Source organism: Sphingomonas sp. BK481 (genome assembly GCF_014194875.1).
Lineage (GTDB): Bacteria > Pseudomonadota > Alphaproteobacteria > Sphingomonadales > Sphingomonadaceae > Sphingomonas > Sphingomonas aerolata.
Genome location: NZ_JACIAP010000010.1, coordinates 1 through 54,839, shown reverse-complemented (window position 1 = coordinate 54,839; position 54,839 = coordinate 1). Strand labels below are relative to the sequence as shown.

At 64.4% G+C, this 54,839-nt stretch carries 60 protein-coding genes and 4 pseudogenes (1 of these 64 running past the window's edge); 26 read left to right on the top strand and 38 right to left on the bottom strand.

All coding sequences use genetic code 11. The features are described from left to right. A protein-coding gene (locus tag FHY04_RS17190; protein WP_116463005.1) for a metal-sensing transcriptional repressor crosses the window boundary here: on the bottom strand, positions 1-113 show its beginning. Its footprint begins 157 nt before the window's first position; the window shows 113 of its 270 coding nt (coding positions 1-113); its start codon is at positions 111-113; the stop codon falls past the left edge of the window. 88 nt (positions 114-201) lie between these two features. On the opposite strand from FHY04_RS17190, the gene FHY04_RS17185 reads away from it, so the two are divergent. From FHY04_RS17185 to FHY04_RS17165, 5 genes are read left to right on the top strand one after another with little or no spacing between them, the layout of a single operon-like run. After that, entirely contained in the window at positions 202-1,527 is a 1,326-nt protein-coding gene (locus tag FHY04_RS17185; RefSeq protein WP_116463006.1) for an MFS transporter, read from the top strand. Positions 1,528-1,568: 41 nt separating this feature from the next. Then, complete coding sequence (locus FHY04_RS17180; RefSeq protein ID WP_221211856.1) at positions 1,569-1,910, top strand: hypothetical protein; 342 nt, start codon at positions 1,569-1,571, stop codon at positions 1,908-1,910. 53 nt (positions 1,911-1,963) lie between these two features. Continuing rightward, positions 1,964-3,223: a TolC family protein gene (locus tag FHY04_RS17175; RefSeq protein ID WP_116463008.1), complete on the top strand. Its 1,260-nt coding sequence runs from the start codon at positions 1,964-1,966 to the stop codon at positions 3,221-3,223. Next, on the top strand, positions 3,220-4,380 hold the full coding sequence (locus tag FHY04_RS17170) for an efflux RND transporter periplasmic adaptor subunit (RefSeq protein ID WP_116463009.1): 1,161 nt from the start codon (positions 3,220-3,222) through the stop codon (positions 4,378-4,380). Before FHY04_RS17175 ends, FHY04_RS17170 begins: the two co-directional genes overlap by 4 nt. Further along, positions 4,377-7,598: an efflux RND transporter permease subunit gene (locus tag FHY04_RS17165; protein ID WP_116463010.1), complete on the top strand. Its 3,222-nt coding sequence runs from the start codon at positions 4,377-4,379 to the stop codon at positions 7,596-7,598. Before FHY04_RS17170 ends, FHY04_RS17165 begins: the two co-directional genes overlap by 4 nt. Here the strand turns inward: FHY04_RS17165 and FHY04_RS17160 are convergent. The 4 genes and pseudogenes from FHY04_RS17160 to FHY04_RS17145 form a co-directional block, all read right to left on the bottom strand. After that, positions 7,595-8,293 (bottom strand): superoxide dismutase, encoded by a 699-nt coding sequence (locus FHY04_RS17160; RefSeq protein WP_116463011.1) that lies wholly within the window; start codon positions 8,291-8,293, stop codon positions 7,595-7,597. The genes FHY04_RS17165 and FHY04_RS17160 overlap by 4 nt on opposite strands. A gap of 17 nt (positions 8,294-8,310) precedes the next feature. Beyond that, a complete protein-coding gene (gene chrA, locus FHY04_RS17155) occupies positions 8,311-9,708 on the bottom strand; it encodes a chromate efflux transporter (protein WP_126013730.1) in 1,398 nt (465 codons plus the stop codon). Further along, the gene (locus tag FHY04_RS17150; protein WP_126013732.1) at positions 9,705-10,529 is read right to left on the bottom strand and encodes a sulfurtransferase/chromate resistance protein; all 825 of its coding nucleotides are present in this window, start codon (positions 10,527-10,529) and stop codon (positions 9,705-9,707) included. Before FHY04_RS17150 ends, chrA begins: the two co-directional genes overlap by 4 nt. Positions 10,530-10,784: 255 nt before the next feature. Then, positions 10,785-11,123: pseudogene (locus tag FHY04_RS17145) on the bottom strand (integrase core domain-containing protein); the annotation flags it as partial. Positions 11,124-11,277: 154 nt separating this feature from the next. Between FHY04_RS17145 and FHY04_RS17140 the strand changes: the two are divergent. Next, positions 11,278-12,574, top strand: a pseudogene (locus FHY04_RS17140) (IS110 family transposase). Between the two features lie 214 nt (positions 12,575-12,788). Here the strand turns inward: FHY04_RS17140 and FHY04_RS17135 are convergent. After that, a pseudogene (locus tag FHY04_RS17135) lies at positions 12,789-13,621 on the bottom strand (IS3 family transposase); the annotation flags it as partial. Between the two features lie 244 nt (positions 13,622-13,865). On the opposite strand from FHY04_RS17135, the gene FHY04_RS17130 reads away from it, so the two are divergent. Continuing rightward, on the top strand, positions 13,866-14,162 hold the full coding sequence (locus tag FHY04_RS17130; RefSeq protein ID WP_082442131.1) for a hypothetical protein: 297 nt from the start codon (positions 13,866-13,868) through the stop codon (positions 14,160-14,162). Positions 14,163-14,169: 7 nt separating this feature from the next. On the opposite strand, the pseudogene FHY04_RS17125 reads toward FHY04_RS17130, so the two are convergent. Further along, positions 14,170-14,334: pseudogene (locus tag FHY04_RS17125) on the bottom strand (hydroxyisourate hydrolase); the annotation flags it as partial. A 248-nt stretch (positions 14,335-14,582) separates the two neighbouring features. Here FHY04_RS17125 and FHY04_RS17120 point away from each other — a divergent pair. The 4 genes from FHY04_RS17120 to FHY04_RS17105 are packed head-to-tail and all read left to right on the top strand — an operon-like array spanning position 14,583 to position 17,768. Then, positions 14,583-15,545, top strand: coding sequence for a glycosyltransferase family 2 protein (locus tag FHY04_RS17120; RefSeq protein WP_206378455.1), 963 nt, complete (start codon positions 14,583-14,585; stop codon positions 15,543-15,545). A 44-nt stretch (positions 15,546-15,589) separates the two neighbouring features. Then, positions 15,590-16,528 carry an acyl-CoA dehydrogenase gene (locus FHY04_RS17115; RefSeq protein WP_231729960.1) on the top strand — a complete coding sequence of 313 codons (939 nt, stop codon included), beginning with the start codon at positions 15,590-15,592 and terminating at the stop codon, positions 16,526-16,528. After that, on the top strand, positions 16,525-17,178 hold the full coding sequence (locus FHY04_RS17110) for a PIG-L deacetylase family protein (protein ID WP_010408764.1): 654 nt from the start codon (positions 16,525-16,527) through the stop codon (positions 17,176-17,178). The genes FHY04_RS17115 and FHY04_RS17110 overlap by 4 nt, the downstream gene beginning before the upstream one ends. Further along, a complete protein-coding gene (locus tag FHY04_RS17105; protein WP_132884333.1) occupies positions 17,175-17,768 on the top strand; it encodes a class I SAM-dependent methyltransferase in 594 nt (197 codons plus the stop codon). The genes FHY04_RS17110 and FHY04_RS17105 overlap by 4 nt, the downstream gene beginning before the upstream one ends. Before the next feature lie 95 nt (positions 17,769-17,863). Here the strand turns inward: FHY04_RS17105 and FHY04_RS17100 are convergent, their stop codons facing one another. After that, positions 17,864-20,032 (bottom strand): catalase, encoded by a 2,169-nt coding sequence (locus FHY04_RS17100; protein ID WP_018250473.1) that lies wholly within the window; start codon positions 20,030-20,032, stop codon positions 17,864-17,866. Positions 20,033-20,705: 673 nt separating this feature from the next. On the opposite strand from FHY04_RS17100, the gene FHY04_RS17095 reads away from it, so the two are divergent. The 4 genes from FHY04_RS17095 (at position 20,706) to FHY04_RS17080 (ending at position 24,465) form a co-directional block, all read left to right on the top strand. Next, positions 20,706-21,881: a zinc-dependent alcohol dehydrogenase gene (locus FHY04_RS17095; protein ID WP_035366856.1), complete on the top strand. Its 1,176-nt coding sequence runs from the start codon at positions 20,706-20,708 to the stop codon at positions 21,879-21,881. Positions 21,882-22,246: 365 nt separating this feature from the next. Next, positions 22,247-22,921 (top strand): putative quinol monooxygenase, encoded by a 675-nt coding sequence (locus FHY04_RS17090; protein WP_010408781.1) that lies wholly within the window; start codon positions 22,247-22,249, stop codon positions 22,919-22,921. Next, on the top strand, positions 22,921-23,067 hold the full coding sequence (locus FHY04_RS17085; RefSeq protein WP_018250478.1) for a hypothetical protein: 147 nt from the start codon (positions 22,921-22,923) through the stop codon (positions 23,065-23,067). The genes FHY04_RS17090 and FHY04_RS17085 overlap by 1 nt, the downstream gene beginning before the upstream one ends. Positions 23,068-23,634: 567 nt before the next feature. Then, positions 23,635-24,465 carry a BglII/BstYI family type II restriction endonuclease gene (locus tag FHY04_RS17080; RefSeq protein ID WP_010408784.1) on the top strand — a complete coding sequence of 277 codons (831 nt, stop codon included), beginning with the start codon at positions 23,635-23,637 and terminating at the stop codon, positions 24,463-24,465. Here FHY04_RS17080 and FHY04_RS17075 read toward each other — a convergent pair. The 4 genes from FHY04_RS17075 to FHY04_RS17060 all read right to left on the bottom strand — a co-directional run bounded on the left by FHY04_RS17075 (position 24,431) and on the right by FHY04_RS17060 (position 26,688). Then, positions 24,431-25,117: an MT-A70 family methyltransferase gene (locus tag FHY04_RS17075; protein WP_029623207.1), complete on the bottom strand. Its 687-nt coding sequence runs from the start codon at positions 25,115-25,117 to the stop codon at positions 24,431-24,433. The two genes, FHY04_RS17080 and FHY04_RS17075, sit on opposite strands and share 35 nt — an antisense overlap. Continuing rightward, a complete protein-coding gene (locus tag FHY04_RS17070) occupies positions 25,117-25,284 on the bottom strand; it encodes a hypothetical protein (RefSeq protein ID WP_154651464.1) in 168 nt (55 codons plus the stop codon). The genes FHY04_RS17075 and FHY04_RS17070 overlap by 1 nt, the downstream gene beginning before the upstream one ends. Positions 25,285-25,351: 67 nt before the next feature. Further along, the gene (locus tag FHY04_RS17065) at positions 25,352-26,059 is read right to left on the bottom strand and encodes a DUF6118 family protein (protein WP_183937292.1); all 708 of its coding nucleotides are present in this window, start codon (positions 26,057-26,059) and stop codon (positions 25,352-25,354) included. An 11-nt stretch (positions 26,060-26,070) separates the two neighbouring features. Next, positions 26,071-26,688, bottom strand: a complete 618-nt coding sequence (locus FHY04_RS17060) for a hypothetical protein (RefSeq protein ID WP_066282979.1) — start codon at positions 26,686-26,688, stop codon at positions 26,071-26,073. 15 nt (positions 26,689-26,703) lie between these two features. Between FHY04_RS17060 and FHY04_RS17055 the strand changes: the two genes are divergently transcribed. Next, a complete protein-coding gene (locus FHY04_RS17055; protein ID WP_066282988.1) occupies positions 26,704-27,210 on the top strand; it encodes a hypothetical protein in 507 nt (168 codons plus the stop codon). A gap of 175 nt (positions 27,211-27,385) precedes the next feature. Next, positions 27,386-27,691, top strand: a complete 306-nt coding sequence (locus FHY04_RS17050) for a hypothetical protein (RefSeq protein ID WP_010408789.1) — start codon at positions 27,386-27,388, stop codon at positions 27,689-27,691. A gap of 736 nt (positions 27,692-28,427) precedes the next feature. Here FHY04_RS17050 and FHY04_RS17045 read toward each other — a convergent pair. From FHY04_RS17045 to FHY04_RS17025, 5 genes are read right to left on the bottom strand one after another with little or no spacing between them, the layout of a single operon-like run. Then, complete coding sequence (locus FHY04_RS17045; RefSeq protein ID WP_022675746.1) at positions 28,428-28,937, bottom strand: DUF2726 domain-containing protein; 510 nt, start codon at positions 28,935-28,937, stop codon at positions 28,428-28,430. Continuing rightward, a complete protein-coding gene (locus FHY04_RS17040) occupies positions 28,934-29,338 on the bottom strand; it encodes a hypothetical protein (RefSeq protein ID WP_022675745.1) in 405 nt (134 codons plus the stop codon). Before FHY04_RS17040 ends, FHY04_RS17045 begins: the two co-directional genes overlap by 4 nt. A gap of 8 nt (positions 29,339-29,346) precedes the next feature. Further along, positions 29,347-32,607: a MobF family relaxase gene (gene mobF / locus FHY04_RS17035; protein WP_066667194.1), complete on the bottom strand. Its 3,261-nt coding sequence runs from the start codon at positions 32,605-32,607 to the stop codon at positions 29,347-29,349. A 2-nt stretch (positions 32,608-32,609) separates the two neighbouring features. Beyond that, positions 32,610-34,940: a type IV secretion system DNA-binding domain-containing protein gene (locus FHY04_RS17030; protein ID WP_066667199.1), complete on the bottom strand. Its 2,331-nt coding sequence runs from the start codon at positions 34,938-34,940 to the stop codon at positions 32,610-32,612. Beyond that, positions 34,927-35,217 carry a ribbon-helix-helix protein, CopG family gene (locus FHY04_RS17025; protein WP_066667201.1) on the bottom strand — a complete coding sequence of 97 codons (291 nt, stop codon included), beginning with the start codon at positions 35,215-35,217 and terminating at the stop codon, positions 34,927-34,929. The genes FHY04_RS17030 and FHY04_RS17025 overlap by 14 nt, the downstream gene beginning before the upstream one ends. Before the next feature lie 530 nt (positions 35,218-35,747). Between FHY04_RS17025 and FHY04_RS17020 the strand changes: the two genes are divergently transcribed. After that, on the top strand, positions 35,748-35,972 hold the full coding sequence (locus tag FHY04_RS17020) for a hypothetical protein (protein ID WP_066667202.1): 225 nt from the start codon (positions 35,748-35,750) through the stop codon (positions 35,970-35,972). Positions 35,973-36,150: 178 nt separating this feature from the next. On the opposite strand, the gene FHY04_RS17015 is transcribed toward FHY04_RS17020, so the two are convergent. The 5 genes from FHY04_RS17015 to FHY04_RS16995 all read right to left on the bottom strand — a co-directional run bounded on the left by FHY04_RS17015 (position 36,151) and on the right by FHY04_RS16995 (position 40,398). After that, positions 36,151-36,732: a hypothetical protein gene (locus FHY04_RS17015; protein WP_066667203.1), complete on the bottom strand. Its 582-nt coding sequence runs from the start codon at positions 36,730-36,732 to the stop codon at positions 36,151-36,153. 318 nt (positions 36,733-37,050) lie between these two features. Further along, positions 37,051-37,305, bottom strand: coding sequence for a hypothetical protein (locus FHY04_RS17010; RefSeq protein WP_066667205.1), 255 nt, complete (start codon positions 37,303-37,305; stop codon positions 37,051-37,053). A gap of 317 nt (positions 37,306-37,622) precedes the next feature. After that, the gene (locus FHY04_RS17005; RefSeq protein WP_066760017.1) at positions 37,623-37,955 is read right to left on the bottom strand and encodes a hypothetical protein; all 333 of its coding nucleotides are present in this window, start codon (positions 37,953-37,955) and stop codon (positions 37,623-37,625) included. A gap of 744 nt (positions 37,956-38,699) precedes the next feature. Continuing rightward, positions 38,700-39,866, bottom strand: a complete 1,167-nt coding sequence (locus FHY04_RS17000) for a DUF2493 domain-containing protein (protein WP_082730931.1) — start codon at positions 39,864-39,866, stop codon at positions 38,700-38,702. 76 nt (positions 39,867-39,942) lie between these two features. After that, complete coding sequence (locus FHY04_RS16995; protein ID WP_066667206.1) at positions 39,943-40,398, bottom strand: DUF736 domain-containing protein; 456 nt, start codon at positions 40,396-40,398, stop codon at positions 39,943-39,945. Positions 40,399-41,255: 857 nt separating this feature from the next. Between FHY04_RS16995 and FHY04_RS16990 the strand changes: the two genes are divergently transcribed. The 3 genes from FHY04_RS16990 to FHY04_RS16980 all read left to right on the top strand — a co-directional run bounded on the left by FHY04_RS16990 (position 41,256) and on the right by FHY04_RS16980 (position 42,578). Next, positions 41,256-41,546 (top strand): hypothetical protein, encoded by a 291-nt coding sequence (locus FHY04_RS16990; protein WP_183937291.1) that lies wholly within the window; start codon positions 41,256-41,258, stop codon positions 41,544-41,546. 162 nt (positions 41,547-41,708) lie between these two features. After that, on the top strand, positions 41,709-42,044 hold the full coding sequence (locus FHY04_RS16985) for a hypothetical protein (protein WP_183937290.1): 336 nt from the start codon (positions 41,709-41,711) through the stop codon (positions 42,042-42,044). A gap of 24 nt (positions 42,045-42,068) precedes the next feature. Continuing rightward, positions 42,069-42,578, top strand: a complete 510-nt coding sequence (locus FHY04_RS16980; RefSeq protein WP_156442234.1) for a hypothetical protein — start codon at positions 42,069-42,071, stop codon at positions 42,576-42,578. A 26-nt stretch (positions 42,579-42,604) separates the two neighbouring features. On the opposite strand, the gene FHY04_RS16975 is transcribed toward FHY04_RS16980, so the two are convergent. After that, positions 42,605-42,919 (bottom strand): hypothetical protein, encoded by a 315-nt coding sequence (locus FHY04_RS16975; RefSeq protein ID WP_156442233.1) that lies wholly within the window; start codon positions 42,917-42,919, stop codon positions 42,605-42,607. 153 nt (positions 42,920-43,072) lie between these two features. On the opposite strand from FHY04_RS16975, the gene FHY04_RS16970 reads away from it, so the two are divergent. After that, complete coding sequence (locus FHY04_RS16970) at positions 43,073-43,276, top strand: hypothetical protein (RefSeq protein WP_066667130.1); 204 nt, start codon at positions 43,073-43,075, stop codon at positions 43,274-43,276. Positions 43,277-43,439: 163 nt separating this feature from the next. Further along, positions 43,440-43,682, top strand: a complete 243-nt coding sequence (locus tag FHY04_RS16965) for a hypothetical protein (protein WP_156442232.1) — start codon at positions 43,440-43,442, stop codon at positions 43,680-43,682. A 30-nt stretch (positions 43,683-43,712) separates the two neighbouring features. On the opposite strand, the gene FHY04_RS16960 is transcribed toward FHY04_RS16965, so the two are convergent. Then, positions 43,713-44,405, bottom strand: coding sequence for a hypothetical protein (locus tag FHY04_RS16960; protein ID WP_066667134.1), 693 nt, complete (start codon positions 44,403-44,405; stop codon positions 43,713-43,715). 160 nt (positions 44,406-44,565) lie between these two features. Here FHY04_RS16960 and FHY04_RS16955 point away from each other — a divergent pair, with 160 nt between their 5' ends. Further along, positions 44,566-44,973 (top strand): hypothetical protein, encoded by a 408-nt coding sequence (locus FHY04_RS16955; protein ID WP_066667137.1) that lies wholly within the window; start codon positions 44,566-44,568, stop codon positions 44,971-44,973. 15 nt (positions 44,974-44,988) lie between these two features. Here the strand turns inward: FHY04_RS16955 and FHY04_RS16950 are convergent, their stop codons facing one another. From FHY04_RS16950 to FHY04_RS16935, 4 genes are all read right to left on the bottom strand, one after another. Continuing rightward, on the bottom strand, positions 44,989-45,261 hold the full coding sequence (locus FHY04_RS16950) for a hypothetical protein (protein WP_183937289.1): 273 nt from the start codon (positions 45,259-45,261) through the stop codon (positions 44,989-44,991). 4 nt (positions 45,262-45,265) lie between these two features. Continuing rightward, positions 45,266-45,499, bottom strand: coding sequence for a hypothetical protein (locus tag FHY04_RS16945; protein WP_156442288.1), 234 nt, complete (start codon positions 45,497-45,499; stop codon positions 45,266-45,268). Between the two features lie 72 nt (positions 45,500-45,571). After that, complete coding sequence (locus tag FHY04_RS16940) at positions 45,572-46,006, bottom strand: response regulator (RefSeq protein WP_260171597.1); 435 nt, start codon at positions 46,004-46,006, stop codon at positions 45,572-45,574. Positions 46,007-46,086: 80 nt separating this feature from the next. Further along, positions 46,087-46,461: a hypothetical protein gene (locus FHY04_RS16935; RefSeq protein ID WP_183937288.1), complete on the bottom strand. Its 375-nt coding sequence runs from the start codon at positions 46,459-46,461 to the stop codon at positions 46,087-46,089. 131 nt (positions 46,462-46,592) lie between these two features. Between FHY04_RS16935 and FHY04_RS16930 the strand changes: the two genes are divergently transcribed. Further along, positions 46,593-47,057 (top strand): hypothetical protein, encoded by a 465-nt coding sequence (locus FHY04_RS16930; protein WP_183937287.1) that lies wholly within the window; start codon positions 46,593-46,595, stop codon positions 47,055-47,057. 7 nt (positions 47,058-47,064) lie between these two features. On the opposite strand, the gene FHY04_RS16925 is transcribed toward FHY04_RS16930, so the two are convergent. From FHY04_RS16925 to FHY04_RS16895, 7 genes are all read right to left on the bottom strand, one after another. After that, complete coding sequence (locus tag FHY04_RS16925; protein WP_066773433.1) at positions 47,065-47,253, bottom strand: hypothetical protein; 189 nt, start codon at positions 47,251-47,253, stop codon at positions 47,065-47,067. 238 nt (positions 47,254-47,491) lie between these two features. Further along, a complete protein-coding gene (locus tag FHY04_RS16920) occupies positions 47,492-47,743 on the bottom strand; it encodes a hypothetical protein (RefSeq protein ID WP_066773408.1) in 252 nt (83 codons plus the stop codon). A 207-nt stretch (positions 47,744-47,950) separates the two neighbouring features. Continuing rightward, on the bottom strand, positions 47,951-48,301 hold the full coding sequence (locus FHY04_RS16915; RefSeq protein ID WP_156442287.1) for a hypothetical protein: 351 nt from the start codon (positions 48,299-48,301) through the stop codon (positions 47,951-47,953). Positions 48,302-48,360: 59 nt separating this feature from the next. Next, the gene (locus FHY04_RS16910) at positions 48,361-48,903 is read right to left on the bottom strand and encodes a hypothetical protein (protein ID WP_066773402.1); all 543 of its coding nucleotides are present in this window, start codon (positions 48,901-48,903) and stop codon (positions 48,361-48,363) included. Beyond that, positions 48,900-49,490, bottom strand: a complete 591-nt coding sequence (locus FHY04_RS16905) for a hypothetical protein (protein WP_066773399.1) — start codon at positions 49,488-49,490, stop codon at positions 48,900-48,902. The genes FHY04_RS16910 and FHY04_RS16905 overlap by 4 nt, the downstream gene beginning before the upstream one ends. A 256-nt stretch (positions 49,491-49,746) precedes the next feature. Further along, the gene (locus FHY04_RS16900) at positions 49,747-52,023 is read right to left on the bottom strand and encodes a DNA cytosine methyltransferase (RefSeq protein WP_066773395.1); all 2,277 of its coding nucleotides are present in this window, start codon (positions 52,021-52,023) and stop codon (positions 49,747-49,749) included. A gap of 82 nt (positions 52,024-52,105) precedes the next feature. Continuing rightward, on the bottom strand, positions 52,106-52,357 hold the full coding sequence (locus FHY04_RS16895) for a hypothetical protein (RefSeq protein WP_221211855.1): 252 nt from the start codon (positions 52,355-52,357) through the stop codon (positions 52,106-52,108). 29 nt (positions 52,358-52,386) lie between these two features. On the opposite strand from FHY04_RS16895, the gene FHY04_RS16890 reads away from it, so the two are divergent. After that, a complete protein-coding gene (locus FHY04_RS16890) occupies positions 52,387-53,115 on the top strand; it encodes a CPBP family intramembrane glutamic endopeptidase (RefSeq protein ID WP_066773393.1) in 729 nt (242 codons plus the stop codon). Between the two features lie 40 nt (positions 53,116-53,155). Here the strand turns inward: FHY04_RS16890 and FHY04_RS16885 are convergent, their stop codons facing one another. The 3 genes from FHY04_RS16885 to FHY04_RS16875 form a co-directional block, all read right to left on the bottom strand. After that, complete coding sequence (locus tag FHY04_RS16885) at positions 53,156-53,509, bottom strand: DUF3768 domain-containing protein (RefSeq protein WP_066773391.1); 354 nt, start codon at positions 53,507-53,509, stop codon at positions 53,156-53,158. Positions 53,510-53,570: 61 nt separating this feature from the next. Beyond that, entirely contained in the window at positions 53,571-53,864 is a 294-nt protein-coding gene (locus FHY04_RS16880) for a hypothetical protein (protein WP_066773389.1), read from the bottom strand. 18 nt (positions 53,865-53,882) lie between these two features. Continuing rightward, positions 53,883-54,809, bottom strand: coding sequence for a hypothetical protein (locus FHY04_RS16875; RefSeq protein ID WP_066773387.1), 927 nt, complete (start codon positions 54,807-54,809; stop codon positions 53,883-53,885). Between the last annotated feature and the right edge of the window lie 30 nt (positions 54,810-54,839).

Below are 54,839 nucleotides of genomic sequence, written 5' to 3'. Positions count from 1 at the left end.
TCGACGCATGGCCGCTCTTCCTCGATCATCCCGACGATGCTGCGCAGATGACCCGCTGCGCGGTTCAGGCGCTTGATGATCGCCGGGTGGCTGGAGTGCGCGTTATGAGACATGCCCTCAATGTAGGATGCCGGCACCGATGTTGTCGAGTATCCCCCCAGGGGGATAGACGGCATCCCCCTAGGGGGATATGAGGCGTCCATGCTCAGCGTCCTGGCAAACCGGACTTACCGTCATCTGTTTCTCGCCCAGATCATCGCATTGATCGGGACGGGACTTGCGACCGTTGCGCTGGGACTGCTGGCTTATGACATCGCTGGTGGCAGCGCCGGGGCCGTGCTGGGCACGGCGCTCGCGATCAAGATGGTCGCCTATATCGGCGTCGCCCCGATCGCCGGAGCGTTCGCCAACCGCGTACCCCGGCGGGCGTTGCTTGTCAGCATGGATGCGATCCGCGCGGCCGTGGCGATCTGCCTGCCGTTCGTGAACCAGGTCTGGCAGGTCTATGTCCTGATCTTCGTCCTGCAATCGGCGTCGGCCGCGTTCACGCCGACGTTTCAGGCGACCATCGCGGACGTTTTGCCGGATGAGCGTGACTATACCCGCGCCCTGTCGCTGTCGCGTCTCGCCTATGACATGGAGAGCCTGACCAGCCCCATCCTTGCGGCCGGCCTGCTGACGGTGATGAGCTATCACTGGTTGTTCTCGGGCACGGCGATCGGCTTCATCGCTTCGGCGCTGCTCGTCGTCTCGACGGTCCTGCCCCGGCCCGCACCAGTCGAGGATCAGGGCGGCATTTACGACAAAACGACGCGGGGAACGCGCATCTACCTCAGGACGCCGCGCCTGCGCGGACTGCTGGCCCTGACGCTCAGCGCCGCTGCCGCGAGCGCGATGGTCATCGTCAACACCGTCGTCATCGTGAAGGGCCTGGGCCTGAGCCAGCGCGATGTCGCACTGACGCTCGCCGCCTTCGGAGGCGGCTCGATCACCGCGGCGCTGACCCTGCCGCGGGTATTGGACAGGATCGCCGATCGCACGGTGATGATCGTCGCCGCTGCCGTGCTGACGATCACGCTCGCGGCGCTCGCCGCGATCAGCGCGACGATGACGCCGGGCGCTGCCTATTGGCACGTCCTGCTGGCGGGCTGGCTGGTCATGGGCGTCGCCTACTCCGCAAGCCTCACGCCGTCCGGACGACTTCTTCGCCGATCGGCCAATGCCGAGGACCGGCCCGCCCTGTTCGCGGCGCAGTTCGCACTCAGCCATGTGTGCTGGCTGATCTGCTATCCGCTCGTCGGACAGTTGGGCGCTCGCGTCAGCATGAGCGCGGCCTTCGTCGGCATGGCGGCGCTGTCCGCGATCGGCGTCGTCGCGGCGCTTCGCCTATGGCCGGCGCATGATCCGGACGTCATTCCGCATGACCATGCCGATCTACCCGCCGACGATCCCCACCACGCAGAGCACGCCAAGGGCGATCATGCTTTCGTGATCGATCGCCGTCATCCGAAGTGGCCGAACCGGTGATGCGCTTGTCCGTTACAGGCGGTCAGCGTAGTTTCGGCAGAATGCCTATGCGTCATCCTCGATCCGCGCTGCTGGGCGCCGTGCTGGCGCTCGTCGCCATGCTCGGCCTGATCGGCCTGTCGGGGTGGCACAATGCGATCGTCCATGACGACGATGCGATCCATGCGTCAGTGATCGAGCATAGCCACGATACGCCCGAGAAATCCGATCCCGATGCACCGATCCATGTGTTGGCGCACGCGACAGGGCATTGGGTAGCGTTTGACGGGGCGCTCCCGTCCGAGCGGATGATCCTCGTTGCCGACCGGCAATGGATGATCGGCACCGCTCGTCTGCCCGGAGGGATCGACCCCGCAGAGTTTCTTCGACCTCCACGAGCCTGAGCCGGCACCGGCGCCAACCGCGCCACCAAGCTCACCTTTGCAGGAAGAAGATCATGAACGGCCCCAGTCGCCGGCAGCGCAGGCTTGCGCTGGCCGGTATGCTCGTAATGCTGTGCCCCATCGGCACGGCCGGTGCGCAGACGGCACCACCCTTCGCCCAGCTCCTGCGTCAGGCGCAGACGGCTCCGCGCGTGACCGCCCTCGATGCGGACGTGGCCCGCGCGCAAGGCCTTGCCGAACAGGCGCGCGCGCGGCCCAATCCCTTCATCAACGTCTACGCCGAGAACTTCGCCGGCGACTTGCAGAACAACGCGCGCAATCAGCAGCAGACCACCTTCCAGATCGATCAGCCGATTGAGCTGGGGGGCAAGCGTTCCGCCCGGATCGCGGCCGGGGAGGCGGGCATCGCCGCGGCGCAAGCACGGAACCGCGATGGCCGTCTGCTCTTCGCCACTGAACTGGCGCGCGCCTATGCGAGTGCCGAGGTAGCGGAACGCCGGATCGCGCTCGCCGAGGACGAGGTGGAGGAGGCGACCGCCGACCTGAAGGTCGCTCGCGCCCTTGTCGGTGCCGGCAAGGAAGCACGGTTGCGCCAGCTTCAGGCGGAAACCGAACTCGCGACCCTCGAAGCCGATCTTGAAGTCGCGCGTGCCCAGAAGACAGCGGCGCTCGCGCGGCTTTCAGGCTTGGCAGGTTCCCCGACGACGTTCACCGGGGTTGGGGAATCCCTGCTCGATCGGATGAACGCGCGACCGTCGAGCGGACCGGTCGATCCGATGCAGGCAACGACGGTCAAGGTCGCGGAAGCGGAACGGGAGGCAGCTGCAAGAGCCGTTACGGTACAGCAACGGCTTGCTGTTCCCAACATCACGGCGCAGCTTGGCGTTCGCCAGCTTCGCGTCGCCAGCGGCCCCGCCGTCGTCGCCGGGGTATCGGTGCCGCTGCCGTTCTTCGATCGCAACCGGGGCAATATCGATGCAGCCCGTGCCGATCTTCAGGGAGCCGAAGCCCGCGCCGCAGCGGCGCGGCTCGAAGCGGAGACCGGCGCGCGGGCCGCTTTCGTCCTCGTGCAGGCCGCCGATACGCGCGCGGTAGCCGCACAGCGAACGATGCGGACCGCCGAGGAGGCGTATCGCCTTGCACGTATCGCCTATGAGGCGGGCAAGGCACCGCTGATCGAACTGCTTGCCGCCCGTCACAATCTCGGCGCCGCCCGAGGCGTCATCCTCGACGCCGACATCGCGCGTCTCGACGCCCGCGCCAACCTTGCCCGCCTGTCGGGCCTCAGCATCACCGGAGAAGCGGTCCAATGACCGGAAAACATCGTCTCTATGCCGGGGCCGCCATCGGGCTGGTCGCGGCTGCCGCGCTCGGTTTCGGCGTCGCACGCCTCACCCAGGCACCTGTTCCGACACCGGCCCCGACAGAAGCCGCCACACCGGCAGCGTCGAACGACAGGCTGGTCATCACGCCGCAAGCTATTGCGACGTCGCAGATCACCGTCGCCCCTGCCGCTTCAGGCGAGCTGGATGCTGCTGTCATCGCCTCCGCGACGGTTGAGGCCACACCGGACGCGGAAGCGTTGCTGACGGCCCGCGCACCGGGGACGATCACGCGCATCTTCTCGCGGATCGGCGATCCTGTCCGGGCAGGCCAGACACTCGCCCTGGTCGAAAGCCGGGACGCCTCGCAGATCGCGGCCGACCGTTCATCGGCATCGGCGCGCGTGACGCTCGCCCAGCGCCAGCTCGCGCGCGAACGGACCTTGCTCGCACAGGGCGTCAGTCCCCGTGCCGACTACGAGGCCGCACAGGCCAACCTCGCGGTGGCTCAGGCCGACGCGCGCCGTGCCAGCGCCGCGGCAGGCGCCGCGCGTGTTACCGGCGACGGACGCTCCGTGGCGATCATCAGCCCGATCGCCGGCCGTGTGACTGCTGCTGCTGCCAATCTCGGCCAGTATGTCGCGGCGGAAACCGAGCTGTTCCGGGTCGCCGATCCGCGTCGATTCCAGATCACCGCCAACGTGCCCCCGGCCGATGCCATGCGGGTCCGCACCGGCGATCGGGTCGAGCTGAGCACCAGTGATGGCCGCACCATTGAAGGCCGGGTCCGTGCCGCAACAGGCGTCGTTGATCCGCAGTCGCGCACCGCGACGATCGTGGTGACGCCGACCGCCGGCACCAGCACGCTCGCACCCGGACAGCTCGTCCAGGCGCGCATCCTGGCCAGCGGCGGTGCGACCAAGGGCGGCGTCATGGTCCCACAGGATGCCGTGCAGACGCTGGGCGATAGGACGGTGGTGTTTGTCCGGACGCCGCAGGGGTTCAAGGCGCAGCCTATCCGCATTGCCAACCGCTCTGGCGGCATGGTCGCCGTTGCCGAAGGTATTAGCGCGGGCACGCAGATCGCCACGACCAACGCCTTCCTCATCAAGGCCGAACTCGAAAAGAACGTGGGAGGCGAGGAATGATCGAGCGCATCCTTTCGACATCGGTTCGCCTCCGATGGCTGGTCGCGTTCCTGACCCTCGTCGTCGTCGCGTTCGGGGCATGGCAGATCACCAAGCTGCCGATCGACGCGGTGCCAGACGTCACCAACCGTCAGGTGCAGATCAGCACCTTCGTCCCCTCGCTCGGCCCGGTCGATGTCGAAAAGCAGGTGACGTTCCCCGTCGAGACGGCATTGGCGGGCATCCCCGGGCTGGAGATGACGCGCTCCTTCTCGCGCAACGGCTTCAGCCAGGTGACGGCGGTCTTCACCGACGCGACCAGCATCTACTTCGCGAGGGCGCAGGTCACGGAACGGCTCGCCCAGGCGAAGGACAGCCTGCCGGCAGGCGTGCAACCCAACCTCGCGCCGCTCAGCACCGGCCTCGGCGAGATCTTCTTCTACTCGATCGCCTTCCGTCACCCGGACGGCAAGGGCGTGAAGACGGTCGATGGTCAGCCGGGCTGGCAGTCGGACGGCAGCTATCTGACGCCGGAGGGCGAGCGGCTGACCACCGAACTCGCCAAGGCTGCCTATCTGCGCACGGTGCAGGACTGGATCATCCGGCCGCAGATGCGCAACGTGAAGGGCGTTGCCGGGGTCGATTCCAATGGCGGTTATGTCAAACAGTATCTGATCGAACCCAACCTCAATGCGCTCGCCTCCTACGGCATCTCGATCACCGAGCTGGCCGATGCGATGGAGCGGGCGAACGTCTCGGCAGGCTCGAACTATGTGCGCCGCGCCGGCGAGAGCTTTCTGGTTCGCGCCGATGCCCGCCTGAAGTCGATCGAGGACATCCAGGAGGCGGTCGTCGCCACCCGCAACGGCGTGCCCGTGCGGGTCAAGGACGTCGGGCAAGTGATGATCGGTGGTGCGGTCCGCACCGGGTCGGGCAGCCGCATGGGATCGGAGGCGGTCATCTCGACCGTGCTGATGCTGGTAGGCGAGAACAGCCGCATCGTCGCGACCGCGGTCGGAGAGAAGCTGGAACAGGTCAACCGGACGCTGCCGCCCGATGTATTCGCCGAACCCGTCTATAACCGCTCGAAGCTGGTCAACGCGACGATCGCGACGGTCGAGAAAAACCTGATCGAGGGCGCGTTGCTCGTCATCGTCGTCCTGTTCCTGTTGCTCGGCAACGTCCGCGCCGCGCTCATCACCGCCGCGGTCATTCCGATCACGATGCTGATGACGGCATCGGGCATGAATGCGCTGGGCGTATCCGGCAATCTGATGAGCCTGGGCGCGCTCGACTTCGGCCTGATCGTCGACGGGGCGGTCATCATCGTCGAGAATGCGCTGCGCCACCTCGCCGAGCGCCAGCACGCCGAGAACCGCCTGCTGACGCTGGACGAGCGCCTTGAGACGACCGCCGCATCGGCGAAGGAGATGATCCGGCCGACCGTCTTCGGCCAGCTTATCATCTTCCTCGTCTTCGTCCCGCTGCTCACGTTCCAGGGCGTCGAGGGAAAGACGTTCTCGCCGATGGCGACGACGCTGATGATCGCGCTGGCCTGCGCCTTCGTCCTGTCGCTGACCTTCGTGCCGGCGATGATCGTGATCCTTATCAAGGGCCGGGTCAGCGAAACGGAGGTGAAGCCGATCCGCTGGTTCAAGGAGCGGTATGCGCCGCTGCTGGGCAAGGCGATCGCCCGACCGTTGCCCTTCATCACGGCCGGTGCCGGCGTGTTCGTCGCGGCGGTGTTCTGCTTCGGCTTCCTCGGCGAGGAGTTCATGCCGCAGCTCGACGAGAAGGACATCACCGTCACCAACTTCCGCGTGCCCTCGGCCTCGATCGACCAGTCGACGCAGATGCAGATGCGGATCGAGGATGCGTTGAAGACGCTGCCGGAGGTGGCGCTGGTCTTCTCCAAGAACGGCAACGCCGACCTCGGCACCGATCCCATGCCGCCCAACTCGTCGGACACCTATGTCATTCCCAAGCCGGAAAGCGAATGGCCGGCGGAGGTAAAGACCAAGGAGGATATCATCGCCCGCATCGAGGAGCGGATGAAGGGGGTCATCGGCAACCGGACCGAAATCCAGCAGCCGATCCAGATGCGCTTCAACGAGCTGATCGCCGGCGTCCGCGCCGACGTGGCGATCAAGCTCTATGGCGACGACCTCGATGCAATGACCGCACAGGCCCAGAAGATCGCCAATGCGGTGCGCACCATCCCGGGCGCGGGCGACGTCAGCGTCGAGCAGACGGACGGCGCCCCCACCTTCGACGTGCAGATCGACCGCCAGGCTGCCGGACGGCTTGGCCTCTCGGTCGAGGAGGTGGCGAACACCGTCTCGGCCGCGCTGGGCGGCCGGGAAGCCGGGCTGTTATTCGAGGGCGATCGGCGCTTCTCGGTGGTGGTGCGCCTGCCCGACGCGCAGCGTGACGACATCGATACGCTGGGCGCGATCCCGGTCATGCTGCCGACGCCCGAGGGACAGACCGCGCGCTCGATCCCGCTGCGCGAGGTGGCGCGGTTCAATTATACGCAAGGGTTGAATCAGATCAGCCGCGAGAACGGCAAGCGCATGATGACCGTTCAGGTCAATGTGCGTGGACGCGACCTTGGCGGCTTCGTCAAGGAAGCCGAAGCCCGCATTGATGCGATGCCGCTTCCTGCCGGCATGTATACCGGTTGGGGCGGCACCTTCGAGAGTCTGCAATCGGCGCGGCTTCGCCTGATGCTGGTGGTGCCGATCTGCTTCTTGGCGATCTATGCGCTGCTCTACATGGCGCTTGGCGGCTTCATCCCCGCGCTGATCGTCTTCTCCGCGGTGCCGATGGCGCTCGCGGGCGGCGTCTTCGCCCTGCTGCTGCGCGGCATTCCCTTCTCGATCACTGCCGCAGTCGGGTTCATCGCGTTGTCGGGCGTCGCGGTCCTCAACGGCCTCGTCATGATGGGCGCGATCCGCAAGCACCGCGAGGAAGGCGAGGACGATGATCGGGCTATCGCCGATGGTGCGATGGAGCGGGTTCGTCCGGTTCTGATGACGGCGCTGGTTGCGTCGCTCGGCTTCGTACCGATGGCGCTCGCCACCGGCACGGGTGCGGAGGTGCAGCGCCCGCTCGCCACGGTCGTCATCGGCGGCCTCATCACGTCGACCGCGCTGACGCTGCTGGTGCTGCCGGCGATCACCGCATGGGCGTCGCGTTTTCAGCGACGCCGCAAGGTGGCCGAACCAGTCCTTGCCTAGATCGGTGCCGCCAGTCGCTCGAACCGGCGACTGGCAGCATCCCAGCTCAGCACCTTCATGTACGTATCAACGTAATCGCCGGCCTTCGCGCCATAGTCGATCGCATAGGCGTGTTCGTACATGTCGAGCGCCAGAAGCGGCGTTCCCCCTGCCAGCGTCATCGTATGATCGGCAGCCCATTGGTTCGTCAGACGCCCGTCCCGTTCGCTCCAGGTGAGCAATACCCATCCCGACCCGGCAGCCAGCGCCTTGCCCATGCCGGTAAACTCGGCCGCCCAGCGCGCATGGCTGCCGAAGTCGCGTTCGATCGCCTGCGAAAGCCGTGCGCCCGGCCGCGAAGCACCGCCCAAGCCCGCGAAATAGATTTCGTGCAGGATCATCGAGTTCCAGGCGATCAGCTCCTCACGCTTCAGCCCGTTGAGCGTGAAGCCCGGTGCCGTCATCGGGTCGAGCCTGGCAAACTCGGCCTTGATCGCTCCGAGGCGCTTGACCGCACCAATATAGTTGTTGTCGTGGTGGCTGGTCAGCAGCTTGGCGGACAGCCCGGGAAGCGTTGCTGCATCGAACGGTAGCGGCCGGGGCGTGAAGGCTGGCGCCGGGTTGGCAGGAGCTTGTGCGGCCACAGGCCCGCCCAACGAGGCGGCACCCGCTGCGATCCCCAGACCCAGCGCCGCACGACGATCGATCGCATCCATCGACTTCTCTCCGCTATTCATCGGATTACCCCAAGCCCATAAAGCGCCAGCCCCACAGCCGACGTCGCCAGCAGGGTCGTGATGACCCCCGCCCGCGTCATGAAGATCGCGTAGGCTGCGCCCAGCGAGAGGACGAAGGCGGCCGGATCGATGCTGGTCAGCACCGGCGCATCGAAGCGGAACGGCCCTGCTGCCACCATCGTCGTTTCGCGAAACAGCGTATGCAGCGCGAACCACACCGCGAGGTTGAGTACGACGCCCACGACCGCCGCGGTGATCGCCGACAGCGCGCCCGCGACGGCAGCGTTACCGCGCAGTCGCTCGATGAAGGGCGCACCGAGGAAGATCCACAGGAAACACGGCACGAACGTTACCCAGGTCGCGAGCAGCCCGCCGAGCGTCCCAGCCAACAGCGGGGACAGCCCGGTGGACCCGCGATAGGCGCCGAGGAAGCCGACGAATTGCAGGACCATGATGAGCGGCCCAGGCGTCGTCTCCGCAATGCCAAGACCGTCCAGCATCTCCTTCGGCCCCAGCCAGCCATAATTCTCGACCGCCTGCTGCGCGACATAGGCGAGGACGGCATAGGCCCCGCCGAACGTCACCATCGCCATCGTCGAGAAGAAGGTCGCGATGCGGCTGAACACGTCATCGGGACCGAGCGCGATCAACAGCGCCGCGACCGGCACGAGCCAGAGAGCCAGCCAGACCAGCGCTGTGCGGACCGTCTCAGCCCATGTCGGCCGGGCATGGGCGGGCAGCTCTTCGCCGAGTAGTGTATCCGCGTCGGCTACGATCGTGCCCTTGGACGCGCCGTGCCCTCCGCCCCTGAAGGCCGTGCTGCCTTGCCGGGTCGACCACCATCCGATGAGGCCGGCACCCAGCACGATCAGCGGAAACGGCGCGCCGGCGAAGAAGATCAGGACGAACGCCAGCGCGGCAAGCGCCCTTGCCGGCGTCGACTTGAGCGCCCGTCCGCCGATCCGCACGACCGCCTGAAGCACGACGGCCAATACCGCGCACTTGAGGCCGAAGAACAGCGCCGAGACGATACCGACGCGACCGTAGAGGACATAGACCCAGCTCAGCGCCATGATCGCGACCGCGCCGGGAATAACGAACAGCACGCCGGCGACGATGCCGCCCTTCGTCCGGTGCATCAGCCAGCCGATGTATGTGGCGAGCTGTTGCGCCTCTGGCCCTGGCAGCAACATGCAATAGTTGAGGGCGTGCAGGAACCGCTGCTCCCCGATCCAGCGTTTTTCGTCGACGAGGATGCGGTGCATTACCGCGATCTGTCCGGCAGGACCGCCGAACGAGAGCATCGCGATGCGCAGCCAGACCCAGAAGGCCTGGCCGAGCGTGACCGGTTCCGGGCGCGTCGGCGTCGCGACGTCGGCTGTCACCGCGGTCATGACGACACCTTCCCGCGCGCCGGCTGATGCGAGGACCAGTTGTGCTTCTCGCCCTGCGCGTCACGGCACCAGCGATAGAGCGCATCGTATACCGCCATGCCGGCTTCGAGCTGGGCGTGATCGTCACTGTGGATACGCGACAGGCCAAGCGAGATGGCGAGCAGTCCAGCAGCCTCGGGCACAAGGTCGAGCCGATCGGTATCGGCGCCCCGCACGATCGTCGCGAGGCGGACCAGCGGTTCGTGCGCGTCGAGGCCGAAGGCCTCGACCATGATGTCGAAGGTGCAACGCTCGCCGCGATGGCTCCAGAATACGCCTTCGTCCGCGACGTCGAACGGCTCGGCCTGTTGTTGCTTGGCGACGGTCAGCACGTCACCGGGCGCGACGAACAAGAAGCGGGCCTGCGGATCGACGAACCGTCGGATCAGCCAGGGACAGGCGATGCGATCGACCTTGGGCCGCGCTCGTGTGACCCACCATGTTTGGCCATCGTCATGTCGTGGCGGCAGATGGACCAGGGAAACGGTAGGCAACCCGCTTGCCGCCCATGCGGCGAACCCGCCGTCCAAGACTTCGGCCGCTACACCCTCGCTGCGAAGAATGGCGGCCGCTGCAACTGCCAGACCACTACCATCGGTGTCGATGAGGACCGCTGATGACCCGGAGGCATATCCCCATTGGGTCGGATCAAGGAGAACTGGAAACAGTGATCCCGGAATGGCTTCTGTCGGTCCGTCGCGCAGATCGATGATACGCGGCGCGCTGGGCGATGCGACAAGGCGGGCAAGTTTGTCCGGTGTTATAGCGTTTGGAGCAGGCATGACGCGTCCCTTGCGTGTTCGTGCTGGACGCGATTCTCTGGCTGACGCCTCGTGGGGAGATCGCCATCCCCATACGCTTAATCAGCCATGCTCACCGTGCGATGTCAATCACCGTCGCCACTGTCCCAATTCTCGTAGCCGACGAGTTTCGAGAAGCGATTTCGATTCACGCTATTCGATCGTTTGAGGGAAAGGGGGTGACCGCCGAGGAGTGGTGATTATGAGCAGCCCCCACCGGGTGGTCCGGGTTGATAGTTAGTGCATTGTCGTCTCCGCCGCCATTGCCGGTCGGAGGTGGAGCGAAGCGGAACCGGAGGCCGGCAATGGCGGTGTCGCCGCTTCCGGGGCGGGTGGTCGATAGCCGAGGCTGCTGTGCGGTCGGACAGTGTTGTAGTGACGCCGCCACGCCTCGATCAGCACCCTGGCTTCAGCGAGGGTGTAGAAGATCTCGCCGTTCAGCAGCTCATCCCGCAGCGAGCCGTTGAAGCTCTCGTTGTAGCCGTTCTCCCATGGCGAGCCCGGGGCGATGTAGAGCGTCTTCACGCCGATCTGCCTGAGCCAGGTCTGGACGGCGGCGGCGATGAACTCGCTGCCATAGCACATTGGGAAGCGCTGGTTTGGGAGCCGCTATGGCCCTGATGAAGACAAGGCCGCGTAGCGGCCGCAGGCTTCATCAGGGCAAGCCATGACCGGTCAGCAGGTATCTAAAGTGAGGTTGTCGAGACAACACTTTGGAGGCTGACCGACCATGACCAAGCTCACCTCTACGCCTGCCGGCGCCGTGCTGGTAGCTATCGATATGTCCAAGAGCCGGCAGGAGGTTCTCATCGAGCGACCGGAAGGCGGCCGGCGCCGGCGGATGACCGTCATGGCAACCAGGCAGGACTATGACGGCTTTGCCGAAAAACTCGCTGCCATCGGGCGCCCTATCATTGTCGGGTTCGAGGCGACGGGTAATTACCATCGCACGCTGGCACATCGGCTGCTGACGGCAGGGTTCGAGCTGCGCCTCATCTCGTCGGTCGCGCTCGCCAGAACGCGCGAGGCGCTGCACAATGGCTGGGACAAGAACGACCCCAAGGACGCGCAGGTCATCCTGCACATGCTGCGGATCGGTGCGACGCAGCGCTACGTCGATCCTCTCGCCGCGGGCATCAATGACCTGCAGGAACTCTCGAAGACCCACGAAACGATCTCTAGGATGAAGACGCAGACCTGGCACCGCATCCTGACCCACTACCTGCCGCTGTACTTCCCCGAGATCGCCCGCTTCGCAGGCAACAGCCGGTCCGACTGGTTTCTCGCGCTCATCGAGCGGTTCCCCACTCCTGCCAGCATCACCGCGCTCGACGCTGGGGCATTCTCGGCAGCTGCCTGGCCTCTCATCGGCCGCAAGGTTTCCAAGGCCCGTCTTGTCAATGACATATACGAAACGGCCTGCGCTTCGGTGGCTCTGCCGGTCCCGGAGGATTCGGCAGCAATTACCATGTTCCGCATGGTCATCGCGCAGGGACGCAGCCTCATCCACCAGCGTGACGAGATAGAGCGGCTTGCCCATGACAGGCTGGCCGAGCATGTTGATTATAAGCTGCTGCGCAACATTCCGGGCATTGGTCCGATTAACGCGCTGACCATTCTGGCCGAGGCCGGTGATTTGCGTCGCTTCAACCATCATCGACAGTTCCTGAAGTTCTGCGGCCTCGATCTCGCAACGTGCCAGTCAGGCACGTTTCGTGGCCGCACCAAGCTGTCCAAGTACGGCAACGCGCGTCTGCGCCGCACCTTCTGGATGGCTGCCCAGGTCGCCGCGCGTCAGCGCGACAACAGTTTCCGTGACAAGCTCGGACGGTACACCGCCGGGCACGCGGACGATGCCGACCGTCGCCGCAAGGCGATGACGGCGCTCACCGCCAAGATGGCGCGCGTGGCTCACGCCGTTGTCAAGACGGGGACAGAGTACCGGCCGTTCCTCGAACGGTCGGATGCCAGGTGGAAGGACCCCTCTCTGCAAGTGCCGTGAGGGCGCTCGTCGAGCGACCCTGTAGATAATGTTCGGGCCTTCCACCTGGGTGCGTATCTCGTTTTAAGGATGGTGAGGACCACGGCCGCCCCGGCGCCGCTGGATCCTGTGTTTGCTATGGCAGGGAGCGATCCCGTTGACGGTGGAAGCCATCTGGCTCAGATTGCATGCCGCGCCGATGGTTGTCGGCGCATGGATATCTGCTGGCCAAAACCCGCCGCTGCTTCCAGACATAGGACGTTGTCCGACCTGATATGCGCGGGCGGACCACGCTCGATGAACAACTCGGCCAGCGCTGCCAGTACGTCTTCGTGTTTGAGCTGGCGCGCGACGACGAGTGCCAGGCACTCCCTGCTCGCCTCGTCGATAATGGTAAGGATGCGGAACTTGCGTCCGTCATGGGTGCGTTCCTCGACGAAGTCGTAAGCCCAGACATGCCCCGGATACTCCGGCCGCAACCGGATGCACGAGCCATCGTTCAGCCATAACCGGCCGCGTTTCGGCTGGCGCTGCGGCACCTTCAGCCCCTCGCGTCGCCAGATCCGTTCCACCCGTTTATGGTTCACCGACCAACCCGCCGCATGCAGCAGCGCCGTCACCCGGCGATAGCCGTAGCGCCCGTACTGCCTGGCAAGGGCGATGATATCCTCGGTGAGCGCCAGCTCGTCATCTGCCCCGAACGGCACCTTGCGCTGCGTCGACCGGTGCTGGCCGAGCACGCGGCACACCCGCCGCTCGGATACATCCAGCACCTCCCGGACCTGGTCGATGCAGCGCCGACGCCGTGCGGGGCTCAGAAGTTTCCCTTGGCTGCCTCCTGCAGGATGAGCTTGTCCAGCGTCAGATCCGAGATCGCCCGGCGCAGCCGCAGGTTCTCCTTTTCCAGATCCTTCATCCGCCGAGTCTGATCGGTCTTCAGGCCACCATATTCCTTGCGCCAGCGGTATTAGGTCTGCTCGCTGACCGCGATGCGCCGACAGGCCTCGGCGGTCGTGCCGCCCTGACCCAGCATGATCTCAACCTCACGTAGCTTCCCGATAATCTCCTCGGGCTTGTGCTTCTTCGCAGGCATTCGTCGTCCCTTCCTTGGTCCAGACTGTAATAGTCGATGGACCACTCAGAAGGGGGCAGCTCAGACGGCCATGATCGGCGCGCGGCGCGCCAGCAATGACGGCTAGTAAGATGATGGCGAGTAGAACGAGATGATGAGGCCCGATGATAGCAGGCGCTCCCACGAGGCGATCCGCGCCGCTGCCTACGCACTTCGTGACTGCGTCAGGGCTGGACCTCCGCTTACCGACCTCGGCCGGCTACGAATGAACCTGGCCAATGCGGTACGGGAGCATCTGCCTACACAGCAGGGCTGGAACAAGGAGGCTCGAGGCTATTTCGCCGACCAGATGCCGACTTACGAGCGGATCATGGAAGAGGATCGCGAGCTTCGGCTACGCTACTCCGACCACATACGGCGTTGGAGCAGCAACGCGATAGCTTCGAACGTCCCAGCCTATGCTGCGGACGTCGCAACACTGGTAGAGCGCCTCGACCGCTACCTGCGGTCGCTTGAGCACGAGCTCTATAAGCCGATGCACCAGGCAGGGATCGAGGCGTGATCGGTGATCAATTGCCCCTGTAGGTGGAGTAGCCGAAGGGGCTGACCACGACCGGCACATGGTAGTGCGCGGCAGGGTCGGTGACGCGGAACACGGGATCGATCTCGGGGAAGAATGGCACCGCCTTCGCATCCGGGTAGCCTGCCATGTCGAACAGCAGCTTGTAGGTGCGCGGCGCGAACTTCGACGGCTACCTACCCGACGCCGATATCTCGGTTGAAACCGGGCAAACCTATAGTCCTGCATGACGATCTGGCATCTTGCATCACCGCGAGCAGCTATCGAAACCGGCGTTTATCACCTACAGTCCTGCAAGGCAGGGTCGCCGGTCCTGCGAAACCGATGGTGGGGGTGCCGTTGCGACCTGTGTCAGCTGCGATCTGTGTTCCGGTCCGCAACGAGGAGACTGCGTTACCGAAGTTGCTGGAGGCGATCGAGCGACTGGACCTGGGCGACGTCGAGGCTGCCGTGTTCTTCCTCCTTGATAATTGCTCGGATGCGAGCGAGCAGGTAATACTCGAGCATGCTGGTCGCATGGCCCTTCCGTTCACGGTGGCTCAGGGAGACCCGTCCCCTGATGCCAATGCCGGTCGTGCACGCCGGGCCGCCATCGCCCTCGGCCTGCATCATGCGGCGAGCACGCCCCACGGTATTCTCCTGACGACCGACGCCGACAGCCAGCCCCGTGCCGATTGGGTCAGGGCGGCACTGCAGGGCCTGGCCTCGGCCGACCTTGTCGCCGGGCGAATCGTCCGGATCGCAGCGGAGCGGGATCCGGTGCAGGGGAGGGTCGAGCGCTACCTCGATCGGCTTCACGCCTACCGACGATCGGTCGACCCCGTTCCGTGGGACAGTCCGACCGGCTCCCACTGCTCGGGAGGCGCCAACATGGCCTTCCGACCCGGAGCCTATCAGGCGCTGGGTGGCTTCCAGCCGGTGCCATGCGGCGAGGACGCCGCCCTGCTCGACGATGCCGGGCGCGCCGGGTTTCGCGTGCGCCGCGATCCCGGCATGGTGGTTGCGACCTCCTCACGGCGGCTCGGCCGGGCGCCGGGCGGCATGGCGGCTGCGCTCAGTGCCATCGACCATCACGGGGCACCCTCAATGCCGCATCCCCGAGGGGCGGCATGGCAATACCGACAGCAGGCGGAGGCGCGCCGCATTTGGGCCGGGCTCCCCGATTCCTTTGTCGCAGCTCGCTTCGGCGACCGTATCGGATTGACCGGTGACCATGTGATCGGCGTCGCGCGCGACTGCCCCAACGCAGAGGCGTTCGCCATGCGTGTCGTGCCGGCGCTGCCCGATATACCCGACGTCACCCTCGCCGAGGCCGAGCATGCCCTGGCAACGCTCGAGCACCAGCTTTGCGAGCAGGCGGTATGACGACGACCAAAGCTCTGCGCCATGCGATCGTCGCGGCAGGGTGGGTGACCGACCCCGCCGGCGATCCGACGACGCCCGAGGCATATCTGGACCTGCTCCGCCCTCTTTACGCTGCGGGACGCCGGGATCTCCCCATCGGGCGCCTGCTGGAGGGGCATGTCGATGCGGTGCAAATCGTGTTTCGATACGGCACGTCGTCCCAGGTCGCTGCGTTGCGGGCGCGGATCGCTGCGGGAGCGATGCTGGGTGTGTGGAATGCGGGCCTGCCGGGTGAGTCGCTGGTGCTTACCGGCGGACGGCTGACCGGCGGCAAGGGCTATGCATCGGGGGCGGGGATACTGACTCACGCGCTGGTAACTGCGGATAGCGAACGCGGGCCGCAGCTGCTCCTGCTCGACCTGGATGCCGATCCGCCTGCCATCGATCGGGAGTGGTGGCAGACGATCGGCATGCAGCGCTCGGAGACACATCTGGTGCGCTGGTCCGGCTCTGTGATCCGTGAAGACGGCCGTATCGGCGAGCCCGGCAGCTATGCGCGGGAGCCGTTCTTCAGCGGAGGCGCGCTGCGCTTCGCCGCGGTTCATGCCGGGGGCATCGCCGGCCTGCTCGATGCAGTGCGTGACCACCTGACCACCCACGAGCGCGCTTCCGATCCGTTCCAGGCATCGCGCCTCGCCGACCTGTTCCTGCTTGCCCAGGGTGCAGCGGCGAGCATCCGCGACACGGCGGGCGCCTGGTTCAGCGGGACGGATGCGGAACGCCTCGCCCGGGTGTCCGCTGCGCGGCTATCGATCGCCGGCTCTGCCGAGCGCGCCCTGACGATCGCGCAGGAGGCGGTGGGGCTGCAGGGATTGTTCCTATCGCATCCGCTGGCGGCAAAGATCGCCGATCTCATGGTGTACCTGCGCCAGCCTGCGCCCGACGCGCATCGCTTTCGCGTCGGCCAGGCTGTCGCCGAGCACATCCTCGACCCCATTCTGTGAGGATCCCGCTGCGAAACGTACGTGTCGCGCTGGTGATCGCCCCGCACCCGGATGACGAGGTCATCGGCGCGGCAGGCCTCATTGCGCGGCTTCGCCGCCATGGAGCTCGGGTCCGGGTTGCGGTCGTGACCGATGGTGCCGCGTCTCACCGGGGCAGCCGACAATGGCCGAGAGCGCGACTGGTCGCGGCGCGCCAGCGTGAGAGCCTTCATGCGCTACGTCGTCTCGGCATCGTTGCTGGCGACGTCTCGTTCCTCAATTTGCCCGATGGCCAGTTGCCCTCGATCCCGGGACGCTGTTATCGCGCGCTGCGCCGCCAGGTCGCACGATGCCGGGATCTCGATCTCATCGTCGGACCGGCCTGCGATGACGACCATCCCGATCACCGCGCCGTAGCAGCGGCCGTCGCCCGATGCCCGGGTGGCGCCGGTCGGCTGACCTACCGCGTGTGGCCGCCTCGCCCGGACAGGTCCGGACCGGCATGGCGCATCGCTGTGCCCGGAGGAGTTCCGGTTAAGCGGTCGCTGATCCGCGTCTACCGGACGCAGCTCGGCGCCGTTTCCGATGATCCAGCAGGCTTCACGATCGCGAGACACGAGCTTGCGGCCTTTGCTCGTCCGGTCGAGCGCTACCGGCCGGGTTCGAAGTGACGAGCCCGATCGATCTTGCCGGGTTCGCCGCCAAGTTCGCCGGCGACGACGATCCCTGGCGCACCTTCACCGCCCGTGACGAGGCGGTGAAGCGTGCCGCGATCCTGCACGCGATAGGTCACCGACCGGTCGGACGGGTGCTGGAGCTGGCCAGCGGCAACGGATCCAACAGTGCCGCGATCGCGAGGATGGCGTTGCGCCTCGATGCGACCGAGGGCACGAGGGAGGGGGTCGACCTGACGGCACGCGCCGTTGCCGCCTGGCCTCGTGCGTGCGCATCGCTGCTCGTGCTCCCCGGTCGACCGCCACGTCTCGTCTATGACGTGATCGTGATCGCCGAGATCCTGTATTACCTCTCAGCGCGAGAGATGGCCCGGGTTGCGCGTGAGATGGCCGCTCGCCTGCGCCCAGGCGGCATCATCGTGCTCGCGCACCACAGGATTGATTTCTACGATTTCGTCCAGCATGCGGCAGGGATCCACGCCCGGTTCCTCGCAGAGACCGGGCGTTGTTGGACGGTTCGCACCGCGGGCCGCACCGGCCGCTGGGTCGTTACCGCGGCCCGCGATGGTATGACCCGATCCCGTTGAACGCGAGCGAGGCAGCACGTCCCACGTCCGTGCGATATGAGGCTTGCCGTTAAGTGGAGCGGCAGGACGTCCACCTGCCGCTCCCGCCAGGGTCGTCAGGCCGCCGCGTCGAGATCGACCTTCATCTCCCGAGCCCAGAACCTGAGGTCACGACAGGTCGTGACGAACGCCTTGACGTCCTTGCTCTTGCTTAGGGCTACGAAGCCATCGTCAAGCTCCGGCACCCGAGAAGCGTCGAACAACGTGGCGGCTGCATCGGTGTAGCCGATGAACTTGCAGTGGCCGAACGCGTCCGCCACGAAGTCCTTGGAGGCCGCATCCTTGGCGAGCATCGCAACCCCCTCCTCGGACGGGAGCACCGCGACGGCATCGAACAGGACCGAAGGTCCGCCGTCGATCTTCTGCTTGGCCGCGACCTTGGTGCCGTCGTCGAGCGTGACCCCGCCGATCTTCGGCGCGACCACCTCCCAGACCGCGCCTTCGGCTTCCAGCGCCTTCGTCAGCGCATTGAACAGCTCGGCGCTCGACCCATCGGTCAGCAGCAGGCCCATCTTTCGCCCGGCGAAATTCGCCGGGCCGTTGGCGACGATCGAGAGCGCCGACGATGTCGGCAGGTCTAGCGTCGGCTTGGCCGCCTTGGCGGCGTCCGGCAGGTCGAGGCCGAGCCCGTCCGCAACGGTAGCGGCGAGATCCTCGTCGATGTTGCGCAGGTGGCTGACCGCCCGGGCCCGGATGTCGACACGATCTACCTTCGACAGCTCGAACACCAGCGCGTCGCCGATGTGCTTCTGCTCGATCGGCTGCTGGCTGAGATAGAACTGCCGCGCCTGGCTGTAATGATCGGCAAAGGTTTCGGACCGAACCCGCTGCTTAGTCCCCTGAACCTCGGCGGGGAAGCTGGTGAAGCCGATCTCCGCGTTCTCGCGCGGACCGCCTTCCGCGCCCCAGCTGTTCGGCTCATAGTTCACGCGCCCCTTCGGATTGCGCATCGCCATGTGGCCGTCCTGCTGGAAGTTCATCACCGGACAGCGCGGGGCATTGATCGGCAGGTGGGTGAAGTTCGGGCTGCCGAGCCGCTTCAGCTGGGTATCGAGATAGGAGAAGTTGCGGCCGTGCAGCAGCGGGTCGTCACTGAAGTCGATGCCCGGCACGATGTTCTGCGTGCAGTAGGCGACCTGCTCGGTTTCGGCGAAGAAGTTGTCGACGTTGCGATTAAGCGTGAGCGTACCGACGATGCGGACCGGCACGTCCTCCTCGGGGATGAGCTTGGTCGAGTCGAGATGGTCGAAGGGAAGCTTGTCGGCGGTTTCCTGATCGAACAGCTGGACGCCGAGATCCCATTGCGGGAAGTCACCGCTCTCGATCGCCTCCCAGAGATCGCGGCGATGATAGTCGGGATCGGCGCCGCTGATCTTGACCGCTTCGTTCCACAGCACCGACTGGAGCCCCTGGCGCGGCTTCCAGTGGAACTTGACGAAGGTCGACCTGCCTTCCGCGTTCACCAGGCGGAAGCTGTGGACGCCGAAGCCCTCCATCGTGCGGAAGGAGCGGGGGATCGTGCGATCGGACATGATCCACATGATCATGTGCCAGGCTTCCGGGGTGAGGCTGGCGAAATCCCAGAAATTGTCGTGTGCGGTTTGCGCCTGGGGGAACGCCCGGTCGGGCTCCTGCTTAGCCGCATGGACCAGATCGGGGAACTTGATGGCATCCTGGATGAAGAACACCGGGATGTTGTTGCCGACGATGTCCCAGTTGCCCTGCTTCGTGTACATCTTGACGGCGAAGCCGCGCACGTCGCGCGCCAGATCGCGCGAGCCCTTGTTGCCCGCTACCGTTGAGAAGCGGACGAACACCTCCGTCTGCTGCCCGACCGTGCTCAGCACGTCGGCGCGGGTGTAGTCGGCCAGACTGTCGGTCAGCTCGAACACGCCGTGCGCGCCATAGCCGCGTGCGTGGACGACGCGCTCCGGGATGCGCTCGTGATCGAAATGGAAGATCTTTTCGCGGAGGATGAAGTCCTCGAGCAGCGTGGGGCCCCGCAGACCCGCCTTGAGACTGTTCTGGGCGTCCGCGATCGGGATGCCCTGCTGCGTGGTCATGGTAAGTGCCGCGTCCGAGGTCGTCTGGCGGGTTTCGCCGCCATGGCCCTGCTGCTCGGCATAGTTCGTCGGCTGGTCGGCACCCGCCGGCAGCGGCGGTGCCTTCTTGGCCGTCTCGCCCTTGAGTTTCACCGCGTCGCTTTTGATGCTCTTGCGTGCCATGGACGTAATCCTCCGATCACGCCCTTAATGCCACCAGCGCCACGGCGATGCGAGGCATAAATCTTTGTAGCGACTGGGAACCGACCCGGAGGACCGAAATCAAGTTATGTCAGTCGAGCATGGTCGCCGGTTCGGACGACAGGCGCGGGCTCGGCAACGTAAGTGTTCATGGCTGCGCAGAACCCGACTGCGGCTTCCTTGGTCCTGGATCACAGCCAGGGAAAGCCGATATGAGCCGGTTGGAGATGTCTTAACGCCTTGCCGTTAGCCGAGCATGATGTACTCCCAGGTCGTACAGGTTTTCGACTGCGTCCGGCACGACCACGATCTGTGGTTGGTGCTGCTCGCCGGCCTGGTTTGCCTCTGCGGAATCTATGCGTCCTTTGCCCTGGCCGACCATGCCATACGCTCAGGGCGGAAGACGCGCAGCCTGTGAGAACCTATCACCATCGTGTCGGCCGGCTGCACGGCCTGGGCGACCCACTTCATTATCTTGCTGGCTTTCAAGCCGGGCATGCCGTCTGCGTTCAACCCGCTGGCCGTACGGCCGTTTTACGGCCGCTCGTTGATGTAAACGAATCAAATGGACAGGGACCCATGCCGCGGCTCAAGGCGTTGAGCGTCATAGACATGGCCCTGACGACAGGGACATGCACTCAGATGAGGAAACGACATGCGCGCACTATGCTGGCACGGTAAAGGCGATGTCCGCGTCGACACCGTTGCGGATCCCGAGATCAAGCACCCGCGCGATGCGATCATCAAAGTAACCGCCTGCGCGATCTGCGGGTCGGACCTTCACCTGCTGGATGGCTACCAGCCCACCATGGAGGCCGGCGACATCCTCGGCCACGAGAACATGGGCGAGGTCGTGGCGCTCGGGTCCGAGGTCACCAACCTCAAGATCGGGGACCGGGTGGTGGTGCCGTTCACGATCAGCTGCGGCGATTGCTGGTTCTGCAAGAAGGGTCTGTTTGCGGCCTGCGATCGGACCAATCCGAACGCCGAGATGGCCGCCAAGGCGATGGGCCATTCGCCCGCCGGGCTGTTCGGCTTCAGCCACATGCTGGGCGGCTACTGCGGCGGTCAGGCGGAGTATCTCCGCGTGCCGATGGCGGATGTCGGTCCGATCAAGATTCCCGACAACGTTACCGACGAGCAGGCCCTCTTCCTATCGGATATCTTCCCGACCGGCTACATGGCCGCCGAGAATGCGCAGATCGAGCATGGCGACACCGTCGCGATCTGGGGCTGCGGTCCGGTCGGCCAGTTCGCCATCCGCTCCGCGCTGATGATGGGCGCCGGCCGCGTGATCGCGATCGACGAGGTGCCCGAGCGACTCGCCATGGCGGAGGCCGGTGGCGCTGAGACGATTAACTTCGCCGAAACCGATGTCTACGACGAGCTGCAGGCGCGAACCAAGGGCCGGGGCCCCGACAGCTGCATCGATGCTGTCGGCTGCGAGGCGGCCGCGCACGGGGCGGCGGACGCGGTCATGGACAAGGTGAAGGCAAGCATGATGCTCGCCACTGATCGCGTCCACGTCCTGCGGCAGGCGATCATGAGCTGCCGCAAGGGCGGCACGGTCTCCGTGCCCGGCGTCTACGTCGGGATGGGTGACAAGCTTCCGATCGGTGCAGCGATGAACAAAGGACTAACGATCAAGCTCGGCCAAACCCACGTGCAGCGCTATACTAGACCGTTGCTGGAAAAAATCGTCGCGGGCGCGATCGACCCCAGCTTCGTGATCACCCACCCGGCCAGTCTTGAAGACGCGCCAGAAATGTACGCTAAATTCCGCGACAAGGAAGAAGGTGTGATCAAGGTTGTTATGCGCCCGCACGGTTGATTGGCGGAATAACCGGGAACAGGACGCTTATCGATGCCGATCGACACCGCCGCTTTGGAGCACGTGTAGCGGCGGTGTCGATCAGCTTGCGACCAAGTATGTCGGCAGACCTAGGGTCAGGACTCGTTGACCATAGCGAACAGCGATGGCCGACGCACCAGGAAGCGAAGCGCCACTTGGCGTGCGGTCGCGCCGTGGCTGGCCGCGATCTCCTCCAGCACGCGCCCGCCAGGGGTGCGCGGGCCGGGGAAGTCGCCCTGGCCGAACGGGCTGTCGGCGCCCGGCCGCGCGAACTTCCCATGATTTAGGCCCAGGACGCCTTCCGTGGAGCTCGAGGCGCTACCATCGGAACAAGGAGAGAAAAGATGCACAAGGCACTGTTCGTAGGCATTGAAGCCGGGCCGACCCACCAGGAAGATGCCGCTGAATTCCTCCGGGGTGCGCTGGAGCCGGTCGAGCATGAGCAGGACACGCGGCACTGGTACGCGCTGCGCTTTGGCCCCGCCGACTTCGCCATCTTCGATACCTTCCCCGGCAATGCCGGCCGGCTGAAGCATCTGTTCGGCACGGTCGGCCGGGCGCTGGTCGTGAAGACCTTCACCATCCTCAACGGATTGCCGGAGATCGAGCCGGCCGACATCCTCGCCCTCAAGGTGCCGGCGGCGGACGCCCTGCCGCGCTTGGCCCTGCATGTTCCGCTTGAAGCACGGGACGGTGCGGAGGAAGAGGTTGCCCGCTTCCTCCAAGGAGCCCGATCGGCCGTGGAGCGGGAGCCTGGCACCCTGTCGTGGTACGCTCTGCGTCTCGGAAAGACTCGGTTCGCCATCCTCGATACCTTCGCCGACGAGGCAGGGCGCGAGACGCATCTGTCGGGCGAAATCGGCACGGCGCTATCCGGAAGCGCTGCTTCGCTGTTCGCCGAGCCTCCCCAGATCCACCGCGCACAAATCTTGGCGTTCAAGATTGCATCCGCTGGTGATGAGGAGAGGACGAGCAGGAACACGTCGGTCGCGCGGCCCCTTGAGAGAGGGACAGTCTGATGGACACGAAGCAGAAGGTGCTCGTTGGAGCGGCCGTCGCCAGCACCGCGGCAGCCGGGGCCGCGTTCGCGTTCAAGTCCGCGGGCACGGATTCGAAGCTCACCAAGGTCGCGTGTCCGCCGTCAGCACCAATGGCACAGATTTGAGGTTGTGATTTAAGGAGGATCTGGGCTTCGTCGTAGTGACGAAGGAACGAAGATGAAGCCCAGATCCTCCAATGTAAAATCGCCCGCCAAGGCCTCAGCAGAGCGGGTAGTGAACCGTGGATTTGAGGGATGCACAGCTCCCTGGGGTCGATTGTCGTTAGCGGCAAACCATTGAACATCGGGTATGGTCAGTTCCGTCCGCTCACGGACGTGCTGATCGGAAAAGCGCTCTCTACCGCCACAAGCGGTGTAGAGGGCGACTAGGTGCTTGGTCGCAAGATCCTTCTCCAAGCTGCGGGCACCCGCAATTTGGGCGAAGCTCGATCGCCCCAATAGGGAGCCGTAGCGCTCAGGGCTGACGCGCTCTCCGTCCAGCTCCCTATCCTCAATGAGACGATCTAGTGCGAGAAACAGGGCATCCACCCACCACCGCTCTACCCGCTTGCCGGCAAAGTCGGATAGGTGGCCAATCCTCTCGTGCGCAATCGCCTCGGTGAGCATAGGGGCCTCGCCCTAGCCCGGCAATCTATGGCACCTGGGCGCATCAGAAGCGACTCTTGGACGAGCATGTTTGAAGATCTGGCCGCTCGCGGCTTCCAAATTGAGTTTCACAGCCATGCCACGGCCATCCTGAGCGTCGATTTTCCCGACGCGATCGGGGAGTTGGAAGCGGCGCTCGGCGCGCTATCCATCCCAATTGAGGAGATCATCGGCTCGGGTGGAGGCGAGACAAAGGGCACTCAGCGTCTCCGGCGCGCCTTGGCCGAGCTGGGCTGGCACAAGGTCAATTTCACGATCGAAAAGCGCATCAACGGCGTCCAAAGGGAGTCGATCTCCCATGAGGTCGATCATGTCCGTACCTTCGCCGATGGCCGCGTCATCGCGCTCGAAATCGAGTGGAACAACAAGGATCCATTCTTCGACCGCGACCTGGAGAACTTTAAGCGGCTGCACGCGGAGGGGGCGATCAGCGTTGGCGTGATTGTCACGCGGGGATCGAGCCTACAGGACGACATGGTGCAGCTCGTCCGCCGGTTTGCAACCGAGCGGGGTCTGGAGTCGAGTGATGACCTTGGATCTTTGGGACTGACGCCCACCCCCCGGCAGAAGGCCGATGTTGCTCGGCGTATGCGAGCAGGCGGCGCGACCTTTGCAGACGCTTGGTCGCTTAGTTTCGTGAAGGATAAATATGGGGCCGCCACGACCCATTGGCGAAAGCTAGAAGATCGCGTGCACCGCGGCGTCGGCAATCCATGCCCGCTCCTCCTCATTGGACTACCCAGCTCAATCGTCACTTTCGATGAGCATCTCGACGTGGGCGCCATCGCCGAGGGCGAGGAGGAGCAGGAGATCCTTGCTGAGCCTATTCAGCCGCTTCCGCCACCAGCCCAGCCCTAGAGTGATGGGCATACGTCGGCCAGGAAGGGGTATATTCCTCGTCCGCCTGGTTGCCCCATACGGTCCAATCCGGCCGCGTTCCACGCGAGAACATCTCCAAGAACGGGCCGGGGCTGCATTCCTCAATCAGCGGATATTGCTCGTCAGGCTTACGGCTGTGCTCCCGCTTGCGGCTCTCAAGATAGTTCACCTGTGTCCGACCCGGATCAAGCGTGCGGGCGTTCTTGCCCCGGACGCCAAATAGGATCAGTTCTGTAACGTTGCGGAAATAGAATCCCACGCCCCGACCATCAGATCCGCCATCCTTGCGGATCTTCCGCCATACGATGTTGGATTTATACTCAAAGCCCCATTCCCGCATTACACGCAAGCCGTCCGGCAAGAGCGCATTAGGCACCCACAGGTAGAGGTGGGCGGTTGGCGCAACGCACTCCTGCACCGGTAGCTCGCAAATCTCGTCCAGCGTCATTGTCCCGTAGCGGTTTAGGCGGCGGTGCTCGGGTGCCACCTTCCCGGTACGGTTTTGAAACTGCCACGGCGGATCCGCCAGTACTGTTCTGAAATTGCCGCCCCCTGCGACGTTCAACAGATCCATAGCTGCCGGACTATAATCCGGTGACTTCTTGGACGCCTTGCGCTTGGATTCTGACATTAGGCTGCGTCCTCATTCTTAATCGATTTTGGCGCGCGACCCACATAGCCACGCAAGCCTCGCCGGATGACCTGACTCACTGTTTCGTCACGACTATCAGCAACTTGCCGTGCCTTTTGCGCGAGCTTCTTCGGCACCCGCACTGTTACAACGATATCGTCTGCCATATGCCTCTCCGGCGTACCATGTATGTTCTGGTATTGCCTTGTAATACGGATTGCAAGACGATTACCCTCACTTACGAGCCTCTTTGCCTACTGGCTCGACCGTGCCGGTGCACTGCACCGATTTTCCTGTCTTGTTGGCGCGCTTCTGACACGCCTCCAGCACCTCACGATTGGCGGTCACAATTCGATCACCCGCGGCGATGTTGGCGAAAGCGTCGGGCGCGCTTGCCCGCATGAGGCGCTGGCCGCCTTCCCACATCGGCAGGTCGAGCGAGCGTGCCGCCATCTTCTCCGGCCATTGCCAGCTCGCGGGCACGGCGCGCGCGACAATGCCGGCGAACACCGCCCACAGGATCATGCCGACCACAATCCCGCCGATCGCGCTCCACATCAGCCAGCGGTTCTGCTCATCGCCACGCCGCGCCGACACGACATAGCTGTGAAGCTGGCGCGTCACGTCCTCCAGGCCGGTGCGCGCCGTAGCGATCGTCTGCCGGTCTTCCTGGCGCGCCGTGCTTGCCGCCGCGGTGATCCGTCCCGCCAATAGCTCGGGCGTCATCGCCAGCATCGGGCTTTTGACCAGCATATCGACGCGCTGCGCGGTGGCGGTGATGTTGTTGGCGATCACGCCTAACGTCTCGGAATAGTCGGGCGGTTCCGGCACCTCCATGCGCTCGGCCGTCAGCCGCTCGACGGCACGGCGCATCAGCGTCACCTCGGCGCGCAGCTCTTCGAACGCCTGTGCGGCTTCATTCGGCCCTTCTTCATCCGTCACACGTCATCCCCTTATAGGCTCATGCCCCTGTCGCGCTCGCGGCCGATCCCGATCGACTGCTCCAGCGATTTCTCGATGCTCCGGCCGCGCTCCAGTTTCAGCTCCAGCTCGGGCGCGCGGCGCTCCAGCGCCTTCGCCAGCTCAGGGTCCCGGCGCAGGCCCTCGGCCATCGCGCCCATGCGCGTGGTAGCCTTCTCGGCCCGGACCTGGTCGCCGCCTGCCCGCTCGCGCGCCAGTCCCCGCCAACTCTCCACAAACCGGTCGGCGCGCGCGTCGGAGTCGAGCCGCACCCGGCGCTCCTCGGCCATCGCGCGCACCGCGCCGCCGGTCTTGCCCTCCGCCGCCTGCCCGATCAGCCCAGGATCGCGACGGAACGCGGAAGCGAGGTCGCGCGCAGCATCGGGCCGCACCTGGTCCAGCGCCTCGCCGGCGCGGCGCAACGCGCTCTCCTGATGCGGCAGCACCGGCAGCTCCTGCGCGCGCATCCGGCCTATGTCGGCCGACGCCCGCGCATAGCGTTCGATCGCCCTGGCCTGATCCGGCTTGCCGCCGCTCGCCGCGCCAGCACGATCCGGGGTAGGTGCCTTCTCCGGCGTGGCGGCAGGCTTGGGCCGGAAGCCCGCGAACATGTCCCTACCAAGTCGGTGTACCTGCACATCGCCATGCCGGCGGGCTGCGACCCTGCCCTCGGGCGAGCGGTCAGCAACTGGAACGCTCAAGGGTCGCGCTTCTACTATCAGTGGGACGCGGCGAATAACCTGACCACCACGCGAGGGACCGAGACCACGGCTCAGATCGTGACCGTGGAGGACGGCTATCCCACCAACTCGACCGCCCTCGCGTCGACCAACCTGTGGACCAGCGGATCGACCATCACCCAGGCAGACGTGATCGTGAAGGCCGATTACCTCTGGTATTATGGCGATGAGTCGGGTGGGCGGTTCCATTGCCCGTCTACTCGGTCGAGCCCTCCTTCCGGCTCGTTTGATTATGAGTCGACCATGACGCATGAGCTCGGCCATGCTTTGGGCTTCGGTGAAGCCAACAACACGGCGTGCGTCATGCACTATAGTCAGCCGGCGGGCGTGGTGCGTCGCACCCCGTGCTCGACGGAGACGACAGCGCTTCGCAACGCCTACGGAGTGCGGTGATATGAGGGTCGCGGTGTGGTCGGTAGCGGGATTGCTGCTAGTGTCCTGCTCGCCGAACGCACCGCAACCCGAGGTCCCGGCCGGCTGGAAGTCGGTCGGGATCCCTTCGTGCTGCACGGTCGCCATTCCATCAGATGCGACTCTGAAGGCGGGAAAGGACCCGGTAGACGATCCGGTGTTCCTGCTGCGCGGGCCGGGCTACGAAGGCATGTTCACAGTGACAGGCCGAGGATCGGCGCTGCCGATCGCGAGCTCCGGGACCAACTACAAAGCGGATCAGCTCACGCTCGACGGCCGCCCCGCAGGCGTAGCTTCCTACCGTGTCGCCGACCCGAACTATCCCGAGCGCCGCAGCCTTCTGTGGACGTTTGCTGGGCGGAACGACGGATCGGGGAAGAACCTGGTGCTTGATCTTTCCTGCAAGGAAACGGGTTGTGCCGTATTCCTGCCTATGATCGGCTCCCTCGACGCAAAACCATGAATACTCGCTGCCTTATGGGTCAATGCCGACCGGGAAGCCGATCCGGCTTGTCGGCCGGCTGGAGCGTTCGTTATGGGGCGACGACGACTTTGGCCGGTTCCAGCTAGACGACGCCGCGGTCATCGCAGTCGACGGGCCACGTTGAGGCGGGCCCGGCTGGGCCGAAGGTCGAGCCCACGGGTTGGGTAGGCGGGATAACGACGCAGCCGCTACGATCGGGGCGGTTCCTTTATACCGGCTGGGGCATGAAGAGAATCCTATCCCGACCATTGATCCCATTCGGGACGGTCGCGGCCAGCGCGCTTCGACTGGTTCAGTCGTAAACGTATATCTGTGCCCGCTCTATGCGCCACCCGCTGTTCGCAAAAGCCTTCCTTTCTGACGACCTTGCCGGCGGGCCATGACCGCACCGCATTTCTGCTGCCCGCCGCTTGTCAGAACTGTTCTGAAAACGTGCTTCGCAAAAGCGTCTGCCGGCGACGGGTTTGGAGAACCCACTGGTAGAAAGCGTGAGCATGACGCCTCGTTTGCAAGCAGCGCCGGATAATGGCGAGCACACTGGCAGATAATTTGAGCAGGTTGCCACGCGCCAGTGGCAGATAGCGTGAGCAGAAAATCTGGCTGTTTGCGAGCAGGCGCCGTTATGATTGCAAGCGCCTACAGGTAGGGGCGCTCTGAGCGTCATCTAATCCGCTGGCTTCGGCAGATGGACGTGATCGTTCGGCTATTGCCATGGCTACATGACCTCGTGGCGGGGAAGGTTCTGTGCGGGGAGGGGTCGCAGCGACGCGACGATCGGCATGACGTCGTTGAAGTTGGGCTGCACGCGCCCGGGCACGCGGATCGTGCGATATCCCGCATAAGCCGTCATTTCGTCGCGAACGCGGTCCTTGAACGGGTTATGCGACCAGTCGTCGACCTCGATTAGCGCGACGATCAGGCCCGTCGCACGATCCTGCGCCACGAAGTCGACGATCTTCTGCGAAAAGGCATTCCGGTCGGAAATCTTGCTCTTCCGCATTGGGCTTTGCGGTACGCGCAGAAGCGCTCCCATCGCGACTTGCGCATGGATACGGCAGTGCGGCAGGGCGCGCTCGAGGACGTTGAGCATGGCCGTCTCGCGCGGGGTCAGGAAGCGTTTCGCAACCGGGCGCGGTGGACCGAATATGTTTCGAACACCTAGCGCCTTCAGGATGAGGACGGCCGAGACCAATGCGATCAGGAGGGGGAGGGGCTTGTCCATCATCGGACGGCACTCAGAGGGATCGAATCCGATGTTTTGCCGCTCTCAGCCGCTGATAGCCGGTTTTCGGACATAGAAAGCCACTGCACCTCTTTTGATGATGCTGGCCTTCCGGGGATGAGCTGCGCGGCGACGACGATGATCGCGAATATGACTAGGACCCGGGCGAGTTGAACGATCATGCGCCGATCGATCGATCGGCGCGCATCGTCCTTCTTCTCCAGTTCGGCTGCACCCTGCAGACAGGCGAGCGCTCCGTCACTCAGGATACGAGCATTTTGGGTTTCGTCGTCAAACAGGGTGGCGTCGCCACTCGAAAACCGACTGGCTCGAATAGCGAGCAGATCATGCGCGAGCCTGCGCAACTCTTCGGACGTGGGTTTGCTCTGAAATATCGGGCTCATGGCGTTCCTCACATATCCAGGCTTAGATTTTTCTGAGGGAGCCCCGGCAGCTGGTCGCCGTGGCCAGGCATCGCGGGCAGGGAGCTCAAATCGTCCATGTCGAGCGGGCGCATTCCCAGCTCGTCGTCCTTCCGCGTCTCCGGGCGCTTCTGGCGATCCTCGTCATCCTTGCGGTCGAGCGCGAGGCCGTCACGCTCCATCTGCTTCGGATCCGAGTAGTCGTTCTCCGACTTGCCCATGGGTGGGAGGTCGTCAGCCGACGTCAGCGATGCGTCGAAGATGATCCGCTGCCCGTCATCGCGATCGAGTGTCGCTGCTGCTGCGCTAAGCGCGTCGTCGGCCGCCTTGGTATGTCGCCCCGGGCCGTCGATATCGAGGCGTCCGAGGGTCTCGAGCGACGCCGTCTTGTTGCCGGGGTTGCTGTCGAGTTGTCGGTCCAGCTTCTGAAGGTTGTCGATGACCATCGTCAGCTCGAACCGCACGCGGGTGACGGCGACGTTGAAAAGGCGCTGGTTGGACAGGTTGCGCTCGAAGCTGCGCATGGCGACTATCGCGTCGTTGGTCGTGACGCCCTGTGCCATGTGCATGTTCAGGGCGTATGCGAGATCCATGCGGTGCATCATCCGGTCACCGTTCTCGAGCGTGACCTCGTCTTTGTTGGCCAGCTGTACGGTGACCTTCCCGTCCTCGATCCGAGTGATGGTGCCGAGCGAGGCGTTGAAAATCCCGCGGTCCTTGTCGTTATCCGTCCACCTGATGCGATCGCCCTCATGGATGCGGATCGTCTCCAAGGTCGCGAGCGACATGCGATCCTTGCCGATCATGGGGTCCATGCGCTGGGGATTGAATTTGATGGCGCGCCCATTCTGGACCACCTCCACCCTGCCGTTGGCGAAAGTGCGTCTGACCTCCGCCACGCCGCGGCGCAGGCCGAGCTCCGGGATCACCTCCTGTATCTGAAGCTGCTGACCCTTCTCGTAGGATTGGGCGTACCGCAGCTCCTCGCGGGTCAAATTGATGTTCTGCAGGACTGTAACGAACAAGCCATCGCCCTTGAGCGTGCCCTCGTCCCGCAAGCCCTTCTGGACCGCATCATTGATGTCCGCTCGTGTTTCGCGCCCGGAGGCGAAGATCGCCGTTTCAGCGCGCTTCTCCGGCGACAGGTCGAGCCATAGCTCCGCCGCACGCGCGGCCGGGTCTTGGTGTTCGACCACCTTGTCACCGAGCACTTTTAGCGCCTGGCCCGCCTTTCCGACGTTGGCGAGTGCTGCAACCGTCCGAAGCTGGTCGGTCTGCTGTCGCAGATTTTCATCCATCCGAGCCATGCCGATCATCGCCGCCTGCATCATCGCGAACGCCTTGCCGGCGTCGATCGGGAGCAGCTGCTGTCGGTCGCCGATGAGCGCGATACGTTCGATGCCGAGCGCCTCTGCGATCGTCAGCATCTTCAACATGTCCTGGTTGGAGACCATCGACGTCTCGTCGACGACGATGACCGTGTCCTTCAGCTCGTCCCGCCGCGCCTGAGCAGCCGGCGTGTTCGGGTTTATGGCGTGCTTCTCATTGTGCCAGATGAAGTGCGCGATCGTCTCGGCGCTGACGCCGGCGGCCTGCATCTGGTCGACCGACATCTCCCGATTGGGGATCGCATCGGGCCGGGCCATGCCCTCCTTCATGTCGGCGACCATCTTGTTCTGAAAGGCGAGGCCTAGCACCGACTTGCCTTCAGATTCCGCCACGCGTGCGACAGCTTGGAGCATCGTCGACTTGCCCGCGCCGGCGATGCCCTGCACCGCGACGATCTTGTCAGGCGAGGACACGACCAGCGTTGCGGCTGCAAGCTGTCCTTCGTTCAGCGCGTGAGGGGAGGCGGCCTGTAGGCGGTCTGGTGCCTCCGAAGGGGCAACCAGCGGTGTCGCAGTGCCTTTGCCGGCCTCTACTCGCTCAAGGATCCGTTCCTCGGTTCTGAGGGATTCCGGCGTCGTTACGGCGGCCACCATCCCGGCGCTGCTACGGATCTCGCCGGCAAGCAGCTTGCCCTTCTCGGTCAGCTGATCGATGCGCGCCTCGACGTGATCGATCGTCACGCCCTTCAAATTGAAGTCGAGTGCCTTCTTGGCGACCTGGTTCTTCTCGAATGCCGCCTCGCGCTGGCCCAAGGTCCGGATCGCCGAGGCAACGGCGAGCTGCGCGTTGGCTTGCCCGGCGCTCTGCGCCATTCGCACGAAACCGCGGTCGACGAGCGGGTCGGGCGAACGCATCAAGCCCGACACCGTTTCTCTCGCCACCTTCACGGCGTCTGCGATGGCATTGTAGCTGCGGCCAATAGCCCCGGCGTTCTCACGCTGCTCCATCTTCGCGGCGGCGTTCATCGCACCCTCAAGCAGCGCCTTTCCGTCCCAACCGGCTGCGGCTGCATCCTTCATCCAGTCGAGGACCAGGCCGTCCCGATCCTCGAGGTTGAGTTTGGGATCGCGGGTTGTGACGGTGACACCGTCTCGCCCCTTAGGTGATACGATACCCAGCTCGGCCGCCTTCTCGAGGATCTGCTCACGGCGCTGGCTGAAGGTCTCGAGGACGTCCTTGGGCACCCCGACAATCTCGAACGTGCCGTGCTTTCCGGTCGCTACAAGTTGGTAGCCGAGCTTCTCCAACTCATTGCGGAGATACGCATGGTAGATTGCGCCGATCACGGTGTTGTTCGCCCAGATTTTGTCAGCGTGGAGCGCATGCCACTCGCCATCCGGCCCCTTCGTCAGGTTGGCCAGGATCGCATGGATATGGAGCTGGGGATCGAGCGCGCGGCTCGTGTCGTGCTGAAAGAGTGCGTAGACCAAATTGCCGGTCTTCACCGCCTCCGTTTTGCCGTCCTTCGTGATGCGCGTTTCAGCGAGGTTCTTCTCGATCCATGACAACGTCTGCTGGACCGCCTTGGTATGGGCTCCGTCCGGGCCGAGGATACGCTTGTCCCCTGCCACATAGGCCATGAGCGAGACTGACTTCGGTGCCGAGAAGGTGAGGTCGTACCCCGGCCGCCGACCCTCTCGTTGGTCGACCTTCTCTCCTGAAGGCAGCTCGCCATGCAGTGCCTTCGCGAAAGCCTCTTGGCTGACCGCGCCGGTAAGGCCTGCCGTGGCGGCGCCTTCCCCGCCCCAAAGGCTGACGTCTCCAGCCTTCTCGTCGGTGTAATAATCACCTGCGACATAGTCGTCCTTGGTGAAATACTTCGCCGCGCCGGAGGCCGATTTCACGGTAGCGATCGAGTGCATCGTTACAGCCCGATCCCGTCGTCTTCAGGGAAGGCGTCACGCGCTTCGCGGACGGACAGATCCTCCGGCCGCTCCGCGGTCGGTGTCGGATCGTCACGCAACCGTTCGTCGCTGCGCGCAGGGGCGCTGCGCCCATCCATGGACCGGGCCCGGTCGTCACGCTCATCATCGCTGGTCCGGCCGCGATCGGCCGGCGATCCCGCTTCGGTGCTGCTCACCACCGTCGCCTCCGACGATGGGCCGTCACGGGAGTTATCGACCTCCCCTTCGCTGGGCTGGGAGAGGATATTCGCGGCGAGATTGTTCGCGACGTTGGCCGGTTCTACCTCCTCCTCCGACAGTGCCAGCGACTCCCCACGCCCGCCGTCATCACCACCGCTGTTCGGCTTTCCACCACCTCCGCGACCAGACGCCGCAGGCGCGTCAGGATCGCGCGGTTTCCGCGGGACGAAACCTTCCGCGACCTTCGGGTAGTGCTCCCACTCGAGCTGGATGCGCGCGGCAGGGAAGCCGTCAGGAAATTTGACGAAGCCGTGCATGGATGGAAGGTTCGTAATGTCGTCTGGGATGACCAGCGGCTCGACCTGCTTCCGAGGCGTCAGGGTCGAGGCATCGCGGGTGTTGTTGTAGCCGTAGCTATACCCCTCATCCATCTGCCGGATTTCACGGTTGCCGATGTATCTGGCGCACTGCTCCGCGGTATCGAGATCGGCCGCAGCCAGGATCAATTTGGTGCGCGCGAGCGACGACAGATTGCGGGCGTTTTCCTCGCCGTAGACCTGCACCAGCTTGTCGAAGGAGTGGAGCCCAAGGATCATCGCCCCGCCGAAATTTCGGGCGGTCTGCAGGCCGCTTTCGATCGCCGGGAGCCGGTGAAGGGCACCGAGCTCGTCAAACATGAACCACGTCCGCAGCGACCGGGTTTTCGGCATCGTCATGAGCGAGTGGATGGCGAGGTTCGACCACAGCGTGAGCAGCGCCCGGTTCATCTCGAGATCGGTGTAATTTGAGGTGATGAAGAGGATCGAACCGGGCTTCTTGTCGCCGGTCATCCAGTCCTTGATCGAGTAGGTGCGCCCCTCGTCGGGGAGGAAGCGCAGGACCTGCGCATTGGTGTTGAAGACGGCGCGGATCGACTCCGCCATGCGCGCGGCTTCAGGCGCCGTCAGAGGGTCTGCGATCGTCTTGGCTAGGTGCTTGTGAACCTGCTTCAGGTCGGCCGTCATGAGGTTGTCCGCCAGTGCCTGGTTCGTTGTCATTTTCTTCTCGATGAGCTTCATGCACATCTCGATGAACAGGGTCCGCGCGGCGAGCGCCCAGAAGGGCTCGGAGGAGCCGCCATCGGACGGAATGAGGGCGGCGGCAGCGGCCGTGAACTCGCTGTAGGTCCGGCAGTCGTTGAAGATCGACCAGGCCGGGCAGCGCGCGTCCATCGGGTTCAGGATCGTGTCCCGTTCGGGGTCGTAGAACGCCTCGACATAAGCCCCTGTCAGATCGAACACGACGGCGCTGTCTTGGCGCTGCCGGATCTGTGCGATGGTCTTGCGGAGGGCGGTCGTCTTACCGGCGCCGGTCGTGCCGAGAAGCAGGGAATGGGACTGCTCAAGGCGGTGCGGGTAGGGGATGCCCGCGATCGTGTACGGATGGTGGATGCCTCCCGCTTTGCGGGCTCCAAACGGCAGCTTCAGGACCTGCTCCGGCGTCTTGTTCGGGAACAGGCTTTGAGCCTCTTTCACGAACTCGATTTTGTTGTGCTGGACGATCTCGGCATAGAGGACATCGCGCTCGACCAGCATGGCTCCGCGCTCGTGACGCTCCTGAACCATTGCCTTGCCGCGCCGCTTGGAAAAGTCGACGTACCAGATGGCAAGGGGCACGGTGACGCAGGACGCGATCATGGCCGATCCGATCACCCCGCGGACGGCTTTCGTCCAAGCCCGAGCGACTTCCGGAACGTAGGGCACATAGCCCATGATCGTGCGGTGCAGACTGTTGTCGGGCATCCGCAAATCGACCTGCTTCAGGTTGTCCAGGGCGACCCAATTCCAGAGACCCGCTAGAACCCGCATGCAGATCAGCTGGACGTTGTTTTCATCGAGGGTGATGGACAGGATAATGACGTAGGCGAGAGCGAACACGCCGAGCCACATCAGGATCGGCAATTTGGCCCCCTGCAGCCACATCAGCACCTGAGTGTTTAGGAGCTGCGAACCACGCGTGAAGTTGCCCGAATTGCGGGGGAGTTCGCCTCGCGCCGAGTGGTGTTCCTGAGGGATAGGACGGCCGTCATTGCGGATGTCACGCCGCATGGCCTTGGGGTCATCGCGCGCCATGATACTGCTCCATCCGAAGGTCAGTCTGGGCGATCAAATGGTCGCGCAATTCGGGGTGGTTTTCGCGAATGATCGCGTCGAGCGCGATCTGCGTATATTCGGTCACGCGCATGTGGCGGAGCTGGCTGTCGTCGGCACGCTTCGCACCGGCGACGAATTGCTCGATCGCCAATCGGATCACGTCTGACGTGCTGCGATTTTGGCGTGCCGCTACCGCATCGACCTGGTCACGTAGATCCCGCGGGATCCGGACCGTGCAGTGTGTTTTGGTACTCAAGAACCAGCTCCCTAGCAGGGGGGCTGGTGGGCACTCCGTGGTGTAGTTTTTAGCGGGTCTTCAATGCTCATTCAAGCCGCTCGTTGATTTGCGCCTCGAAATCGTGCCACATCGTAACACGCAAAAAGCGCGGTTTTCTGCGGTTTTCTGAGTGTGTTACGTTGTGCCACAAAGCGTAACACATTGTGACCCTCATTCGTCATCTGCTAACCTGTTGAAATTGCTCGGGAAAAGGCAAGCGAAGCTTGCGTAGGGTGTGCTCTACTGTAGTCCCGATTCCTTCGTATTGCTCTGGCTGTTCCGGTCCGTCGAGACGGCTCGGGATCGCCTCGGTTTTCCGCCGGGATCCAATCCGCCGCTAGGCGGAAAGCAGCTGCCTGAAGGGCGCTGCGCGCCGGGCGTATGGTCCTCTTGTAGGGGGATAGCCAAGGGTTTCGCTCCATGGTCGTTCGAGTGGCTTCCTGTGCGATCCATAGGCGGCTATATCGGTCCCGTTCAGAGCCGATAAGCCGTACCGAAAAGGACACTTTATGGCGAAGTCACTGGACGCTGAAATGGCCGCGATCGCGGCCGACGAACGCAAGCTCGCCGAGCGCCGTCAGGCGCATCAGGCGAAGGTGCGGGAGGCGGCTGTCGGAGCAGTCGAGAAGGCAGGGCTGTTCAAGGTCCCGCTCGATCGACTGGAGGGGCTGATGAAGGCGGTGAAGACGCTGGGCGTCGACGAGGTTGAGAAGCGGCTCATGGCGCAAGCCTGAGCCGGTTCGAGGCCGATGGTCACGGCGATGGCCGCATGGGGCTGCTACCTCATGCGGCCATTCTGTTTTCTGGTCAGGACGCGGCGCAGCCGGCTTGAGGTTGGCAGGCAAAAAAAGGGACGCGCCAGCCGATAGGCTGGGCGTCCCTGCGGGTCGCTGAGCGTGGCTCGCTTGGCCGTCAGGCCCATGCGAGGTGGTATTCTCCCTCGACCGGCTTCAGCGCCGCCATGGTGGTCAGCGCTTCGACGTATCGAGACATCTGGGGATCCTCGTCGAGCCGTCGCCGGATGCGCGGATCCATGAGCCGCTGTCGGAGCTGCGACAGCGGGATCGCGCCGCACGATTCCTCGTCCAGACCGAGGCTGGCGAGAAGGGCGAAGGCGTTCCCGTTGGCGACCTCCAATTCGGGTGCGCCATCGGGATTGAGGCCAAGGCCGAGCCGCAGATCGCCGGTCGGTTCCTGTTGCCAGACGCGGACGCGGCGTGCCCGGAACTGGGCCTCGTCGATGACGGCAATAACGGCCGGATCGTGGTCGAAGCAGCGCGCGATTGAGGCGAGCGCGAGAGGGCACACCCGGACCTCGATCTCGAACGACCCGGAGGCTGGTTCACCGTGGATCGGGATGACCATCGGAGCCCCGGTCCGGCCGCTATGCTCGTCGACAAGATCGCGGAGCGCGCCGAGCTGGTCGGGAGTGATGACGGCGGGTGAGGGCGACAGGACATTGTGGCCGTCGTCGACGCGGAACGTGATGGTCATCTCGACCTCCTTCGTTGAAACCGCTTCTCCCTTTCTCTCTCCTCTCCGGCGACGATCCCGGCCCCCTGAGACTGGGCGCGAGCAATGTGTCAGCGTGCGTGCTGGAGAATGGTTTTATGAGCGCGTCAGCAGCGCCAGGGCGGGCTCGATGCCCGCACTGGCGCTTCCCGGCCGAGGCGTAGCAAGGGCGGCCCGAAGGGGCCGCTCCGCAGCGAGCGAGCCGGGTAGGGCGCGCGGATCGCAGACAGGAAAAAGGCCGCCCGGATCACCGAGCGGCCTGTTGGAATGGCAACCGGAGAGCGTCGCCGCCCGGCCAAGTTACTTGAGGAAGTTGCTCCAGATGGCGGCAGCGCCGAGCAGCGCGAGCAGTGCTGTCTGCACGCCGAACCAGATGGTCAGCGTCGAGCGCGTCGTCTCGATCTTGCTGTCGATGCCCGTCAGCTTCGCCTCGAGCGCCTTGTTTGCCTGACCGACTGCCACGTCCACGTGCTCCTCGATCGCTGCCACTACGGCAGCCGCCTTGTCGTCCTCGACATTAGCGTCCTTCAGAGCACGAAACAACAGAACCTGCATAACCATTCCTCCTTTGTCTTCATGACGGAGATCACGCGTCGGTCGGGGTGGCGAGGGTCAAGGACCGCGTAGCGGCCGCGGCAGCGGCGGTGGGGGTCACGATTTTGCGTAGCAAAATGGTGGGGCCCCGCCGTCCTTGAGGCTCGCCGCACCGGCCGACAGACTGGGACGACTTGAGATAGAGGGTTTACCCCGCGGCAGCAGCGCCAGGGCGGGCTCGATGCCCGCACTGGCGCTTCCCCGGCCGAGGCGTAGCAAGGGCAGGCCGAAGGACCTGACCGATGCGAGCGAGCCGGGTGACGGCCGGGCCTTGAGCCTCACCCCGGGGAGGGGCTTGCCGCGAGGATCATCAGCGCCGCTTCGTCGGTGCGGCCCTGTGCGATGATGATCCCGCGCGCGTTCCCACGCGCTGCCTCGGCGGCTATGCCCTCGGCGATCTGATGCGCCTCGTCGAACTCCCCGGAGCAGTCGTCATCGATCACCATCTCCTCCAGCTCGTGATCGAAGCGTCCCGTGTATCGGCCGGCCCATCCGTCACGCTCCCGGAGCGCGTCTTCCAGTCGCTGGATCGTCCGGAACCCGTGGCGCTGAGCGGCCAGATAGCCGGCTTCGTGCGTGGCGTAGCTACGCTGCGTGTTGATGCTGTTCATGACCGTCTCCTTCGTCTTGATGACGGTGTCCTCGCGTCGGTCGGGGTGGCGAGGGTCAAGGACCGCGTAGCGGCCGCGTCAGCGGCGGTGGGGGTCACGATTTTGCGTAGCAAAATGGTGGGGCCCCGCCGTCCTTGAGGCTCGTCACCCCGGCCGACAAACTGGGACGACTTGAGAGAGAGTTTTTCCCGCGGCAGCAGCGACGGGGCGGGCTCAATGCCCGCTCCGGCGCTTCCCCGGCCGAGGCGTAGCAAGGGGAGGCCGAAGGGCCGGACCGAAGCGAGCGAGCGGGGCGGGGGCGGGGTTGTCCACGGCTGACCCGAAACCCCTTTCAGCGGGAAGACGGTCGCCAATATGGCGGTGGCAGATCCCGGGTGCCGCTCGCCAGCTGGCCGGGCCGTCATCCCCCGGTCAGCCGTGGACGCTGCGGCTTTAGCGCGCAGATCCTAACAACATGCGGTTGAGCCGCGAACACGCGCTGCCGGCGCTGCGGGCGTGCGGCAGCGCCTTACCGGAAGGGGGAAGGTGACCGGGCGCGCGCTGACCAGGCGCGGCCCGACGGGGCCGTGCCAAGGCAGTGCGCGCCCGGTCACCTGGCGTGGGGGAAACCAGTAGGGTTTCCCCCACAAAGCGACGGTGGCGAAAAGGGGCCAGCGCCGGGGATTTCTCGTCGCTGGCCTAGTCATTCCTGCCAAGGAAAGGGGATGGGCGGCGCGTAGGGGGAAAGCGCGCCGCCCGATGGGTTCAACCGAACGCGGCGCGCTTGGTTGCGACGGGGGCGGGGGCCTGTCCGTCGATCCGGAAAGCGTGGGTCGGGATGCGGGCGGTTTTCAGCACCTGCAACAGGTTGGATTGCAGCCCGGACCCCTGACAGACGATTGCCTCGACCGGGTTAAGGGCGGCAAGCTGTTCGTTACGAACGAAGCCCGCGCGCTTGCCATAGCGGCCCGTCTGCGGGGTGAAGGCAACAACCGTGACGCCTCGGCTTGCGGCCCATGCTGCGGCGATAGCATCGCATCCCTTGCGCTGCGCGGTCGTGCACAAGGTCATGTGCGGAACGCGCGCCTTGATGGCGTCGAGCCGGTCCCAAAGCTGTTGCCAGTCGTGCCACTCTGCGCCGCCCGAAAAGACGACAAGCGGGCCGGTGGGGTTGCGCTTCTCGCGGTGGTCCTGCGCGCGCGCTTTGAGGAAGTCGATTGCCGCGATCTGGCTTGCGGTGCCTCCGCTCGAAACCTTCGATCCGCGCGCCGGGGACCATGGGTGGCCGGTCTGCGCGCGGTAACAATCGGCGGCATAATCGCGCATACACTCGATGGCGGCGCGCTGTTCCGTCTTGGTCTGGGCGCGGAGTTGCAATTCCTCCATCTCGACCGCGTAAATCTCCGACGGGTCATAGCGGCGGGTCATCTCGCCAAGGTCGGCGCAAAGCCGGTCTTCCTCGCGTTCCAGCTTCTGCGCCTCGTAGTGGAACGAGTTGACGAAGCCCCATGCGATCGCCTGCGCGCTCGCCTCTAGGCGAGTGTCGCGGAACAGGTCGAAAAGGGTCGCCATGATCGCCGCGCAATCGTGTTGCGCCTCGATCGGCTCGGGCATGTCCAGTTCCTGCCGCTCGCCCCCCATTTCGACGATGGAAAGCGCGCCAACGTCGCCGAACGCGTCCTGAAAATTGGTCGTCGCGGTCGCCTCGGCGTAGCTCTCCGCGATCTCGTCGGCCGCATCGGTCGCCGTCGCGCTGTGCTCGGCGTTATCGTCGGCGGGGTGGCAATCGTTGGTGTCCGTGCGCGCGGCGTTCGCCCGGCGCGTCGCCCATCCCTTGCGGGCGGCGTCTGCGCGGGTGGTGTCGCTCGTTGCGAGGGCTTCGCCCATGGCGGCAAAGCTGCTAAAGCGCTGCGAGGTCGTTTCCTTGGTCATGGCGTCAATCCTTGGCAATTGGTGGCGGCTAGGGTCGGGGGAGGGTTGCACCCCTCTCCCCGCCCGTCTGGCTGGCTTAGAAGGCCGGGACGTAGTCGTCGGCGGTCTGGTCGTCGCTCACGCGGCCATCGGCGGTCGCGTTGCCTGCGAAGTCGTCGGCGTTGTTGGTGCGGCTGCGGCGACCGGTCCGGCTGCCGTCGAGGTTCTCGCGCCGCGGGGCGGGGCGGTTCCAGACGACGCGATAGCCTTCCTCGACGTCGCCAAAGAGCATGATCTGGAGGGGTTCGGGGAGGCTCGGGTCGTCCAGCTTGCCCTGATAGAAGCTCTCGCCGCTGCTGTTGCTGGTCATTTCCCAAAGCGCGCCGATCTGAACCCAACGCTTCGCGACGTTCAGGACCATGATCTCGAAGGCGGGCGCGCGCTCGTTGTTGCTCTCGACCGGGCGGAGACCCAAGCGAGCGAGGTCGATCGTGGCGGTTGCGACCGAACCGAGCAGCTGACCATTGACCGACTTGAAGGAACCGATGTTCATGATCTTAACTCCTATTTGCGGGGGCCTCTCCCCCTGTTTGCCGGTGCTTGGGGCCTTTCCCCTTCCGGCATCTTTCTTTTACCCCTTCCCCTATAAGTATTGAAGCGCATTGTTTTCTTGACACTAAAGTCATCGTACACGGTGAGTCCGAGCATAAATAGCTCCTGACTAGGGAGCGTAAATAAACAAATCAAAGGCGTATTGATCGCCCAAGCGATCAATTCCCCTTTTACTGTGCTGATGGGCAAGGCCCGGCCTCTGTTCTCATCGCACCCGGAGCCGTCCTCGCAGGGGCTCAAGAGGCAGGCACGGCCGGCGGGGTCAACATGAATGACGGAGGCTCCGCCGCTTTAGCGGTGGAAACCGTAGGGCCTTTAGGCCCGGTATTCTTGTTGAGGCGTCTTCAAACAAACAAAAGCATTGCCCGCTTGCGGGCAATTCTCCTTTGACGCCGACCCCGTCGGACGGGTCTGGCACGCCGAGACACTGGGAGACGGCGCAGGGTGCGATGAGAACATAGGCCCACAAAGCACTCATCATGCGCCTAGCGCATGATTCAACAGCCGAAGGCTGCCAGCGGTGAACGTCGTGCGCGCGTGACTTCTGGGGCTAGGGGAGGGGCAAGCCTCTCACATCCGCGTAGATCGCCTCAGGAGCGCCGTGGGGTCGTCTCCGGGACCCGGACAAGGGATCGTCACCCGTCAGGGCGGAGACCCGCTCTTGCGGGGCTCCGGTCGGCTCTTGCCGACTAGAGCCCGGCCCCGCCCACCGGGCGGGGATGGCCCTCACCCATCTTCCCCTTATGCCGAGATGCAGCCACGATGTCCGGCATACGAGGGGCAACCGGGATCATCGTCATGTCGACATTCGACAAAGGCCTGTTGAGCGCGACGATCGATGCAAATGGCATCGCATGGGTCACCTACGCTGGCCCGCCGTTCACCCTCTGGCAGTTGCTTGAAAGCAATGCAGTCGGCGCCGTTACCCGTCGATCGTCAGCCGACTCCAGCGACGTGCTCGAACCGATCTTCCGGGCCGGGCCGTGCTGCTGGATTCTCTGCCTCCAGTATTGCGGCGACGGCCTACCGCCTCCCTTTCCCCTCGCCACGCTGGCTCAGGTCGCTTACTGGCATCAACGCGTTGTCTGAGCGCTACCCTGCGATTTCAACCGACTGGAACGTGGTCACCGAAGGTGTCGTTTAGGATCACGCGGCAACTGGGCGCGAGGGCGCGATCTCGTTTGCCTCGCACCTGGGTTTAGGTCAGCATCGACCCTCGTCATCCTGCTGCTCGTCATCATCGCCATTCTGTTGTTCGGTGCGGCAGCGGTCCGCAGCGCGATCGGCATCATGGTATCTGGCATCGTCGCGCTCGTGTTCCTGCTCTACCTGCTGGGTACTGGCTGGCATGGCGTCGCGACGATCGGTTTGGTACTGCTCGGCGTTGGAGCCGCCTTTGTGGGATCGGTGGTGCTGAAGGCGCGCGCTGATGAACGTGCCACTGAGACGCGGACGCAACAAATCTTGGCGATGTCGGACGAGGACCGAGCGCTAAGGATTGCCGCCATCGCCGAGAAGCAAAAGGCTGATGCATGGCAACGGCGTTACGAAGCGGGGCGAAAGGCCGGTCCGCACAAGCGCAAATAGGTTCGCCGCTCAAGGAAATTGCACGTGACTGGCGAACCCGAGATCAATGAAACGGCATCGCGCGGCTATGAGCCACCAGCTCGAGTGCGCGACTATTTCGCGGAGATGTACGTCGCCGGCGTCCTCGCCGACGCAGGGTGGGATATCTATTTCCCTCGCCGCGATAACGGCTTCGACATGATCGTCAGTCGCCCGGCCACGAACACGACGATCGTCCGGCCGGTGCAGGTCAAGGGCAAGTACGCGAGCGACGAGAAGACCGACAAGAGCGCCTATGGCTATGTGGGCCGGCTGACCGCCTTCCACGATGACATGATCCTCGCCATGCCGTTCTTCACGTCACAAGACGCCCATGCGCCAGCTCTGATCGCATGGCTCCCGCGCGCGGCGCTTCGGCCTCATAGCAGGGGGTGGCGCTGTCAGCCCGCTCGGTTCGTGAACTCTGCGCCCGAGCCGCGGCCTGGTTACGCGCAGTATTTCGGCGAGCCCGGGTTGATGGTGTTCGCCGCTGAGGTTGGCGTGTCGATCATCTGATCGATGCCGATGGAGTGAGCGCTCGGCTATTGGCGCGGCGCTGGGCGGCGCAAGTGCCGAAAGGCCTCTACCTCCGGGAACATCAGCCGGGGCAGGTCGAGCAGCCAGCCCGACGCCGTCCAGCAACCGATGCAGGCGACGACCCAAACGGCGATGTACGATCGCCCGTCGACGTAGGGCAGGGCGGCATAGGCATTGAAGAGCCAGATGAACAGGGCGGCGAACAGGAAGACCCGCTTCCAAGTATAGCGATCGGTGATGCGCCGCATGCTCCGCTCCACGTCCTCAAGAGACTGCGGTCGGGTGTCGCGTTCGATTGGCTGCACGGCGCTGTCCTCCATGGTCGTCAACGTAGCCACGTAGCCGACGGCAAGAAAGCCGGAGCGAGCAATCTACCCTCGTGCGCCACCACCCATGGTGATCGCGCGCCATCGACCTCTTCCAGCCTTCGGGCCGGACTGGTAATCATCAAGTCAGCGATGGGAGTCTGTTGGATGAACAAGGCACTTCGGGGGATCGCAGCCTTTATGCTTGCAGGCATAACTTCGCTGCCGCTATTCCTCCTGGCAAATCATTATGCAGGCGGCTTGATATCGTTCTTCCTTTTTATGTTCGTGCTCGTCCCGAAAAGCATAATGATCGCGCGGCACGTAACAGGGTATGATATTTTGGCCGAGGCCGGTTTCCCGCCCTCTTGAACGCGTATTTAACAGGCTGTGGTGACGCCAAACGCTGACGCACCATCGTCTATCGAGGCATGGCCCAATGTTATCAATTCGCTCGTTCTCAATCGGCGCTGCTTGTGCGATAAGTATGCGGTTACCGCACGTCTGCGGTACGCTGCTTAATAGGAGCAGGCGAGTGAAGTTACGTCTGACGGTTTCTTTCTGCATCCTTGCGGCGTTGGTCGCGGTGGATGTCATTTTCGCGCTCTGGGCCGTTGATCTCGCGCGCGCCACCTTTGCCGGCCGCCTTGAGCCACTGGCTGTTGCCCTCGGTGCCTTTCTCGCTTTGGGCATGGGCGGCGCGGTGGTGACCGCAGGGCAGGCATTGCTTGGCCGCTGGGTGAACGAGGCCGCATCACGCAGAGGCGATGCTGTCTGACTAGCTGCGATCGCGCCACGGCGTGATAGGTTAGTCGGTATCAGGCCTGAAAGCGGATAGAATGTCGTCGAGCTGCTGCTGCGACAAAGTGATCGTCGGTTGTGTAGGCGTCGCCGTCGCCAGCGGTTGTCGGAAATCGAGCAGCGGTCGAAATTCGGCGGGCCAGGTGTCGCGCAGCTGCGCCTCGATCGCGGGCAGTGCCTCGTCGGGGGTAATGCTCCGGCCGGACCGGGCAAGCTGGCCGTTCGTCATGCCGATGGTCCCGCAGCGACAATCCATACCGAACGGCGGTTGCCACCGCGTCCAGAACGGATGCTCGCGGGGGAGCAGCACGTTGGCCAGCGGAAGATGCGAGGAATCTGTGCGGGCGTCGCCTACGATCGTCCCGTACTTGAAGGGGAGGGCGGTCGCCTTGCCGTCCTGCGCGTGCCGGTGGGCAGCGCGAGCAAGCTTCAGCGTGACGCCGAAAAAGCGCTCGGCGAGGTCGCGCTCCGTTCGAGGGTCGAGCCCGGTGTTACTCCTCGCGACCAGGTTGAGGAAGTTTGCCTCGGCGCCTCCGCGCAGGAGTGACGTGACCATCCCGTCATGAAGCTCACCGGCGAGCGCCTCGGCATAGGGCACTTCCCAGTCGGTCATTGCCGCGATCTGCGGGGTCCATGCTGCGATCAGGAGATCGCCGCGATCCGAAACCCAGTCGACGATGTCGTCTGCTGCGATAATCATGTCTTGGTCTATCCGCACGGCCGGCGGGTGACACGCTGCTATTTCGGTGTCGCTCGCGGGAGCGGTCCGCAGGCAAAAAAAGGGGCCGGCGCTTGCCGACCCCTTTGGTTTCAGGGAGGGCTATGCCAGCCCTTGAGGAAGACGCAGCATGGATACGGTAGTGAGGCCGTCGACGACCTGGCTCCTGTTCGCCGACGCATGGCGCGCGCGCGATCAGCGCATCGACGACATCGCCCATCCGTCCGCCGAGCGTGATGCCACCGCCTTGTTGCGCCAATATGTTGCGGCTGCGGGGTTGCTCGGGGGTGCAGTCGCCGTAGCGATCGTGGGCATCGCAATCAGTCCGCCATCCGCTGTTGCTGCGATCGGTGGCATCATCGTCGCGCTGGCTTTTGGCTATGCCTTGGTGCTGACGGAGCTCACGGCCGTACCGGAGACGCTTCGGGCTATCCCGACGTTGCCGTCTCGCCGATTGAGGCGATTGCGCCTCGCGACCGCTGCGATCGGGACCGTGGAGACAATCCTGCCGCTGATCCTGGCAGTCGCGATCGTGGTAGTCCACTGGTGAGGCGATCGAGCGGCGTCAGCTCGTTCGGCCCGACATATCGACCCAATTGTCTATGTCGTGACCCGAAGCATCGCGGATCTCGTACATGTCCGCGCGGGTGAGGCGGCCATCGGACCAAGCGGCGCGATACGCCGCCTGACCCTGCGGGCCGGTCTTGGATAGCACGGTCGCGGCGCGCTCTTCTTTGGGGCCGACGGGGATGAAATAAACCGCGACCAGTCCGGTAAGGGCCGCAGACGTGAGAGCGATGGCTGCCAGCCGGACAGTGCGCGCATGAGGCTGCTGCATCCGTTCAGACCCTCCGCAGAATGCCGAGGCGCCTACGAATTAACGCGGTGCCGATGATGTAGGGCGGGCCAGCGAGCAAGCCCGCTACTGCCCAGACCCAGAGGTCGACGTCGGCGTAAACGAGCGCGCCGACGATCCCAGCCCAATAAGCTGCCTCGAGGAGGTGCATGAAGGCGTTGAGGTAATCGCGTCCCGTCGTCTTCGGAACGACGAAGCTGTTGCGGCGCGGCGTGGCCATATCCGGCACTCCCGTTGATAATTGCGTGAACATACGGGAAGCCGGGGCAAAGCCAAGTCAGGTTTGGTCCGATCAGACCGCGGCTTTCAGCGGCTCAGGTTTCTTCCCGTCGGGTAGTTTCTCGCGAAGGTGGTTCCGTACTAGCGCCGCGGAGAACGGCTTCCCGATGAACGTCGCCTTCTCCGGCAGGTCGCCATCGTTCGGTTTGACGCGACCGCTGGCGATGACAATCTCGATCCACGGCCACCGCGCCGCGACATGGTGAGCGAGGGCAAAGCCGTCCGTCTCTCCTGGCATCTCGACGTCAGAGAAGAGGAGCGTGATACCTTCGGCGTGCTCGGGGAGCATAGCTTTCGCAGCATCGCCATGATCGGCCGAATGACAGCGAAACCCAACATCCTCGAGGATGCCGCACGCGTCCATAAGGATGATAGGGTCATCATCGACGACAAGCGCGAAAGGGATCGTTGAGGGTTCCATTCCCCTCAAACCCTTGATTTGGAGCAAAGTCTCCTAACACGCGTCGATTTTCCAACGACTGTCACGCGGTCGAGCGCCGGACAGTCGGGGGGAGGGGAGGTACATCCTCACGACGTTATGCCGACGTTCCCGCGATAGTACCTTTCGGACAGACGACGCTCGCGCACCGCCAGCACGACGAAGGTGATCGCATAGGCCAGTCCCGCAGCAAGCAGGACCAGAAGCGGCACACCAAATGCTGCCAAAGCGATGATAACGGTAGGTCCGATCATGCTGAGGAGCGTGAAGCTCTGCGAGGAGCCGGGTGCGCGAAGTCCGTCCCTGTTGGTGCGCCAGTCTGCTCCGCGGCCTGCTCGCATCGCAGCGCGCATGTTCCACAAGCCGGCTCCCATCGCGATGGCGATCCCCAGAATAAGCAAAACGTGCATTCCGAACCTCCAACGTGTGAGATGTGTGTGACCTTCATAGGGCTGCGCGGTCAAGCGCGGCGACCTGGTGCCACCACTGATGATGTTCCCGGCAAGATTCATCCTGTGGGATCTACGTGGTATGAAGAAAAAGACTTGCGCACCCTGTTCACGTTATGTTCAATACGCGCCACAGGAGGACGACCATGAAGTTGAAGGACGCGATGCGCGGCTATGATTACGATCTGCCGCTTCTGGATGCGCTAAACGATCCGCAGCTGTCGGTCGATCGCCGGGTGCTGGCCGGAGCGACCATCGGCGTCGGCCTGGACATCGCCTATTTCGCAATCCGTGAGCTGGAGGAAGCGTTCGCGGCCTTGGCGCACGACCATAGCAACGGCGTCGAGGAGGGTGTCGGCTTCGAGGAGGTCGCCGAGATCCTGAAGGCGCAGAGCCCGTTCCAGATGCGTCTATGGCACCTGCTGGACGTGACGCCCCTGCAGCTGGCGCTCGAGGACCTCGCGTGGCTCAAGAGCCTCGCGTATCGCCGCGGCCGTATGGCGGCGGTCGTCCGCGACGAGAACCTGCCGATCACCTACATGACCGATGAGGCGCTCTGCGAAGGCGTCACCGCATCGCAGCTGATGGCGCGAACGCAGGCGAGCAGCTGATCTGTCTTCAGGCGACCAGTACCTGCATGGTCTCGGGCGCCTGGGGCCTCTGCCGCGATACGCGGAAGGGTTGAGTAGCGTTGCCGGTGCGAACGACGAATTGATCGACGCCGGTCGCTTCGCGCAGTTGGATTGCGACGGCATAGGCGTTCTCGAAGGACGCCAGTGAGCGGCAGGTAGAAGCTGTGTTGAGCATGGCGCGGTACTCGTCTGGCACGTCCTGTCACGGCACGCGCCGCAGCGCGTCCGTTCATGGATTGTTGAACATGTTGGGTATATCAAAGGGAGCGGACCGGATTCGACGCACTCGCGTTTAATCGGTCTATCCGCCGTTTCGACGGAGGATCCTTTGATGATGGGGTCGGGGCCGCTGCTATCGGTTTCGGCCCCATTTTCGTATCCGCCGCTTGTGAGAGGCGCCGTAGGCGTCCAATTTAGCGGGGCATCATCATCCCGCTGGCGAGGCCAACCACGTAGCCGTCAGCCTCGGCCTTTCGCTTGACCATCTCTTCGCACGTCAGCGGTTCCGAAGGCGGAGCCATGCTTGCTGCTCCGATCATGCCGCAGAAGCCGAGCCCTGCAACCACGGCGGTTACCTTCAAAGTCACCGCACCACCCTGGTAGAGAATGGTTATGGAGGCGGTGACCAGGACCGAGATTACGAACACCAAACCAGTATGATCCATGGTTTCAACTCCTACAGAGTTACGATATGGAAGCATCGGCGAACGGCATCGCAGGCGCGCGCCAATCGCACCGCGTCACACCAAAAGGACGCAGCTTTACAGCGCCGTTAAACGCTCCGTTTTACATAACCATTATTATCGCTCTGAAAGAAAGCGCGCTGCCGATACAGGCGTGCAGGCGTCTAACAGGCGCTAACAGCAGCCTGATTACTGGCGCGTCCGGTCGCGATTAAGCCATCTGTCGAAAGGACCGAACAGCTTCGGGAGTTTGTAGGTGACAAGACCGATCATAAAGAAAAGGCCGCTGCCGAGAAAGTTCTGAGGTAGCCGGTCAGGGGACAGTCCTTCCCACATCAGGCCGGTATAAACGCAGGCGAGCCCGATCAGGTAGACGACAGCGGCGAAGCCCGAAGCTGCTACCATACCGTAACCGACGCTTGCGACGGCCTGGTCGTCAATCTGCCCTGTAGCCCGCTTCATCATCGCGAGGAGCAGGACGAACATCATCACCACCATCGGTGTCCCGGCGACGATCTGAAGCCATTCGATGGCAACCATCTCTCCGAAGGGCCCGGATCCAAGCATGGCAATTCTCCCTCAATCTGTCCTTACGTCTTTCACCCTCCCCTCTCAATCGCGCGTCGCTCCCGTTCGTGGCGCAGGCGGTCAACCGTCGCGACGTCTGCGTGAGATTGGATCAGCCGATCGAGTGCGTCGTCAGGAAGGTATCGCGGATCGAGTTTCGGTCCCTTGGCCTTGGGCGCATCGCGCCCGATGGCGATCAGATGACGGCGGTTGCGCACCTCGACCAGTAGCGCTCCGCGTTCCGCTCGGTTGAAGGCGCGATCGAGACCGTAAAGCCACCCCGCCGAGGCCTCGACCAGCATCGCCTCGCAGCGCTGAAGATCGTCATCGTGACGGCATTCACGGATTCGGTCGACCGTCAGGGCGCGTGCCGTCTCGCGGGTTCGGCGATAATGATCGCTGTTTGGGCCTTCGAGCGCGAAAAGCCGGTGCATATGGCGGACCCACGCTCCCATGCTCTCCCATGCAAACGGCTTCGGCGCGCTACGCGGTTCTGCACGATAGGTTTTCATCGGGGCGAGGGACCGCGGCGGCTTTTTGTCGCCGTAGAAGAGGTCGGGCTCCCGCCAGCTCATCGGACCGGCTCCAGGTCCCGCAGCTCTGCCATCTCGATCTTGGCCGTGCGCTCGGCTCCGACGGGATTGAAGAAGACATAGCAATGGTCCGCGAATGGGGCTCCGCATAGGCGCCACACCACGCCTGCCCGACCGAGAAAGCGTTGGATTCCGAATGCCGGATCAACGGATCCCGGTGCGTCGACCAGTCGGACGCGCTGGCGCACTGCGAGCCAGTTTCCGGCCTTGCGGACGATCGCGGCGCGTTCGTCCGGCGACAGGATAGACGGCCGATCTGATCGTGGCGGACCGAACGTCGCAAACGGGTCGCCTTTGATCCGCTCCAGCTTCTGCTCGATCGCTTCGACAGGCGGCCGATCCCAATCCGGCGCGGCCCGGTTGCGACGGAAGTGTGTCGTCGCTTTGGATCCGAAGAGATCCTGCTGATACCCAACAACACGCCGCTGGCGTTGCTCTTCGGCATAGGTGGCTCGCCATACGTCGTCGTCCGTTTGCGGCCTCGGGGCTTCATCGGCACGACGAACGAGCGCCATCAACTCGGCGAACTCCTCCGGGGAGGTCGTGGCTATGCGCGGATCGTACCTCATCGCAGGACCCTCGACAGGTGTCCTGCGTACACTGAGACCACCTTCCAATAGGCAGCCATGGGGGCCTTGTGACGCCGCCAGCATTCCTCGGCTCGCGTCTGCGCGTCGTGTCGCAGCTCGAGGAGGACGAGCCGTAGCTCAGCTCGGGTCGCCGGCGTCATCGCCTGCAGCCGGGCAATGCTCGGCAGCGCGAGGACCGGGTTGCGCACATGGGCTTGGCTGGACCGCGGCCGCGAGAGGTTGGACCGATCGACCATCATGCCTCTCCCCATTCAAGGCCACGGCCTTCGGTGATCGCCTGTATGGGGCTGTGGTCGACTGCGAGCGCCATGCGCAGCGGCGAAACCCAGATCGCCTTGTGCGAGAGCGTGAAGGTTTCGCCGAGCCGGGCGAGTAGCAGCGCTTCACCTATTTCCTCGGCCATGCCCTGCGCCGCAGCCGATGGGACCGCATTGCCGATCCATTCCCGCTTCTTGGCGTCCGATGTTCCCTCGAGCTCGAACGGTTGGGGCATCGACCAGGCATCGCGTTCGCCGTCGAAGCGGAAGACCTCCTCGGGGTCGAATAGCGACTGAAGAGCGGCCAGCTCCAAGGTCGTAAACGGTCGGTGCCATGTCCCATCGGAGGCGATGATCCGGGCAACCACCCGATCGTTCGGTGCCGGCAAGGTGGCCAGCGGCTCGGCCTCGGGGATGCGGGGATCCGCAACCGACCACTTGCCGCGGTCGTATTTCGCGTAACCGGGGACAGCGACGCTCGTGTCTTCCCAGCGGACCACGCCATAGTGCGCCTGGCTGTTGTAGCTGTGCTGATCTCGGGCACCGGAGCTGAGGCCGACCGGGCGAGGATCTGCGACCGACAGCGCACCGCCAGCGGGATGGATGGCCCCGGTGACGACCTTGGCGGTATCACCAAAATCGGTAACCGCGAGGATGTTGCGATGCGTGCCCGACGCATATCCCGGCCTCGGGTCGGCGACAGAAAGCGCACCAGACCCTACGCGATCCGAGCCGGTGATCGTCGGGGCTGCTTGGTCGGCCGCAACCACCTTCATCTTGTTGTGGTGAGCGCCGCTGCCGTGCGTCGGCCGCGGGTCGGCGACGGGCTCGCCAGCTTCGGAGCCGCCAAGTGGCACGATCCGAAACACGTTGCCTAAGCGCGGGGCGGCGGTTCGAGGGTCGGAGACGGCATAGGGGCCGGTTCCGACCGATACGTCGGCCTTGATGCACGGTGCTGGCTCTGACCACGGCCGCACGCCGAGCTGGACGCTCTTGGGATGGCCATTCACCCGCGGATCAGCGACGGCATGGGCACCGCCACTCGGCTTGGGGCTTCCGCTGATCGTCGCCGCGCTCTGCTCCCAGTCACGCACGCCGAGGACGTGACGATGCGTGCTCTCGCCGTAGTCGGGGCGAGGATCCGCAACGCTGTAAGCCCCGTTCGTCGGACCGGTGCGACCTGCGACGGTCCCGGTGTGGCCGTCCCAGTCGCGGACGCCGAGGACATCGGCGTTCCAGTCGGCAGGAACGCGGACGTCGGCAACCGAGAAGCGGCCTTGGGCCGGCGAGCGGGCCGAGGTGAGCGTCGGCGCGGGGTCAGACCAGTCGAGGACGCCAAGCGCGTTCTCTCGCAACGCCTGCTCGGGTACGATGGCGAAATCTCGGAGGTGCCCGTCCACGACGGCGAGATCGTTCAGCGCGCGCCAGTCCCGGCCCGCCGGCACGAAGGCAAGGCGCACCCACGTCTTCCACTGGAGCGCGGGCACGCGGTGCATGACGCCTGCGACCGGGTCGCCGGGCAGCGGCAGCTTGCCGATCACCTCGCCGACACCGCGCAGCCGCTTCTTGGCGGGCTGATAGATGAAATTCGGCACCTTGGACGGATGCCGAAAGAGGCGGAGGAACCGCTTGCGGCTCTGTGCGAGCCCGCCGATCGTGCCGCAGTCGTGGATACTGTCCTCGACGTCGCTCACCACATACCCGTAGGCGCGGTACAGAGCGTCGATCTTCGCAAGGAAGCGCGCGCCACGCGACGAGGCGATCCGCGGCACGTTCTCGAAGGCAACGATAGCGACCGGATCGTCACGATAGGCCTCAAGGCTGAGCATCATGCCGCGCGTCGTGAGGTCGTTGAGCGCCTGGTACTTGGCGGTCTCGGCCGCCCGCGCCGACAGCAACCCGGAGAAGCCTTTGCAGGGATAGCTTGCGAACAGAATGTCGAGGCGGCCGAACACGCTACGCACGTCGCGCGGCGTCGCTTCGCGCCACCCTGGAGGTGGCGCCTCACCGTGGAAGGCCCGGTATTGTGCCTCGCTGAAGAGGTCCATGACCGTGCCCTTCACGCCGGTCAGGCGCTCGAAATTACGGATGGCGCCTTCATCGACATCGATGCCGCCCGCGCACTCGAACCGGCCTCGGAGTGGTCCCACGCGGGGATTGGCGGCGTTCATGCCGGCAGCGCCGGCGCCAAGGCCGCACGCCATGTGGCCGTGGCGGATCACCACCTCGGCCGTCGCGTGCCTGAATGCGTTCATTGTGAGGCTCCCGGATCTACATGACCCAACAGCCCCTCTCCCCCTTCCCTCCCTGACGCCGCGGGCGACACGCCTTCATCGGCTACAGCATCAATCGGACCGCATCGGTGCTGCGCGAGGCACCGTCATACCCTCGCTGCCATGCGTGGCGCAGCTTCGTGCCGCGTCGATAGGCCGAATTGGCGTTGCCCATCACGAAGCTGCGCCAACCCGCCTTCTCGGCCTCCCATTCGGCGTTGCCCGGCGCCGGGCCGAGAAGCTGTACGAGGTCGAAGCGCCGATCGCGTGGACGGCATTGACGGACATGGTTCTGCTGAGACTTAATGCCCGACACTGCGGTCTCCTATCGTGAAGGGGTGAAGGATGAACGAGATGGCCGCAGCTCCCGCGCTCGCCGTGCAAACCCCGCGATCCGCCTCAAGGCCGTCCCTATGGGTCGTTGCGGCACTGCTGATTGCGCATCAGGCGGCCCTCACCATCATCCACTATCTCGTCGGCCCTGCGCTTGGTTTAGATCCGGCCTCGGCCTCGCTCACCGCCGCGTCGATCGCCCTTGGTGCCGTTGCGATACTCAGCCTGGTGGCGATGGATATCCGCAAGGTCGGCCGCTCTCGCGCTGTTTTGATGGTCAAACCGGATTGGGATCGTTCGACCCTTGTGACCATGCTGGGCGGCCTTGCGGTTGCGCAAATGCCGCTCGGCATATTGGCTTTGCAGGGTGCCACCGTCTGGCAGTCGGGTGCGTCGAGCAATCTCGAGGTCGGCCGCGCACTGGTGGCATCAATGGCCGGGCCATCCGGCATCGCGCTGCTTGTTGCGACGGTGCTGGTCGCGCCGATGGTCGAGGAGGTGCTTTACCGCGGATATCTGCTCGGCACACTCGTTGATCGTGGCTGGCGCGTGGTGGCAGTCATCGCCTCGGCCCTGTTGTTCGTCACCTTGCATTTCGAGCCAGCAAATCTCGTGGCATCGCTATGCCTCGGGCTGGGGACCGGCCTATGCGCCGTCCAATCGCGCTCCATCGTTCCTGGCTTGATCGTCCACATCGCGAGCAACGCATTCGGCATGTGGTATGCGACCCTTGCCTCCTGAGACGGTCAATGCCTGCCTCGGTCGGTCCACCGGGTTCGCCTCAGAGGTCGCCGCGCAACATCATCATGAGGACCCGGCGCGTCTTGGTTGGATCGGCGGGGTCTTCTGATCCGTACTCTCGGGCGAGATCGTAATAGTCGATCGAGAAATAAACGGTCTGCCCGCGAAACTCGAACTCGCCGCGATTTCGCTCCCGATCGCGCGGATCGAAGGCGCAGCGCCGAAGTGCATCGACGATCCCAATCTGAACCGCGAGTGCGCTCGTCCCGTCCTCGGTGAACGTGGCGAGGCAGGCGCTGGTCATCATCACCTTAGCCGTGCGATCAAGGCCTTGCCGGCACCGATCGTTGAGGCGGCCGATAGTATCGATATTGCTGTCGGTCGTATCGACCATCTGAGGTCTCCGAATAGGCGCGCGCAGCGCGCAGTCCCGGCGTTGGGTTCGTGATCCAGATTCACCAGTCGAAGACTGGGAGACCGTCGGCTTCAGGCTCGTCGCGATCGAGCATAATCCAGAAGGCGGATTTCGCGCGCGCGAGGGCCATGCAGGCTGCGAGGTCGACCGGGAGCGTCTCGTCGACGTCCTCCGGCACGTAGATGAACCATCCGTATTCGCCCTTCTCCCAGGCTGGGCCGGGATAGGTCGGCAGGAAGGTGTTGCAGGTTTCCTGCGTGATGTGAGCGGTCGACAGAACGAGCATCGGCTCGATCGTCGGATCTATCGGCCGCGCATCCTGATTGTCGTTCATGGTGTCCTCCGTGAGGGGTCAGGCCGCGAGCGGCGTTGGTCGGGCGAACAGCCCTGCGTTGAAGCGCTCGAGCCAGCTCTGCATGGTTGGGCGTTCGCCAACGGGCACGAGCGCGGCGACGTCCTGAAAACGGATCAGGTCGAGCGGCGCGTCGCGCCAAATGCGGTCGATTTCCCGGCTTGGGAGAAGCCCTTCCGCTCGAATGAAGTCGGTCATCCGGCCTGGGCGCGCTTTGGTCGAGCGGCGCCATAGCCCCTCCACGGTGTGGAGCCTCGGCGCCGCTCTAGCTTCGACCAAGACGATCAGCCGAAGGCACCAGCGAGGAAGGTCGCGGATCTCCTCAGCCTTGTTCGCGATGCAAATCCAACAGGCCGATTTCGGGGGTACTGGAAGACCTTCGGCGATGATCCGCCTGACGCAGGCATCGCGGTCCCAGCCCCATTCCCGCAGCGGCGACTGACAGTCATAGAGCGGATCCTCGATCGACAGCGCGTGGTTTGCGCGAAGTGTGTCGCGGGGGCCTGCGTCATAGCCGATGAGGCGCGTAACGCGCTGGCCGCGGTTCCAGGCGTCGATCGCCGGTTGCCAGTTGGCGAGAAAGGCATCCTGCGGCGCCTTCTTGTATTTGAGGCTGCAGCTCGATCCGCCCAGGCTCTTGCTCGGCAGGGTGGCGTTCGTGAGGCACATCTCCAGCAGGCCGTAATAGGGCGGCCAGTGTTTGAACCGTTTAGGGGTGTACGAGACCAGTTCGTGCCTGATGCCATGCCCGTCCATCCAAGGACGGATGACGTCGAGATAGGCGTATGTCGCCGGCTTCTCGACGCCGGTATCGGCGCTCAGAACGAGGTCCGGTGCCCGGCCTCGCGCCACGAGCTCAACCAGCAGGGCGGTGCTGTCGACCCCGATGCCGTAGGCCAAGACGACGGGTGGCGGGGGCATGTCCATGTCACCCGACCTCCGGTTGGCGCTCGGCGA

Coding starts and splice junctions, on each gene's coding strand:
- FHY04_RS17045 (WP_022675746.1), bottom strand. CDS start 28,937: ATGATGGACAAGCCCCTCCCCCTCCTGATCGCATTGGTCTCGGCCGTC.
- FHY04_RS17085 (WP_018250478.1), top strand. CDS start 22,921: ATGGACACGAAGCAGAAGGTGCTCGTTGGAGCGGCCGTCGCCAGCACC.
- FHY04_RS17095 (WP_035366856.1), top strand. CDS start 20,706: ATGCGCGCACTATGCTGGCACGGTAAAGGCGATGTCCGCGTCGACACC.
- FHY04_RS17100 (WP_018250473.1), bottom strand. CDS start 20,032: ATGGCACGCAAGAGCATCAAAAGCGACGCGGTGAAACTCAAGGGCGAG.
- FHY04_RS17020 (WP_066667202.1), top strand. CDS start 35,748: ATGGCGAAGTCACTGGACGCTGAAATGGCCGCGATCGCGGCCGACGAA.
- FHY04_RS17170 (WP_116463009.1), top strand. CDS start 3,220: ATGACCGGAAAACATCGTCTCTATGCCGGGGCCGCCATCGGGCTGGTC.
- FHY04_RS16920 (WP_066773408.1), bottom strand. CDS start 47,743: ATGGATCATACTGGTTTGGTGTTCGTAATCTCGGTCCTGGTCACCGCC.
- FHY04_RS17005 (WP_066760017.1), bottom strand. CDS start 37,955: ATGAACAGCATCAACACGCAGCGTAGCTACGCCACGCACGAAGCCGGC.
- FHY04_RS17010 (WP_066667205.1), bottom strand. CDS start 37,305: ATGCAGGTTCTGTTGTTTCGTGCTCTGAAGGACGCTAATGTCGAGGAC.
- FHY04_RS16875 (WP_066773387.1), bottom strand. CDS start 54,809: ATGGACATGCCCCCGCCACCCGTCGTCTTGGCCTACGGCATCGGGGTC.
- FHY04_RS17040 (WP_022675745.1), bottom strand. CDS start 29,338: ATGAGCCCGATATTTCAGAGCAAACCCACGTCCGAAGAGTTGCGCAGG.
- FHY04_RS17015 (WP_066667203.1), bottom strand. CDS start 36,732: ATGACCATCACGTTCCGCGTCGACGACGGCCACAATGTCCTGTCGCCC.
- FHY04_RS17175 (WP_116463008.1), top strand. CDS start 1,964: ATGAACGGCCCCAGTCGCCGGCAGCGCAGGCTTGCGCTGGCCGGTATG.
- mobF (WP_066667194.1), bottom strand. CDS start 32,607: ATGCACTCGATCGCTACCGTGAAATCGGCCTCCGGCGCGGCGAAGTAT.
- FHY04_RS17165 (WP_116463010.1), top strand. CDS start 4,377: ATGATCGAGCGCATCCTTTCGACATCGGTTCGCCTCCGATGGCTGGTC.
- FHY04_RS16925 (WP_066773433.1), bottom strand. CDS start 47,253: ATGCTCAACACAGCTTCTACCTGCCGCTCACTGGCGTCCTTCGAGAAC.
- FHY04_RS17070 (WP_154651464.1), bottom strand. CDS start 25,284: ATGGCAGACGATATCGTTGTAACAGTGCGGGTGCCGAAGAAGCTCGCG.
- FHY04_RS17180 (WP_221211856.1), top strand. CDS start 1,569: ATGCCTATGCGTCATCCTCGATCCGCGCTGCTGGGCGCCGTGCTGGCG.
- chrA (WP_126013730.1), bottom strand. CDS start 9,708: ATGACCGCGGTGACAGCCGACGTCGCGACGCCGACGCGCCCGGAACCG.
- FHY04_RS17060 (WP_066282979.1), bottom strand. CDS start 26,688: ATGTTCGCGGGCTTCCGGCCCAAGCCTGCCGCCACGCCGGAGAAGGCA.
- FHY04_RS17090 (WP_010408781.1), top strand. CDS start 22,247: ATGCACAAGGCACTGTTCGTAGGCATTGAAGCCGGGCCGACCCACCAG.
- FHY04_RS16970 (WP_066667130.1), top strand. CDS start 43,073: ATGAACAAGGCACTTCGGGGGATCGCAGCCTTTATGCTTGCAGGCATA.
- FHY04_RS16930 (WP_183937287.1), top strand. CDS start 46,593: ATGAAGTTGAAGGACGCGATGCGCGGCTATGATTACGATCTGCCGCTT.
- FHY04_RS16885 (WP_066773391.1), bottom strand. CDS start 53,509: ATGGTCGATACGACCGACAGCAATATCGATACTATCGGCCGCCTCAAC.
- FHY04_RS16910 (WP_066773402.1), bottom strand. CDS start 48,903: ATGAGCTGGCGGGAGCCCGACCTCTTCTACGGCGACAAAAAGCCGCCG.
- FHY04_RS16900 (WP_066773395.1), bottom strand. CDS start 52,023: ATGAACGCATTCAGGCACGCGACGGCCGAGGTGGTGATCCGCCACGGC.
- FHY04_RS16960 (WP_066667134.1), bottom strand. CDS start 44,405: ATGATTATCGCAGCAGACGACATCGTCGACTGGGTTTCGGATCGCGGC.
- FHY04_RS16990 (WP_183937291.1), top strand. CDS start 41,256: ATGTCGACATTCGACAAAGGCCTGTTGAGCGCGACGATCGATGCAAAT.
- FHY04_RS16995 (WP_066667206.1), bottom strand. CDS start 40,398: ATGAACATCGGTTCCTTCAAGTCGGTCAATGGTCAGCTGCTCGGTTCG.
- FHY04_RS16905 (WP_066773399.1), bottom strand. CDS start 49,490: ATGAGGTACGATCCGCGCATAGCCACGACCTCCCCGGAGGAGTTCGCC.
- FHY04_RS17000 (WP_082730931.1), bottom strand. CDS start 39,866: ATGACCAAGGAAACGACCTCGCAGCGCTTTAGCAGCTTTGCCGCCATG.
- FHY04_RS17160 (WP_116463011.1), bottom strand. CDS start 8,293: ATGGATGCGATCGATCGTCGTGCGGCGCTGGGTCTGGGGATCGCAGCG.
- FHY04_RS17075 (WP_029623207.1), bottom strand. CDS start 25,117: ATGTCAGAATCCAAGCGCAAGGCGTCCAAGAAGTCACCGGATTATAGT.
- FHY04_RS17130 (WP_082442131.1), top strand. CDS start 13,866: ATGAACCTGGCCAATGCGGTACGGGAGCATCTGCCTACACAGCAGGGC.
- FHY04_RS17185 (WP_116463006.1), top strand. CDS start 202: ATGCTCAGCGTCCTGGCAAACCGGACTTACCGTCATCTGTTTCTCGCC.
- FHY04_RS17150 (WP_126013732.1), bottom strand. CDS start 10,529: ATGCCTGCTCCAAACGCTATAACACCGGACAAACTTGCCCGCCTTGTC.
- FHY04_RS16890 (WP_066773393.1), top strand. CDS start 52,387: ATGAACGAGATGGCCGCAGCTCCCGCGCTCGCCGTGCAAACCCCGCGA.
- FHY04_RS16945 (WP_156442288.1), bottom strand. CDS start 45,499: ATGGCCACGCCGCGCCGCAACAGCTTCGTCGTTCCGAAGACGACGGGA.
- FHY04_RS17080 (WP_010408784.1), top strand. CDS start 23,635: ATGTTTGAAGATCTGGCCGCTCGCGGCTTCCAAATTGAGTTTCACAGC.
- FHY04_RS17030 (WP_066667199.1), bottom strand. CDS start 34,940: ATGGCGCGCGATGACCCCAAGGCCATGCGGCGTGACATCCGCAATGAC.
- FHY04_RS16950 (WP_183937289.1), bottom strand. CDS start 45,261: ATGCAGCAGCCTCATGCGCGCACTGTCCGGCTGGCAGCCATCGCTCTC.
- FHY04_RS16880 (WP_066773389.1), bottom strand. CDS start 53,864: ATGAACGACAATCAGGATGCGCGGCCGATAGATCCGACGATCGAGCCG.
- FHY04_RS16915 (WP_156442287.1), bottom strand. CDS start 48,301: ATGGTTGCCATCGAATGGCTTCAGATCGTCGCCGGGACACCGATGGTG.
- FHY04_RS16975 (WP_156442233.1), bottom strand. CDS start 42,919: ATGGAGGACAGCGCCGTGCAGCCAATCGAACGCGACACCCGACCGCAG.